This window comes from Fodinibius sediminis, assembly GCF_900182555.1.
Taxonomy (GTDB): Bacteria; Bacteroidota; Rhodothermia; order Balneolales; family Balneolaceae; genus Fodinibius; species Fodinibius sediminis.
This window is the reverse complement of the sequence record NZ_FXTH01000005.1, coordinates 173015-230685: the sequence shown is the minus strand read 5'-3', so window position 1 is coordinate 230685 and position 57671 is coordinate 173015. Positions and strand designations below refer to the sequence as shown.

Annotated in this window: 45 protein-coding genes (2 of these 45 running past the window's edge); 25 read left to right on the top strand and 20 right to left on the bottom strand. The window is 49.8% G+C overall.

The genetic code is table 11. The features are described 5' to 3' along the window. Both ggt and mtnA read left to right on the top strand, forming a co-directional pair. Positions 1-918, top strand: partial view of a gamma-glutamyltransferase gene (gene ggt, locus FN808_RS07430; protein ID WP_246068302.1) — the 3' portion only. 723 nt of this gene lie to the left of the window's left edge; only the last 918 of its 1641 coding nucleotides appear in the window; the start codon falls outside the window, past its left edge; the stop codon is at positions 916-918. An 87-nt stretch (positions 919-1005) separates the two neighbouring features. Then, positions 1006-2061 carry an S-methyl-5-thioribose-1-phosphate isomerase gene (gene mtnA, locus FN808_RS07425; RefSeq protein ID WP_142713925.1) on the top strand — a complete coding sequence of 352 codons (1056 nt, stop codon included), beginning with the start codon at positions 1006-1008 and terminating at the stop codon, positions 2059-2061. A 35-nt stretch (positions 2062-2096) separates the two neighbouring features. Here mtnA and ytxJ read toward each other — a convergent pair whose 3' ends face one another. From ytxJ to FN808_RS07390, 7 genes are all read right to left on the bottom strand, one after another. Next, positions 2097-2501, bottom strand: a complete 405-nt coding sequence (gene ytxJ / locus FN808_RS07420) for a bacillithiol system redox-active protein YtxJ (RefSeq protein ID WP_185958297.1) — start codon at positions 2499-2501, stop codon at positions 2097-2099. Positions 2502-2507: 6 nt separating this feature from the next. After that, complete coding sequence (locus FN808_RS07415; protein ID WP_142713923.1) at positions 2508-3584, bottom strand: 6-phosphofructokinase; 1077 nt, start codon at positions 3582-3584, stop codon at positions 2508-2510. Between the two features lie 4 nt (positions 3585-3588). After that, on the bottom strand, positions 3589-4260 hold the full coding sequence (locus FN808_RS07410; protein WP_142713922.1) for an L-threonylcarbamoyladenylate synthase: 672 nt from the start codon (positions 4258-4260) through the stop codon (positions 3589-3591). Between the two features lie 434 nt (positions 4261-4694). After that, complete coding sequence (locus tag FN808_RS07405; protein ID WP_185958296.1) at positions 4695-8462, bottom strand: BamA/TamA family outer membrane protein; 3768 nt, start codon at positions 8460-8462, stop codon at positions 4695-4697. 67 nt (positions 8463-8529) lie between these two features. Continuing rightward, entirely contained in the window at positions 8530-8961 is a 432-nt protein-coding gene (locus FN808_RS07400; protein WP_142713920.1) for a Crp/Fnr family transcriptional regulator, read from the bottom strand. A 2-nt stretch (positions 8962-8963) separates the two neighbouring features. Then, positions 8964-11717, bottom strand: coding sequence for an Npt1/Npt2 family nucleotide transporter (locus FN808_RS07395; protein ID WP_142713919.1), 2754 nt, complete (start codon positions 11715-11717; stop codon positions 8964-8966). A 72-nt stretch (positions 11718-11789) separates the two neighbouring features. Then, positions 11790-13130: an NTP/NDP exchange transporter gene (locus tag FN808_RS07390; RefSeq protein WP_142713918.1), complete on the bottom strand. Its 1341-nt coding sequence runs from the start codon at positions 13128-13130 to the stop codon at positions 11790-11792. Positions 13131-13354: 224 nt separating this feature from the next. Here FN808_RS07390 and FN808_RS07385 point away from each other — a divergent pair, with 224 nt between their 5' ends. Both FN808_RS07385 and ppk1 read left to right on the top strand, forming a co-directional pair. Beyond that, positions 13355-14062, top strand: coding sequence for a metal-dependent hydrolase (locus FN808_RS07385; protein ID WP_142713917.1), 708 nt, complete (start codon positions 13355-13357; stop codon positions 14060-14062). 159 nt (positions 14063-14221) lie between these two features. Further along, positions 14222-16630: a polyphosphate kinase 1 gene (ppk1, locus tag FN808_RS07380; RefSeq protein ID WP_221929959.1), complete on the top strand. Its 2409-nt coding sequence runs from the start codon at positions 14222-14224 to the stop codon at positions 16628-16630. Positions 16631-16673: 43 nt separating this feature from the next. Here the strand turns inward: ppk1 and FN808_RS07375 are convergent, their stop codons facing one another. Continuing rightward, positions 16674-17237: a DUF420 domain-containing protein gene (locus FN808_RS07375; RefSeq protein WP_142713916.1), complete on the bottom strand. Its 564-nt coding sequence runs from the start codon at positions 17235-17237 to the stop codon at positions 16674-16676. A 367-nt stretch (positions 17238-17604) separates the two neighbouring features. Between FN808_RS07375 and FN808_RS07370 the strand changes: the two genes are divergently transcribed. The 12 genes from FN808_RS07370 to FN808_RS07315 all read left to right on the top strand — a co-directional run bounded on the left by FN808_RS07370 (position 17605) and on the right by FN808_RS07315 (position 30891). Continuing rightward, positions 17605-18252, top strand: coding sequence for a cytochrome c3 family protein (locus FN808_RS07370; RefSeq protein WP_142713915.1), 648 nt, complete (start codon positions 17605-17607; stop codon positions 18250-18252). 49 nt (positions 18253-18301) lie between these two features. Further along, on the top strand, positions 18302-21355 hold the full coding sequence (locus tag FN808_RS07365; protein ID WP_142713914.1) for a TAT-variant-translocated molybdopterin oxidoreductase: 3054 nt from the start codon (positions 18302-18304) through the stop codon (positions 21353-21355). Positions 21356-21372: 17 nt separating this feature from the next. Further along, positions 21373-22803, top strand: a complete 1431-nt coding sequence (gene nrfD, locus FN808_RS07360) for an NrfD/PsrC family molybdoenzyme membrane anchor subunit (protein WP_142713913.1) — start codon at positions 21373-21375, stop codon at positions 22801-22803. Between the two features lie 12 nt (positions 22804-22815). Beyond that, positions 22816-23364 (top strand): DUF3341 domain-containing protein, encoded by a 549-nt coding sequence (locus FN808_RS07355; protein ID WP_142713912.1) that lies wholly within the window; start codon positions 22816-22818, stop codon positions 23362-23364. A 35-nt stretch (positions 23365-23399) separates the two neighbouring features. Then, positions 23400-24386: a c-type cytochrome gene (locus FN808_RS07350; RefSeq protein WP_142713911.1), complete on the top strand. Its 987-nt coding sequence runs from the start codon at positions 23400-23402 to the stop codon at positions 24384-24386. Positions 24387-24434: 48 nt separating this feature from the next. Beyond that, entirely contained in the window at positions 24435-25619 is a 1185-nt protein-coding gene (locus FN808_RS07345) for a hypothetical protein (RefSeq protein ID WP_142713910.1), read from the top strand. A 65-nt stretch (positions 25620-25684) separates the two neighbouring features. Further along, positions 25685-26239 carry a hypothetical protein gene (locus FN808_RS07340; RefSeq protein ID WP_142713909.1) on the top strand — a complete coding sequence of 185 codons (555 nt, stop codon included), beginning with the start codon at positions 25685-25687 and terminating at the stop codon, positions 26237-26239. Between the two features lie 110 nt (positions 26240-26349). Then, positions 26350-27198 carry an SCO family protein gene (locus FN808_RS07335; RefSeq protein ID WP_142713908.1) on the top strand — a complete coding sequence of 283 codons (849 nt, stop codon included), beginning with the start codon at positions 26350-26352 and terminating at the stop codon, positions 27196-27198. Continuing rightward, on the top strand, positions 27185-28135 hold the full coding sequence (coxB, locus tag FN808_RS07330) for a cytochrome c oxidase subunit II (protein WP_142713907.1): 951 nt from the start codon (positions 27185-27187) through the stop codon (positions 28133-28135). The genes FN808_RS07335 and coxB overlap by 14 nt, the downstream gene beginning before the upstream one ends. Position 28136: 1 nt before the next feature. Next, positions 28137-29873, top strand: coding sequence for a cytochrome c oxidase subunit I (gene ctaD / locus FN808_RS07325; protein WP_142713906.1), 1737 nt, complete (start codon positions 28137-28139; stop codon positions 29871-29873). 37 nt (positions 29874-29910) lie between these two features. Beyond that, the gene (locus FN808_RS07320; protein ID WP_142713905.1) at positions 29911-30564 is read left to right on the top strand and encodes a cytochrome c oxidase subunit 3 family protein; all 654 of its coding nucleotides are present in this window, start codon (positions 29911-29913) and stop codon (positions 30562-30564) included. Positions 30565-30588: 24 nt separating this feature from the next. Continuing rightward, positions 30589-30891, top strand: coding sequence for a cytochrome C oxidase subunit IV family protein (locus FN808_RS07315; protein ID WP_142713904.1), 303 nt, complete (start codon positions 30589-30591; stop codon positions 30889-30891). A gap of 447 nt (positions 30892-31338) precedes the next feature. On the opposite strand, the gene FN808_RS18875 is transcribed toward FN808_RS07315, so the two are convergent. After that, positions 31339-31500 carry a hypothetical protein gene (locus FN808_RS18875; protein WP_185958300.1) on the bottom strand — a complete coding sequence of 54 codons (162 nt, stop codon included), beginning with the start codon at positions 31498-31500 and terminating at the stop codon, positions 31339-31341. Between FN808_RS18875 and FN808_RS07310 the strand changes: the two genes are divergently transcribed. From FN808_RS07310 to FN808_RS07300, 3 genes are all read left to right on the top strand, one after another. Continuing rightward, positions 31482-33623: a M3 family metallopeptidase gene (locus FN808_RS07310; protein WP_142714007.1), complete on the top strand. Its 2142-nt coding sequence runs from the start codon at positions 31482-31484 to the stop codon at positions 33621-33623. The two genes, FN808_RS18875 and FN808_RS07310, sit on opposite strands and share 19 nt — an antisense overlap. A gap of 122 nt (positions 33624-33745) precedes the next feature. After that, positions 33746-34330, top strand: coding sequence for an LOG family protein (locus FN808_RS07305; protein ID WP_142713903.1), 585 nt, complete (start codon positions 33746-33748; stop codon positions 34328-34330). A gap of 33 nt (positions 34331-34363) precedes the next feature. Beyond that, a complete protein-coding gene (locus FN808_RS07300) occupies positions 34364-35344 on the top strand; it encodes a nitrilase family protein (RefSeq protein WP_142713902.1) in 981 nt (326 codons plus the stop codon). 9 nt (positions 35345-35353) lie between these two features. Here the strand turns inward: FN808_RS07300 and FN808_RS07295 are convergent, their stop codons facing one another. Next, positions 35354-36292 (bottom strand): COX15/CtaA family protein, encoded by a 939-nt coding sequence (locus FN808_RS07295; RefSeq protein ID WP_142713901.1) that lies wholly within the window; start codon positions 36290-36292, stop codon positions 35354-35356. Positions 36293-36379: 87 nt separating this feature from the next. Between FN808_RS07295 and cyoE the strand changes: the two genes are divergently transcribed. Next, positions 36380-37285, top strand: a complete 906-nt coding sequence (gene cyoE, locus FN808_RS07290; protein ID WP_142713900.1) for a heme o synthase — start codon at positions 36380-36382, stop codon at positions 37283-37285. Between the two features lie 119 nt (positions 37286-37404). On the opposite strand, the gene FN808_RS07285 is transcribed toward cyoE, so the two are convergent. The 6 genes from FN808_RS07285 to FN808_RS07260 all read right to left on the bottom strand — a co-directional run bounded on the left by FN808_RS07285 (position 37405) and on the right by FN808_RS07260 (position 46378). After that, entirely contained in the window at positions 37405-39828 is a 2424-nt protein-coding gene (locus FN808_RS07285; RefSeq protein ID WP_142714006.1) for an alpha-ketoacid dehydrogenase subunit alpha/beta, read from the bottom strand. Positions 39829-40044: 216 nt separating this feature from the next. Further along, positions 40045-41439, bottom strand: coding sequence for a class II fumarate hydratase (locus FN808_RS07280; RefSeq protein WP_142713899.1), 1395 nt, complete (start codon positions 41437-41439; stop codon positions 40045-40047). Between the two features lie 175 nt (positions 41440-41614). Next, positions 41615-42748, bottom strand: a complete 1134-nt coding sequence (locus FN808_RS07275; RefSeq protein WP_142713898.1) for a GNAT family N-acetyltransferase — start codon at positions 42746-42748, stop codon at positions 41615-41617. A 3-nt stretch (positions 42749-42751) separates the two neighbouring features. Continuing rightward, a complete protein-coding gene (locus FN808_RS07270) occupies positions 42752-43996 on the bottom strand; it encodes an aminotransferase class I/II-fold pyridoxal phosphate-dependent enzyme (protein WP_142713897.1) in 1245 nt (414 codons plus the stop codon). Positions 43997-44080: 84 nt separating this feature from the next. After that, entirely contained in the window at positions 44081-45214 is a 1134-nt protein-coding gene (locus tag FN808_RS07265; RefSeq protein ID WP_246068300.1) for a glycosyltransferase family 4 protein, read from the bottom strand. A 9-nt stretch (positions 45215-45223) separates the two neighbouring features. Next, a complete protein-coding gene (locus FN808_RS07260) occupies positions 45224-46378 on the bottom strand; it encodes a glycosyltransferase family 4 protein (protein ID WP_142713896.1) in 1155 nt (384 codons plus the stop codon). A 103-nt stretch (positions 46379-46481) separates the two neighbouring features. On the opposite strand from FN808_RS07260, the gene FN808_RS07255 reads away from it, so the two are divergent. The 5 genes from FN808_RS07255 to rpsU all read left to right on the top strand — a co-directional run bounded on the left by FN808_RS07255 (position 46482) and on the right by rpsU (position 51316). Next, positions 46482-47456 carry an NAD-dependent epimerase/dehydratase family protein gene (locus FN808_RS07255; protein ID WP_142713895.1) on the top strand — a complete coding sequence of 325 codons (975 nt, stop codon included), beginning with the start codon at positions 46482-46484 and terminating at the stop codon, positions 47454-47456. 7 nt (positions 47457-47463) lie between these two features. Beyond that, the gene (locus tag FN808_RS07250) at positions 47464-49023 is read left to right on the top strand and encodes a putative Ig domain-containing protein (RefSeq protein WP_185958295.1); all 1560 of its coding nucleotides are present in this window, start codon (positions 47464-47466) and stop codon (positions 49021-49023) included. 27 nt (positions 49024-49050) lie between these two features. Then, on the top strand, positions 49051-50145 hold the full coding sequence (gene mutY / locus FN808_RS07245) for an A/G-specific adenine glycosylase (protein WP_142713893.1): 1095 nt from the start codon (positions 49051-49053) through the stop codon (positions 50143-50145). A gap of 60 nt (positions 50146-50205) precedes the next feature. Further along, complete coding sequence (locus FN808_RS07240; RefSeq protein ID WP_246068299.1) at positions 50206-50985, top strand: TIGR02757 family protein; 780 nt, start codon at positions 50206-50208, stop codon at positions 50983-50985. Positions 50986-51082: 97 nt separating this feature from the next. Continuing rightward, the gene (gene rpsU, locus FN808_RS07235) at positions 51083-51316 is read left to right on the top strand and encodes a 30S ribosomal protein S21 (RefSeq protein ID WP_246068298.1); all 234 of its coding nucleotides are present in this window, start codon (positions 51083-51085) and stop codon (positions 51314-51316) included. A 31-nt stretch (positions 51317-51347) separates the two neighbouring features. On the opposite strand, the gene radA is transcribed toward rpsU, so the two are convergent. The 4 genes from radA to uvrA form a co-directional block, all read right to left on the bottom strand. Continuing rightward, positions 51348-52721, bottom strand: a complete 1374-nt coding sequence (radA, locus tag FN808_RS07230; protein ID WP_142713891.1) for a DNA repair protein RadA — start codon at positions 52719-52721, stop codon at positions 51348-51350. 5 nt (positions 52722-52726) lie between these two features. Beyond that, on the bottom strand, positions 52727-53818 hold the full coding sequence (locus tag FN808_RS07225; RefSeq protein ID WP_246068297.1) for a lysylphosphatidylglycerol synthase transmembrane domain-containing protein: 1092 nt from the start codon (positions 53816-53818) through the stop codon (positions 52727-52729). A gap of 165 nt (positions 53819-53983) precedes the next feature. Then, complete coding sequence (locus tag FN808_RS07220) at positions 53984-55060, bottom strand: class I fructose-bisphosphate aldolase (RefSeq protein WP_142713890.1); 1077 nt, start codon at positions 55058-55060, stop codon at positions 53984-53986. Positions 55061-55556: 496 nt separating this feature from the next. Next, positions 55557-57671: the 3' portion of an excinuclease ABC subunit UvrA gene (gene uvrA, locus FN808_RS07215; RefSeq protein WP_142713889.1), read on the bottom strand. 729 nt of this gene lie beyond the right edge of the window; the window shows 2115 of its 2844 coding nt (coding positions 730-2844); its start codon lies off the right edge, out of view; the stop codon is at positions 55557-55559.

Genomic DNA, 57671 nt, shown 5'->3' with positions numbered 1-57671 from the left:
AATCCCGTGAAAGCCTCCTTCATGGGGTATGACCTGTTCATTATGCCCCCTCCGAGCAGCGGAAGCATCGCCATAGCCCAAATACTGGAGATGCTGAAATCCTACGAGCTGCGGGAGATGGGCTTTAATTCGGCAGCGTATATTCATCTCGTTACCGAAACCATGCGCCGTGCCTTTGCCGACCGGGCGCATTTTCTGGGAGACCCCGACTTTGTCGATATTCCGCAGCGAAAGCTCCTGGCTCCCTCCTATAACGAGCGGCGCATGGAAACGTTCAACCCCGAAAAAGCTTCAGCCAGCGATCAGATAAACCAAGGGGATATTCCCTTCCCTGAATCCTCTGAAACGACCCACTACTCCATCATTGATCAGAAGGGTAATGCGGTGGCTGTTACCACCACACTCAATGGCTCTTTCGGAAGCAAGGTGGCCGTGAGCGGGGCGGGCTTTTTCCTCAACAATGAAATGGACGACTTTACAGCGGAGCCTGGAGAACCGAACATGTTTGGACTCATTCAGGGCAAAGCCAATGCCATAGAACCCGCCAAGCGAATGCTCAGCAGTATGTCACCCACCATCGTAACCAAAAACGACTCCACACGCATGGTACTCGGAGCCGCGGGTGGACCGCGCATTATCACTGCGACCCTCCACAACTTTTTGAACAGGGCCGTTTTCAACATGGAGCCGGGCCAAGCGGTATCGGCCCCGCGTTTTCATCACCAGTGGATGCCTGATACCCTCTACTATGAACAGTTTGGACTCAGCGCCGATACCAAAAAACAATTAAAAAAACGGGGCCACGCACTGGGCTCATCTGATAACCTGGGACGGGCACATACCATCTTTATTGATGAAGCGGGCCTCAAATATGGAGCAGCTGACCCCCGAAGCGACGGGGCGGCCGCTGGTTTTTAACTGCAAAGAAATTTTATTTCTTTACGGAATTGTTATACCATTGGGGTACATTCTAAATTTATTTGCTACAGGGGTAACTGAGGATTTATGGATAACGATATTGATACGGCTATACAGTCGATAGAATGGCGCGACGACCATGTTCGAATTCTTGACCAAACATATTTGCCCGGCCGCGAAGTTTACAGTGATATCCGGGATGTCGGTCGAATGTGGGAAGCTATTAAAAAATTGCGGGTACGCGGCGCCCCCGCCATTGGAATAGCTGCGGCTTATGGATTTTACCTGGGCATCAAAGAACTGACCGAAAACTCGTTCCAAAGTTTTTTCATTGAGGTAGAACGCGTAGCGGAATACCTGGAATCGGCCCGTCCCACCGCTGTAAACCTGCACTGGGCCCTCGAGCGGCTGAAAACAACGATTGAGGCGCACAAGGACAAAGAAATTTCCGACATCAAGAACATTGTCCTTAAAACGGCCAAGACGATCCACGATGAGGACAAACGTACGTGCAAAAAAATTGGAGAACATGGAAACGAACTCGTAGAAAAGGATGCCCGGATTCTCACCCACTGCAATACCGGGAGCCTGGCAACCGGACGGTACGGCACGGCCCTGTCCGTCATCTATCATGCCCACGAGGCAGAAAAGGACATCCAGGTGTGGGTTGATGAAACCCGCCCCCTGTTGCAAGGGTCACGGCTGACGGCCTGGGAGCTCATGAATGCCGAAATTCCCATGAAACTGATCACCGATTCCACGGCGGGGTCTCTGATGCAGCAAGGAAAAGTGGATCTTGTGATGGTTGGAGCCGACCGGGTGGCCGCAAATGGTGATACTGCCAATAAAATAGGTACCTATCCCCTGGCGGTACTGGCCAGGGAAAACAACCTTCCCTTTTATGTCGCCGCTCCCTTTTCCACCATTGATATGGACCTGGGTAACGGCGATGCGATTCCCATTGAGGAACGCGAAGCAGAAGAGATTACCCATTTCAATGGTTCGGAAGTAGCACCCAAGAAGGCAGAAGCCTACAATCCGGCTTTTGATATTACCCCCCACCGGTATATCACAGGCTTTATAACGGAAAAAGGGATTGTAGAGCCCCCCTTTGATGAAAATTTTAGCCGCTACCTTGAATGAAGGCCAGTCTCTTCATTTAGTGATAGCAAGGGTAGCTAGGTGTCCACTGGCACATCCAGCTTCTTGAGTTCAGAAAGAACAGCATCGGCCTTAATGGCCCCGTGAGAGGCGTGCCAGACGACCTTTCCCCGATAGAGCAGGAGCAGCTGGGGAGATTCATGGCGCACTGCCAGCATCTCTGTGATACGGTCTGAGACCGGCCGACGGGCAAGCACATCCACAAAATGCAGGGTAGCTTTTTTCCGAATGTCATCGGCAATATCCTCGATTCGCTGTCTGGCGAACAAACAGGTGGCACACCGGTAACTGTGCTTGTATATCAGCTGCGGCGAGGTCCGGGAAGCCTCAGCAACATCGGATACTTCTTCCGGCTTCTCCAAGACATGCCAGCAGTCAGCCGGCTCCGGCCCGGAGAAGGCCCCTTTAATTGAATCAAACAATCCCATTTAGTCACCCAGGCAAATACCTATGTCTCTTGCAGTTTGTACGGTATCACTGTCCAGCGAAACCGATTTCATCTTGTTGGCAATACTGGTGATCGGAATGCGCTTCAGCTTGTTATCCTGCAGTACCACCAGTTTGTTGAAGTCGCGCTCCTGGATACAGCGGACAGCCGCAGCACCAAAACGCAGCGAGATCAGCCGGTCGTAGGTCGAAGGAGATCCGCCCCGCTGCAAGTGGCCCAGCACAACGGAACGGGATTCCTTGCCCGTTCGCTCACTCAGCTCATCAGCAACACGCTCGGCGATGCCTCCCAGCTGCACCTCCTGTCCCACAGCCTTCCCTTTGGTCACCAACTCGCCATCCTGCTCTTTGGCACCTTCAGCTACCACAATCATGGTATAGTGGCGCCCTCTTGATTCCCGCTCCTTTATTTTTTCGACAATCGATTCATAACTGAACGGAATCTCCGGGATAAGGACTACATCGGCGGAAGAAGCGATACCCGCGTATAAGGCAATCCAGCCGGCATACCGCCCCATCACCTCAACCACCATCAGCCGCTGGTGCGACTCCGCTGTGGTAGTGATGCGATCGATGGCCTCGGTGGCAATATCAATAGCCGTATCAAAGCCCAGTGTTATATCACATCCGTAAATATCGTTGTCAATTGTTTTGGGTACGCCTACAATGTTAATGCCCTTCTTGATAAGCCGGCTGGCAATATTCATTGACCCATCTCCACCGATCGCAATAAGGGCATCGATGCCGTGTTCCTCAAACGTTTGGACCAGGTGATCCGAAACATCTTTGGTCCCCCAGCTTCCATCGTCTTTTTTACAGGGCATCTCAAAAGGATTTCCCCGATTCGCCGTTCCGAGAATAGTCCCTCCCTGCAGGGTAATTCCCTGAACAGCCCGTGCATCCAGTTTGATGAACGGCTCATCGGTATAGATAGAACCATAGCCATTTTTAATACCCAGGACTTCCCATCCGCGCTTCAGAGCTGCCAGCGTTGCAGCACGTATAGCCGCATTCAATCCAGGGGCATCGCCGCCGCCGGTATTAATCGCTACTTTCATAATCTTAGCTTGTGGTTTCCAATGGTTCCCGCTGCATGCGAAACACTTCCTCAAGGGAATCCATTCCCAATCCCCTGCGCAGAAGCTTTGTGTTATCATCAGTCATATCCAGAATAGAGGTTTCCCGCGAGGGCAATTCCTGCTGGTTATCAATAATAACATCCACCAATTTTTCAAATTCTCTTAAAAAAGGTTCCCGTTCATAAGTATCAAGTGCATGCTTATCCATTTCAGGCTTCTTGGCAGTGATGGCAAGCAGAGGGTTCCCCACCTCCCGGACCAATCCTGCGGCAATAGGATAGTCGGGTACGCGTATTCCCACCGTTTTTTTCTTGGGATGCACCAACAGCTTGGGTACCTCCTTGGTTGCCGGCAGAATAAAGGTGTAGGGCCCTGGAATCAGGCGCTTGATGAGTTTAAAATTATGATCCGAGATATGGGCAAACTGGGAAATACCTGAAAGAGAATCGCACAAAATCGTCAAGTGGTCATCCTTCCCCAATTTCCGTATTTTTCGTATTTGTTCAATGCCCTTTTTATTTTTGTAATCACAGCCTATCGCGTACTGGCTATCCGTCGGAAACAGCACCACCGCTCCCTCCTTTATCATATCTGCAATTTCAAAAAGACGTTTTACATGGGGTGTCTTGGGATGCAGTTTAATTCGTTCTGCCATAAGTGATCCTCAGTTATAGTTTGGGATTAATTTATTAAGATAAGCTATCAGAGAGACGACAAAAATATCAGGACGCTGTACCAGCATTGCCGACGATAAGACGATGACCTGCAAACAGTTTCTCAGACTCGCACCTTTGAATTTCATTTCGATCTAACATAATCATCGCTTCAACGGTTCAAATATTTAGGATATTTTAAACTTTCTGGCCGAAGGTGTTAGATCTTTCGGGCCAGAATGCCACCAAGGAATATCAAGGCAACTTTTCCCCTTTCAACGGTTCTTGGTGCGGGTCCCTGAATCCATAAATACTGATCTCGATACTTTCATTCAAGTAGTGGTCCTGTTTTTTTCGGAATTGTTCTCAGCGCCACGGGAAACCCTCCCAGATGTGATGAAACAGTAACATCCACAACGGGACTATGCGAAAATCGCTAAAACGGGAAGCCGAGTGTCAGGGTCAGCAGGGTTTCCTCTTTGGAAAAAGCAAGTCCACCCGTTAATACTATTCTGTTCAGGGGACTAATCCAGAGCCCTCCACCATAATTGACATGCCATTTCCTTGAATGTTCATCATTGAACCATACCCGCCCTTCATCTACATAAGCTAAAATACCCATGGTCGCAGGCAGAACATACGACTGGATATTCAGCAGCTTAGTCCGGAGTTCGGTATTATGAAAAATCGCTGAGCGCCCCGAAAAGCGGTCCCGCAGAAAACCCCGCAGATTGTTGGTTTCGCCTGAAAATGATTGTCCCCCCAGCGTATTGGCCTCGAAAAACTGATAGCTGCCGATATTGGTAGAAAAACCAATCCGTGAGGCGAGGGTTGTAGTAATTTCTTCGAAGGTATAATAGATGGTGCCTTCCGAGCTGATGCGCCCATAAGTGTCGCTGCGATCGTTCAACCCGATCTTCCAGTCATAGCTGAAATCCAATACCATTCCGTATCTGGGAAAGATTTCGCTATCCACCGTGTTGATGGTAAAACCGGCACCAACCGTAGCAAGATAGTGTGCATTAAAAACGGAATTGGCCAGTCCTGCGTCCTCGGAAGCCACAAATCGGGTTTCCATCTCAAAAGGCCGGTAATATTCTAATCCGAATGCTGTACGAATTGTCAATAGCTCGACAATTTCGTTGGAAAGACCAATTCCGAAATCAATGGTATCCATCCGGTAGCCGTAGAACGTATCGTTGTCGCTCTCTTTTTCCGTCTCATTGCCCTGCCCAAAATAATTGGCTGAATAATTGGGGGCCAGTACCTCGGCATCGATTTCAATATTGTAGGGCCCCACGACATCTGTGAAGATACCATCATAGCTTACGCTGAAAGCGGTTGTTCGCATGGCTGTCTTCGCCCGGATACGATGTCGCGAGGCAAAGGGTTTTTTTCGAAACCCCTGCCTTCTTATGAGCACGCCGCCCCCCAGGAAGAGCCCGTCATTGTCATTGTAGCCCGTTGTGAACAAAGGACCAGTAAAATTGTACTGAAACCCCCGCTTGTCATACCGGTTCACCCGCGGTGTTGAGGAGGTTTTATTCTTGACCGACTTCTCTGTTTCAATCAGACTGCCCGCTTTTGTATCATATACCCAGGTTCGCTTAGCCGATCCTGCCGGCTCCGAGCTGTCTGCAATGACATCCTTTCCATCGCCTCCAATGATCCGGACCTTCACCTGCCCCCCTTGTCCGCTTACCTCAAAACGATCCTCTCCGCCAAATCCATACAGTCGCACCTCGCTGGTTTCCGCTGCTTTTATTTTTCGATAATATACTAACTGCCGTGACTTACCCTCCTCTTGTCGATACAGGCTTACGAGGGTTTCTCCCTGCGGCAGATGTTCAACCATGAACTCTTCTGGTTCATCACTGCCAAAGACATTTATCTGCCGGATGAGCAGGTCATAATACCGTCGTGCAAAGTCGGTAAGCTTGTCTCTTCGTGCCTTGAGTTTTCTTACAAAGGTCGGACCATTGAGCTCAGCAATAGGATCGGGCCACTGCTCAACCGACTGTGTTATCACCGAATCTGTGAGTGCTTCCTGCATCTGTCGGGCAATACCGATCCACTCCTGTCGGTCCAGCTTGTTGATGAACCAGCGGTCAAAATACTGGGCATTCAGATTGATGCCTTTGATATTTTGTATGTCCTCGCCAAAATATTGAAACTTGGGGAAGGCCCACAACCGGGCCAGTCCCAGGATAACCCCGTCACTTTTATAAAATGCATTATCACGGTCAATGGGGATCGGCTGGTATGCAGCTGTCGAATCGGTGGTTGTTTCTGCCCAAAACCACTGTTTTTCATGACGATCCCAGTCGCCGATGAACATATCAAAAATACGGGAACGCACCAGCTGCCGCTCATCAATGGTAGCTGAACTTCCTGCCCGCAGCCTCCCCCAGAGTTCGTGGGAGCCCACCATGTCCACGGCATTCCTGCCATAGGTTTGGTTAAACCATTCCTTACTCACAAATTCCTCCACGGTGACGAGGGTTCCGTTCCTGTCGCCCGCCTCAATGTCAAACCCGGTGTGGCCGGGGATATACCTCAACTCCGGGGTAGTGTGGTAGACTCCCGCAGCGGAGGCCAGTGATGATGCCACCATGCTGCCGTAGGGATGTGTAGCCGAGGTCTGATCCTGTGCAATGTCTGTAATAAAGGTTTCCTGTAGAATTTCCGGCAATGATCGTTTCGGATCCTTCTGTACCGACCGCATGACATACCTGCGGCCCGTCGGATCTTCAGCAATGATGGTAACTGTCTGTACCCCTCCCGTCCTGGCCAAGACTTCCAGTCCCCCCTTTTCAGTTTGAAAGTTGAGGACTGGTACCTCGACAGGCGTAGTCCATGCATCCCGATAGTGGTCGCCCCAAATAAAACGCTTGGCATCCCCAGCCTCGTAAAGTGGCCCTGCGGCAATGGTCACAGTAGAATCCATCTGACTTTCAGAGTCAGGCTGTGCTCCCGAAGGACCAGCCGGGAAGTCGGTACCTCGCTGGGGTTCAATGAGTTCTTTTCTGTAAACCAATCGTCCTTCCTGATTGTTTTCTTCGGGCACCCAGAATTCTACGGCCACGGATCCGTCCTTGTACGTAAGGAGCTTGGCAAAACCGCGGCGGGAATAGACGAACTCAGCCCCATTTCGTCCCCGCGCATAAGAATTCTTGCTTCCCGAGCCGCTCAGGATAAAAAAATCCTGTCCTTCCTTGTCCGCCGTTGGCTTGTCCTTGATGTAAAAAGCCAGCTGATGATCATGTCCACTGGCAAAAAATACATTTTCGACATCTTCGGCGGCTTCCAAAATTTCCTGCTTAAACGCCTGGTACTGCCTGTTGGGAATATCCTGGCGCGACAGGCCCAGCTTGCGACTGAGCGGATAAAGTGATCCCACAATCGGAAGCGGTACATAGAGATTATCAACAACATTCGTCAGGGGGAAAAGGTGATCACGCAACGGATAAAAGCCCCCGTGGCTGCCATTGCTGTACAGAGGATGGTGAAAAGCAACCAGGATGTGTTTGTCAGCATTGGCATCAATCAGGGTGGCCGTCTGGTCAATGACTTCGGCCCGGCTCTGCTGCCCGCAGCTATCTGCAGCAGGTCCCAGTTCTAAACTCTGGTTGATCCACCATTCCGAGTCTAAAACAACCATGTACCAGTTCTTGCCCAGCGTGAACCCACTTGGTCCGGGACACCCCTCATCTGGAGTAAATTCAACCCTTGCAGAGCCAAAGTTCTCAACAAAATCTTCCTGGGCGCGCAGCCCTTCAATGCCGTAGCCCCACCAATCATGATTGCCCGGCAAAAAATAGGCCTGTCCCCGGTAATTATTCAATATATCCAGAGCCGGTTTCAGTTTATTTTCAGAGGAGATACGTTCCTTATGCCGGGGGTCCGGGGGCAGCCCATCCGGGTAGATATTATCCCCTAGAAAGACAACCGAGCTGCTGTCGCTTGCCTGCAGCAGCTGATATTGCAGGGTCTGCAGCACATCCGCAGCTCTCGGCTGCTCGGGTTCCCCCACGTCACCGATCAGGAACAGCGAGTACTCAACATCTTTTTCGGGAGCTGCCCGGTAATCCTCAACAGGCGACTTATAGAACGGCCGGGAGGCATTGCAGGCCTGCAGCATCATGAGAACAGCTGCAAGAAATAAGCTCCTGCCCATGGTTAATGCATTTCTGTCATTCATCATAAACGATACGGTTGGGGTCATTTCTATAATTAATTAGTGACAATAGATTTGACCAGAGCGTTCCATCCTATATGAGGATATCTGTTTCTTCGATCAGCTGACGTATTTTACCAACCAGATATTTAATCAGCCCCCTGCTCAGACGCACCCGGTCCTCAATCAGGTCGTAGAAGTCATCGCTTTGTATCTTTAGCAGATAACTCTCTTTGAGCACCTCGCTTGTAAACAATCTGGGGTTGCGGTCAAAAAAACCCCAGATCCCGAATGCTTCCCCGACCTCAATTTTACGTGTCACCTTTCCTTCTCGCGTTACTTTTATATCCCCGTCAACGAGCAGATAAAGAGCATCCGACGGATCACCTTCGGAATAGATGACCTCACCGGCATCAAAGCGAACACCCCAGGCGATACCCGCGACATGAGCAAGCTGTTCCGTGGGGATATCCGCAAACATCTCAATTCGCTGGAGATAAATGACTTTCTCTATGGTCGTTTCCATAACTAAGCTTTCCAGTTTCGGTTAATTACATATTCAGCTGTTTCCCTGATAAGCGGATGGGAAGAAGCATCAGCCGCAATTGACTGGCGCACTTCTTCCTGAAGCGGCCGGGGGCACGATGGAGACACGCTGTAGATAGCACATGCCTTAAGCCAGATGTCATTCCCGGTAAGCAATTCCATCATCCCCTCCTCGTAGGTAGCAACAGGCAAGTGAAAAAGACGGCGCCCGGCCTGCAGCATGCTCTGTTCGGAGGGACTGTCAATGACAGGAAAGATATATTTTTTTTCCTCCTGTGCTAAAATATTATCCATAAACTCAATAGAGGCAGCCCGGGCCGCCCTGTCGCTGCTCGTCAGTGCCAGGTAGGAACCATAAATATCCTGCTGGTTGTGCAACAGTGCCGCCAGGCGAAACAGTCGTTCCCTGGTCTGCTCCATCTTCTCTTTCAGCGCTGTCAGTAAAATAGCCTGAGGCCTGTCGGCAGGCTGAACCATTTTAATCGAAAGTAATTTAAAATATTCACAGGCTTCCTCCTTCAGAACCCCGCGAATGCGCTGTTCGTTGAAACCAAGGCCGTCAGCCTTCTTTTTCAACTTATTCAACGCCTTGATAACATGATAACGAAGGGCAGGGTTGGGCTGTTCCAGCATATCAAACAGCGCATCCGCAGATTGCTGGGTATGGATCTTTGTAAAAATACCCGGGACTTTTCTCCGTACATCAAAATCAACTGTTTGCTCGCAAAATTTTTCCTTGAACAGTGAAAAATAACCGGATCCGTAGGATGCCAGTACCTGCTGTACTTCTACTACGAAGTCGGGATGCTTTAACAGCTCAAACAGCTCATCCAAAAGAAGATCGCTCTGCAGCCTTTCAATACTTGTCAATGCTTTGCGAACAACAAGGGGATCATCATCATGAATAAGTTCGGACAAGTAACCAAGTGATTTAGACGTCTTGGGGAGATAACCAAGCATTTGAGCAATCTGGGCCCGTACCACAACGGAATACTGTTCTTTGGCGGATAATACCTTGTCTATGAATTCCTCTTCCGTCTTCAAGCCGTTATCCATGCCATGCTGATGCATGCAGCCCAGGGCGGCCGCTTTCAGGGTCTCATCCTCATTCTCCAGATAGTACCGCAGTGCATCTTTTGAATTCTTCTTACTGTGTCCGCACAGGTAATACACGGCTTCGAGCCGTATACTGGGCTCTGGATCCTGCAGCATGGGCTCGACCTCAGATGACATGTCGTCCGACTCGACCTTCGACAAAAGTTTCAGAGCCCTGAGTCGTATTTCACTGTAGCGGTGTGTCAGCAGTTCTCCCAGCTCCTCGCTCAGCCGTTCCGGCTGGCTGCCCTCCAGCAAACCAAGACCGTATACGATACGGGTTTCTTCTCCGCTTTTCAGCATCTCCCGGACCGCCCTGTAAGCAACGCTTTCGTCCAGGTTCAGGGTAATCTTGTCAATATCCATATACCGCTTGCGCAGGGAATTCCGAAACTGCTCTACATAGGCCTTTCTTGCCCATAATCCCAGTACAATCCAGATGCCGAGCGCAATGATTACGGCATAGGTCATTTGCCGCAGGGTTAATTCCATGACGTAGATAAAAAGCAGAAGCAGTACCCCGGCCATCCCCCTGAAAAACCTGTTGACAAAGGTATCAATAAAGACCTTGGTTTTTTGCTTGGTTTCCTGAGGCAGCGGAAGGAACAACAGCTCTCGCCCGGTTTTATCTATTGAATAGCGGCTGGCCCGATCAACCCCCTGCAAGAGTACAGCCGCAGCCAGGACAGGTTCAAGGAGAAAAAGAATTCCGCCGACTAGCAGTCCGATGGGCCGTGACAAAACCGCACCTCCAATCCCCGTGCGTTTAATAATTTGTGTGGAAAGCAATACCTGGACCAGCAGCGATGCGATACTCATGCCCCCGTAGAAACTACCCATAAAAGTAGTGAGTGCTTCCGTATCCGGGAAAGAAGCTGTAGCCAGTGTTTTAAACTGATAGTCAACCAGGGTGCTTACCAGCATCGCCATGCCGATGATGCCCGCTACAAGCAGCTGGTATCGTGATTTAAACACGCTTTTCAACACTTTGCGCCCGGAATCGATCTCCTGCTCGTTCTCGCCGGTAGCTTTTTCCCTGTCCGGAAAAGCCGGCCGGGTATTATTGGCCAGAATCCAGCAGATACCGAGTGCTCCGATACTCAGATAAAGCAGATTCTCGGTCGTTAAGCCGGCCAGCCAAACCAGAAGGCTCCCGCCCTCACTGCCAGCTATAGCTCCCGTTATGGCCCCCAAATTCAAAAGAGGAAACAGGCGTTTCGACTGGGCCGCATCGAATAAAGCATTTGCATACAACCAGAACTGGGAAATGACAAGGATTCCGAAGATGCCTACCCAGATATAAAACAGCAGATAAACCCATTGCGTATGGAGACTGAATAGCAGCCGGAGAACCAGCAAATTGCCCATATAGAACAGGAGGGATAGCTCTAGCAGCTGTTTGGTATTGTACTTTTGGGCCATCCGGGAGATGTAGAGGGTGACAGGTATGGCGACACCGGCCAGCAGAAGGTACACAAAAGGGAGCTGACGGGGACCCAGTTCAGACAGAAACAAGCTGTCACGAGCCGGCTTGAGCAGGTACAGGGTCAACATCAGCGTGAAGTGAAGAAAAAACATCAAGCCCACGGAGCTCCATTCACCCTGTCTCACATCATAAAAATACGCAATAGCTTTTTTCACCGTATCCCACCCCAGACCTTTATCGTGAGCTTAGGAAGATTTATTCCGATCATCAGGGTCATGAGTATCTGGTTAGCCGACAGTTATTTCTTCACTAGAGGCACGTTCTTTAAATTCTAGGCCGGCATAACGCACAATGAGTATCCAGAATACCAGGATAACCAGGCTTACCACTGAGAGCCATCGCACATTGGAAATCCCGACAAAGGCAGCGACAGTGAGGTTCAGAGCTACAGCCAGTACTTTGGCCGACCGCTGAACAAACATATCAATAAACGCCTTCGCTTTGTACTTGACATGCTTGCTGGTTGGGGTATACAGGGCTTCTTTGGCCGACTGGTTTATGGAATAGTTCAGACTGTTGTCACTGGCAGACATGATGGTTGCAAACAAAAGGCTGGGAATAAAGAGGAATCCTATCGTTCCCAGTGTAATGGCCACAGGTAAAAAAAGCAATGCAATCCCAACCCCGTACCGTTTCATAATAAAACTGGTTAACAGCAGCTGAACCAGCAGAGATACCAAACTGGTAACCTGCCCCACATAACCAAAATAGACATCCTTGTTCAGATCACCCGCTACCTGGCTTGCAATGGTTGCAGAAAGCTGAAAATCCACGATATTGGAAACAACCTCATACAGTCCGATCAACCCGACAATAGCCAAAAGGTATCTGGAATTGAAGACCAGCCGGGCACCTTCAAAAACTGCATTGCATTTTTTTTCTCCACCACAGCCGTCATCCTCATCACCGTTGGTTTCCTCCTCTCGGGCATCAACAATATAGCCTATCACTATCATCGCAGCCATGGGAACAAGGCAGAGGTAGAGCAATGTAGAACGACCCCATTCCCCTACAAAGCCGGCAACAACCGTTGAACCAACAATCCCCCCGATAATGCCTCCGAGACCGACAATACCGTATGTCCGTTTGGCCTGGTCTGAGGTAAAAATATCGTTTGAAAAAGCCCAGAAAAAAGTGAGGAGCGCTGAATTAAACATATCCCCCAGTATATAGAACGACCAGCTCGTGCCTGCAGTAGGGGCTTGCAACAGATTGGCAAAAAGAACAAAAAGTCCGCTGAACAATAGACACAGAATGAGATTCATATTCTGGCGCGAAAACTTTCGGGCGAGCACAGTAAAGAGCACAACCACTCCATATACGACAATCATGTTCAGGACCTTGGCAAGCTGCTCTACTTCGGCCCCGCTGAAGGTAGTTCCCAGCAGCTGGAGAGGAGCGCTCTGATAATAACCGACCAGCAGTCCCCGCTTCATTGGCTTCAGAATCCAGAACGTGGCAATGACCATAAAAAAAAAGGTGGACATAAGCAGTGCTGTGGGCCACTCATGCCGCCTGATGTCAAAAAAATCTTTACGTATGCGTCCTGAAAGACTCGTTTTTTTCATCCAATGGCTTTTTTATTGCCGGTCCGTTAACCAAAAATTAAAATACCCCTTCCTTGCCTGCCTTCCAATACTTCTTTCTCCATCAGCAGCCAATCCAACAATACCATCCTGTAGCGTCATTCCCAAATGACAGCCGCAATGGAACTATCAAATTTTAAATACTTTTTATTAATATTAAATACGATTTACATTGGAATGCATTCTTAATTTAAAAAAAAGTCTTTATGGAAACAGCAGTTCAAGCATACTGGCTGGGACACTCCGCTTTCAAGCTGGTGAGTCCGGCCGGTAAAACAATCCTGGTTGATCCTTTTCTATCCCAGAACCCCTCTACCCCGGAAGATCACAAGCAGCAGGAGGACGTCGACTATATCTTATTGACCCACGGACATGAAGATCATGTGGGTGACACCCTCGACATTGCTGAGCGAACGGGCTGCACCGTTGCATCCATGGTTGAACTCTCGCGACTGCTCGTCAGCAAACACGGACTCTCCGAAGATCAGGCTGTTGAGTTCAACAAGGGAGGAACAGTCTCATTTGATGATTTTTCTGTTACCATGGTCTCTGCCAACCACAGCTCTTCCTTCCAGGGCGATTATGCCGGCGAGCCCGGCGGACTGGTTATCGCTTTCGACGACGACCTCACCTTCTACCACCTCGGTGATACCAACATATTCTATGATTTAGAACTTTATGGCGAACTCTATGAGCCGGATATTATCGCTGTTCCGATGGGCGACTATTATACTATGGGACCTGATGAGGCCGCTATGGCATGCGACCTTATCCAGGCTGACTATGCCGTGCCGATCCACTACGGGACATTCCCCGTTCTGAGCGGCGACCCCGACGAGTTCAAGGCCCATACGGAAGAATCCACCGATACCGAAGTCTGGATTCCCGAGGCCGGAGAAAATTTTCTGGAGTAAGGAATCACCCAACCAATTTCACAGTGGATCCCGCCCCCTGCGGGATCTGCTATTCCCTTCCCATGTTGCGCGTGCATTAATTTTCTGTTTTGCAGCCCATCTGCTCTTTTTTTCTTCTATATTTATCTGTCGAACCATCAATGATATAAAGGATGCATCGTGACTGAACCTACTCCCCAGAAAATTGCTGTCTGGCTGATCAATGAAATTAAAACGAAAAGGAAGCTGAACCGCTCCGAAGCCGTTGCGGGGATTGAAACCCACTTTGGCAGCGAATACATCAAGCTCAATTCCAAGGGAAGCCGTACATTTTCTGAACCGATTAAAAAAGTCTTCAGAAAATTAAAGGATTCATCCATCTTCTGGAATGTGGACGAGCAGGCCTGGACCATAAAGGATAACGGTACCAATGACAGCCGGCACCCCCACGTTCCGGAACCGTCCATGCTTCCCCATGCCGTTCGGGCCCAGGATATTCCGGACCACGCCCCGCTCGATCATCCGGCCCTCTACCTCAACCAGGAACTGGGCTGGCTTGACTTTAACTGGCGGGTTCTCTACCAGGCTATAGACCCACGCACCCCCCTGCTTGAAAAAGTCCGCTTTGTTGCCATTGCGTCAGGTAACCTCGATGAATTTATCCAAAAACGAGTAGGCGGGCTCAAACGCCAGGAAGCAGCGGGAGTCTATGGCTTGAGCCCGGACGGCCGTACTCCTGTAAGACAGCTTCAGCTGGTTCAGCAACAGACTACCATCATGCAGCAGAAGATATCTGAAGTGTGGAACCACAGCCTGCAGGCGGCATTGGAGAAAGAAGCCTCTCTCAAAGTCGCAACCTATGATACGCTCAGTAAACAGCAGCAGCAGAAGCTGAACAACTATTTTGATGACCATATATATCCAACCCTCACCCCCCTGGCCGTGGATCCCGGTCATCCTTTTCCCTTTATTTCAAACCTGAGCCTGTCTCTGGCTATCAAGCTCAAAAAGCCAGAACGGGATGCCTTTAATTTTGCACGGCTGAAGATACCATCCAATCAACAGCGATGGTTTCCCGTAGAGAGCTCACAAGCGGCATTTCAGTATGTCCCTATCGAGGAAATCATCCGCCGGAATGCCCACAAGCTTTTTCCCGGCATGCAGATTGAAAGCACCTGTATGTTTCGCATTACGCGCAATGCCGACCTACGACGCAATGAAGAAGAAGCCGAAGACCTGCTCTCCCTAATTTCAGAAGAACTCCGCGAACGACGGTTTGCTGAAATCGTACGCATGGAAATTGAAGAAAACGTTGACTCCGAGGTCCTCAACCTGCTGAAAAATGAGCTGAAACTGGAGTCCAATGATATTGTGAAAGTGGAGGGGTTACTGGATCTAACAGGGCTCCATCCCATTGCTGATAAGAATCTGCCCGGGCTTCGCTACGAAAAGTGGAATCCCGTAGTGCCGGAACCCCTTCATCATGAGGGTGAGACTGAAGCTGAACAAACAATCTTTGATATCATCAGAAAAGGCGATATTCTGGTCCATCATCCCTATGAGTCTTTCTCCGCCAGTGTCCGCCGCCTTATCGAGGAAGCAGCTGATGACCCCGATGTACTGGCCATCAAGCAAACCCTGTACCGCACCTCCGAAAACTCTCCAATTGTGAAAGCGCTGATTCGCGCTGCCGAAAAAGGAAAACAGGTAGCCGTACTTGTAGAAGTCAAAGCGCGATTTGACGAAGCCAGCAACATTGAATGGGGAAAAATGCTTGAAAATGCCGGTGTGCATGTAGCCTATGGACTGGTAGGACTCAAGACCCACGCCAAAGTTGCCCTCATCGTGCGGCGCGAAGGCGATGAGTATGCCACCTACTGTCATATCGGGACCGGCAATTACCATATCCAAACAGCCGAGGTTTACACAGACCTCGGCATCCTGACCAGTGATCCTGACATCGGCTATGACATCACCAATCTCTTTCATTACCTCACCGGCTATGCTCCCGACCAGCAGTACCGCAAGCTATTGGTTGCTCCAAACGATTTGCGAAAAGGGTTCTATGCCCTCATCGAAAAAGAAATTGCCATTGCCCGTTCTGGCGGCAACGGTCGTATTATCGCTAAAATGAATGCCCTGGACGACGTGGAGATTATCCAAAAGCTATACCAGGCTTCCAGGGCCGGTGTTACAATAGATCTGATTGTCCGGGGACATGCCCGTATTCGTCCACAGCTGCCCGGCTACAGCGACAATATCCGGCTTATCAGCATTATCGGGCGATTCCTGGAGCACGACCGGATCTACTACTTTGGCAATGACGGGGAGCCTAAAATCTATATTGGCAGCGGCGACTGGCGCTATCGGAACCTCAATGAACGCGTAGAAGCCCTGATCCCCATTACCCTGCCCGAATTAAAAAACCGTATTGCCTATATCCTTCAAAAGGCCCTTGAAGACAACCGCCTGGCCTGGGAAATGCAGTCGGACGGCTCTTACAGGCTCCGCACGCCCAAAGCCGGAAATAAAGAACGGAATTTCCATAGTATGATGATGAAGGATGCTCAAAAAAGAGCCTTGGTATAGCCCCTAAGACCACTGCCGTACTCCCCTCCGAAACTTCCGGAATCTATTGGTATGCCCGGAGCAAAAAGAAGATCATCACGCCCGTCACCGACACATAAAGCCATACCGGCAGGGTAACTTTGGAAACCTTTCGGTGCAGCTTCAGCTTTCCAGAAAACGCCAGGTAAAAACTGGTCAATATCAACGGCATAACCAGGGCGGAAAGGATGATATGAGAGATCAGTATAAAAAAATAGAACGGCCGTATAATCCCTTCACCTGTAAAAGGGGTGCTGCCATGAAAATAGTGATAGATCACATAACTGATCAGAAAGAAAGTGGAAGTTATGAAAGCCGTCAGATTAAACTTCATATGCCGGCTGAACTTCCTTTGCCTGATAGCCTGATATCCAAACAGCAAAAGAATGGTACTTGCACTGTTCAGCAGGGCATTCAGTGCCGGGAGGCTGGTGACCAGGCCGGAGGTGTAATCCGCTCCCCCCTTGAAATAGATCAGCCAGAATAAAAAGCCGAGGGCCGTGCCACTTATCAGTAGTATAACCCCGATGGCTTTGGAGATGCTGATATCTTTTAACAGGTCAAGCGTAAACGGTTCGTCGGGACTCATCAATACAAGAGGTCAGATTAATTTTTCGAAAAACCCAAGGTACAAAGAATAGCACTATAATTAGAGTCTGTTTCACAAGTTTTTGTGGGCGCCCCCTGCATCAGGAGCAGGTTCGTCGCCTGTCAATATTACAGCGGTTATGCAAACAAGTCGGCCTTTTGGTTAAGCATTTTTGAAAAATTGATTTTATATTAGCCCCTATTTTGGGAACGGCGCAAAAGCGCCCCGTCCCTCTATTTAGAATAGATTTAAATATAGGCGAAGGTATTTTTGCGGGTTCTAAAAGACTTGGATTTTCCATACCTTCATGCCGAAACTTTTGTTACGAACATTTGCCAAATAAGCAACGCTAAATTACATGTGACCTATGGCTCAGATTTTTCCTAAATGGGCAAACGAAGTTCCGCGCCAACTATTGCTTGGGCTCATCATTTTTGCAACCGCAACCGTAGCCGGTGTCTGGTATTATTTTTCCCCGGAGTATACAGATGTTGGCTATGCCCCGGAGCAACCAATTCAGTACAGTCATAAGTTTCATGCCGGCGAACTCGATATTGATTGCGAGTATTGCCACACCAATACTTTCGATTCGAAGCATGCCAATGTCCCTGCCACCGAAACATGCATGAACTGCCATGCTCAGATTGATTCAAAAAAACCAGAAGAAATTAAAAAAATTCGTGAAAGCTGGGAATCCGGAGAGCCTATCGAGTGGATCCGGGTGCACAACCTTCCTGATTATGCTTATTTCAATCACGCGGCCCACGTAAACGTTGGAGTAGGCTGTGAAAGCTGCCACGGACGCGTAGACAAAATGGATGTTGTTCAGCAGATTGAACCTCTCAGCATGAGCTGGTGCCTCGATTGTCACCGGAACCCCGAACAGTTCGTACGCCCTGTTGAAGAAGTAACGACCATGGGCTATGACATTGAGAACCAGATCGAAAAGGGGCTTGAGTTGGTTTCAGAGAAAAACATCAATCCTCCGACCAATTGTCAAAGCTGTCACTATTAATAAGGTATAATAAAACCGAACGAACTTGAATTAACGCAATCGTAACCGAATGAGCGAAGAAGTCAAAAGTCCCAATTACTGGAAAAGCCTGGGCGAACTTGCAAAAAATGAGGAGTACCAAAAGTTCGTCGAGCGCGAATTTCCCGAAAATGCTACTGAACTCAACGACCAGGTATCGCGGCGCAGCTTCCTGCGCGTGATGGGGGCTTCTATTGCCCTGGCTGGCTTTGCAGCATGTCGGCGCCCCGTTCAGAAGATCATGCCGTACTCCGACATGCCGGAAGAGGTGACCCCCGGGAAACCGTTGTATTACGCTTCCGCCATGCCGTTTCAGGATGCCTTGACCGGCATTGTCGTTGAAAACCATGAAGGACGTCCGGGTAAGATAGAAGGAAATCATTTACACCCGGCCAGTAGCGGCAATACCAGCATTTTCGGGCAGGCATCGATACTGAATATGTATGATCCCGATCGTTCCCGGTACGTACGAAAGGATGGGGAACGCTCCTCGGTCAGTGCTTTTACCAAATTTTGCAGCAATCATTTTTCTGACACCGAACAGAATGTTGCCTTCATCTCGGAAGCGAACTCTTCCCCCACCTTTAATAAGCTGCGGGAAGAGGCTCTTAGCCAGTTCCCAAATGCTCAGTGGGTCACTTATGAGCCTTTCGGGGAAGACAATGCCCTCGAGGGAGCCAATATTGCGTTCGACCAGCGCTTGCGCACCTTTAATCAGTTTGACCAGGCCAATGTCATTGTCGCTTTTGATGATGACTTCCTAAACCCGGCTGCGGACAAGAACAGCGTGGAAAACACCCGCCGATTTACAGAAGGGCGCGATATTGAATCGCCCGAAGACGGCATGTCGCGCTTTTATGCCATTGAAAGCACCTTCTCACTGACCGGATCCAATGCCGATAACCGCCTGCGCCTCAAATCAGGCGATATCGGCCTCTTTATATATGCCCTTGCTGCCGAGTTATCCAATTCTGTCAGCGGACTCTCGGCGTTCAGCGGTGTCAGTAACAGATTTTCTGATCACGAATGGATTCCCGTCCTGGCAGAGGAACTTCTTGAAAATCGCGGAGAGTCGGTTCTCACCGTGGGCCGCGATCACCAGCCGGAACTGCATGCTACAGTGGCGGCCATCAATACCGCCCTCGGCAATACCGGACAATCCGTTACCTATCATGAAGTTCCGCATTTCAGCGATCAAAATGACCAGGAGGCATTCGTCAACCTGGTCGAAGAGCTAAATAACGGAACTATTGATACGGTCGTTCTGGTTGGCACCAACCCAGCGTTTACGGCGCCGGCCGACTTGAATTTTGCCGATGCCCTTTCGCAGGCAGGTCAGGTTATCCATCTCTCCGATTATTATGATGAAACCTCGAAACTGGCGAACTGGCACCTCAACCGTGCCCACTTCCTGGAGGCATGGGGCGATGGTTCCTCCTATACCGGGACACCTTCCATCATCCAGCCTCAAATTGAGCCGCTGTATTCGGGGATCAGTGAAATTGAATTTTTAGATACCATCCTAACCGGCCAGCAGAGTGACGGCTATGAGCTCGTACAGCAGACCTGGCAGGCCTATTATTCCTCCGACTTTCAGTCTGAATGGAAACAGGCCCTCCACGATGGGATAGCCGGCAATGAAACCTTTCCCGTTGTTTCAGTAAGCATTTCAAATGATTTTAATACGGCTGCGGCTGACTTTGCCAGCAATGCCAGTCCCTCTGAGGGCCTGGAGCTTGTCATTCGGGCCGACTCCACCGTCTTTGACGGTCGTTATGCCAATAACGGCTGGCTTCAGGAGTTGCCCAAGCCCATGACCAAGATTACCTGGGACAATGTGGCGCTGATGAGCAAGAAAACTGCTGACGAACTTGGTATCAAAGCGGCGGGACTGGGGGAATCGGAAGTAGAAGTGCTATCCGTAACTGTCGACGGCACCACGATTGAAATTCCAGCCTGGGTTCAGCCCGGCCATGCCGATGACAGCATTACCGTCACCGTCGGGTACGGACGCGAAGGATTTGGACGTGTTGCCAATAAGATGGGGGTTGACACATATCCCCTCCGCACGACAAACAACATGCATTTTGCAGACGGTATTTCCGTGGAGAAGACAGGTAAAATGTATGAAATTGCCTGTACCCAGGACCACAACACCATGGAAGGCCGCTCACTCCTTCGCTATGCTACCTTGCAGGAGTACCGAGAGAATCCTGACTTCTCAACTTATGAATCTTCATACGATGCTGAAATGCCGGGCGTCGCCTATGCCGAGGAAACAACCGGTGACAGCGACCCGCTATCCATTTTTGATGCCATCGATGAACAGGAATATCCCGAGGAGGAGCCGCAATGGGGTATGACCATCGACCTGAATGCCTGTACGGGCTGCGGGGTCTGCACCATGGCCTGTAATGCGGAGAACAATATTCCCGTCATCGGGAAGCGCGAGGTAAGCCGGGGCCGTGAAATGCACTGGATACGTAATGACCGCTATTTCGACGGTGATGTCAACGATCCCAAGGCTCTTCACCAGCCGGTGCCCTGCATGCACTGTGAACTGGCCCCCTGCGAGCAGGTCTGCCCGGTTGCAGCAACCACTCACAGTGATGATGGCATGAACCAGATGACCTACAATCGCTGTATCGGAACCCGTTACTGCGCCAACAACTGCCCGTACAAGGTCCGTCGATTCAACTTCTTCAATTATACCAAGGAATTTTTGACCAGCGGCGACGATCCGGAGATTGTACAGATGGCCATGAATCCGGAAGTAACCGTCCGCTTCCGCGGGGTGATGGAAAAATGCACGTACTGCGTGCAGCGTGTAAATCGCGCCAAGATTCAGCGAAGCATTGCAACGAACGGGCAGAGTAAAAAGCCCGTCGACGGCTCGGTAGAAACGGCCTGTCAGCAAGCCTGTCCTGCAGACGCCATCTATTTCGGCGATCTTACCGATCCCGACAGCCAGGTTGTTCAGACCAAGAGAAATAACCGCAACTACCTGCTACTTGAAGAGGTTAATACGCGTCCCCGAACGTCGTATCTTGCCCAAATTCGTAATCCCAATCCCAAATTGGCCTAATTTTCAATAATTTTACGATGAGCACAGATTATCAATACGTACCAGAGCCAAAACTTGTAAAAGGTGACCATACCTTTGGGAGTATTACCGATCTTATTACTAAGACGCCTCTTTCTCCTACCCCTAAATTGTGGTACCTGGCATTTGGACTTGCCAACATCCTTCTTATTGTTCTCCTTGGAGCTATCGGCTATCTCATTTGGGATGGGACCGGCATCTGGGGACTGAACAACCCTGCAGGATGGGGCTGGGCCATCATTAACTTTGTCTGGTGGGTCGGTATTGGTCACGCCGGTACGCTTATCTCTGCTATTCTATTCCTTTTCAGGCAGGGATGGCGAACGGCTATCAACAGGTTTGCCGAAGCGATGACGATTTTTGCCGTAATGTGTGCCGGTATTTTCCCGGCTATCCACGTAGGCCGTATCTGGGTAATCTACTGGGTTTTCCCCATTCCCAACCAGATGGCTGCCTGGCCCAACTTCTCAAGCCCGCTGCTGTGGGACGTTTTTGCAGTAAGTACCTATTTCACGGTTTCACTGCTGTTCTGGTATGTAGGTCTCATTCCCGACTTTGCCACCCTGCGCGACAAGGCCAAGAGCAAAGCGGCCAAAATCTCTTATGGCATCGCTTCGCTGGGCTGGACCGGCAGTTTCCGCAACTGGTGGAATTATGAGAAAGCTTATATGATACTGGCCGGCCTTGCAACTCCGCTGGTACTTTCTGTGCACACCATCGTATCTTTTGACTTTGCTGTTTCCGTTATCCCAGGCTGGCACAGCACCATATTCCCACCCTATTTTGTTGCCGGTGCTATTTATTCCGGTTTTGCCATGGTATTGACCCTCATGCTGATTGCACGCAAGATCTACGGGCTTGAGGACATCATGAATATCGACATTATGGAAAAAATGAACCTGGTGATGATGATCACCGGTAACCTGGTGGCCTTTGCCTACCTGATGGAAGGCTTTGTAGCCTGGTACAGTGGCTATATCTATGAACAGGGCATTTTCTGGCTCTATGTGGTAGGTCCCTACGCCTGGGGTTTCTGGATTTTGATGTTTTGTAACGTGGTCACGCCGCAGTTCTTGTGGTTTAAAAAGATTCGGCGCAATGTGGCCATCACCTTTGTGATCTCCATTATCGTAAACATCGGCATGTGGTTCGAACGTTTTATGATTTCGGTTGCTTCACTGGCCACCGACTTCATGCCCTCTGCATGGGATTACTATTCACCCACGTTATGGGACATTCTGACATACATAGGAACCTTCGGACTCTTTTTCACCTTCTTCCTCCTTTTCCTGCGCTTCCTGCCCATGGTAGCCATTGCAGAGGTCAAGGGAGTGATGCCGCAGGCCGACCCGCATAATTACGATGAAGATAATGATTTTGACCTAACCAAAACTGAACCTGCAGTAGTACAACAAGAGCAAACTGTTTAGCGACAAATAACCATGGAAACAGAAAACAACAATATTTACGGTGTATTAGCTGAGTTCCGTAATCCCAAAGAGCTTGTTGATGCGGCTACTTCAGTTAAAAAGTCCGGATACAAAGATTTTGATACCTATGCCCCCTTTCCCATTCATGGAATGGAAAAAGCAATGGGCATTAAAGAATCGCCTCTGGGATGGATTGTCCTCGGGGGGGCTCTGACGGGCCTTATCGGGGCCGTCACCCTCATGGTGTGGGTCATGGGCTATGAATATCCCATGAATATCAGTGGAAAACCTTTTATCAACATTCCCATTTATGTGCCCATAGGCTTTGAACTTACGGTACTGCTTGCAGCCGGTGCAACCGTGTTCGGGATGCTCTTCCTGAATAAACTGCCCCGCTTGAACAATCCGCTTTTTGGTGTTGATCGCTTTGAGAAGGCAACCGACGACGGTTTCTTCGTCTGTATCGAAGCTTCTGATGACCTTTTTGCCGAAGAAAAAGTTACCAAGCTGTTTCGGGATAGCGGAGCCACACACATTGAAACCGTTTACGACTCGGAATAAATCATAAAACAATCTTTAGTTTGCCTAATAATCCGATGAAAGCTACCAAGTATTTATATTTAGCGGCTATTGCTCTGCCAGTGGTCCTCTCCTCATGTCGCGGACAAATTTCAGAAAAGCCCCCGGTCCATCCCATTATGGACATGGACCAGCAGGAGCGGTTTGAGCCGCAGGAGCGCAACGCATTCTTTGCCGACAATCGTGCTATGCGTCAGCCGGTGGAAGGGACGGTTGCCCGGGGAAATCTGAAAAAAGATACGGTCTACTACCAGGGGATAAATACAGACAGCAGTTTTGTTGCTGATGCACCTGTTAAACTTACAAAATCATTTTTATACCGGGGCAAGGATCGTTATGAAGTCTTCTGCACCCCCTGCCATGGCTTGGCAGGCGACGGACAGGGCATCATCATGGCCAACAACTATGGGTATGTACCGGCCCCAAGCTTTCACATTGACCGTCTGCGCGAGGTTAACGACGGTTATCTCTATTCTGTAATTGCCAATGGTATCCGTAACATGCCCTCTTATGCGCAACAGATACCTGTTAGAGACCGGTGGGCGATTGTGTCTTATGTTCGGGCACTTCAGCAAAGCCAGAACGCCACGGAAGATAACGTTCAGCAATATGATGTTGACCTGTCCTCCCTGCAGGAAGAGTATAAGCAACAGCAGGCGGTAGCCGAAAAACAAGCGGCGTCACAGCAGGATGCAGGTGGCGAGGTCTCGGCCGAGCGAGGAAAGACCGTTGCCGCAGAGAATGCCTGTAACGCCTGCCATTCCACGGATGGAGCCAAGATGGTTGGTCCCACCTGGCAAAACCTATTCGGATCCGAACGGACACTGGATGATGGATCCACGGTTACCGCCGATGAGGAGTACCTGCGTGAATCCATTGTGAATCCTTCCGCTAAGATTGCTGAAGGGTTCCCCCCCTCTATGGTACCCTATGACCATCTGAGTGACAGCGATATTAATTCTCTCATTGAATACATAAAATCGCTGAGCGAGAACGCTGAATAATTGAAATTACATAACGTATATAACGTCTATAAACGATTGGTTTAATCTATGAGCAAGCCTAAATTAACCGATACGCTGGAGTTTCCCTCAGACCTTAATGTCACCAAATCGCTGTTTGGAGTGGGTGTAGTAGGTTTAATAGCCAGTGGCATAGGATATTTCCTGGAACACGACCAGTTTTTCTTCTCCTACCTGGTTAACTTTGCCTTCTTTTCCAGCATTGCCCTGGCCAGCTTATTCTTTGTATTGATTCAGCATCTCACTCGCTCGCACTGGAGTGTTGCCATCCGGCGTATCCCTGAAACTATTTCCTCCAACCTCTGGATATGGGGCCTTTTCCTGATTCCCGTACTCCTGGGCATGCACTCACTGTATCACTGGACCCACGCCGATGCGGTAACCCATGACCCGGTTCTGCAGGGCAAGTCGCCTTACCTTGACACCAGCTTTTTTATCATCCGGCAGGTTATCTATTTTGCCCTTTGGAGCTTCCTCGGCTACCGACTGTACACCAAATCGGTAGAGATGGACAAAACCGGTGACTGGGGACTTCAGACCCTGCTTCGAAGAACCAGCGGGCCCGGCCTCTTTCTTTTTGGCATTACGCTCGCTTTCGCTTCTTTCGATTGGTTGATGAGTCTCGATCCTCACTGGTATTCCACCATCTTCGGAGTTTATTACTTCGCCATGAGTTTTCAGGTGCTTTTTGCAGTACTCATCCTGATGGTGCTCTTTCTGTGGAAAAAGGGCCTGCTTACCAATACCATCAAAAAAGGACATATTTATGACCTGGGTGTTCAGCTGTTCGGGTTCACTGTATTCTACGCCTATATCGCATTCAGCCAGTTTCTCCTTATTTATTACGCCAACATTCCTGAAGAGACCGTTTGGTTTTTGGAACGTCTTAACGGCGGCTACGAGTATTTAGCCTATTTTTACCTCTTTGGACGCTTTGTTATTCCCTTTGTGGTCTTGCTTCCAAAGCGTGCCAAGTCGAATTTCAAAATTGTCGGAACTATTTCCGTGCTGATTCTGGCCTCTCATCTTGTTGAGTTATACTGGATTGTGATGCCGGTACTTGATCACCACGGCTTCCACTTCAACTGGATGACCCTGACCAGTTTTGTCGGATTGGGAGGCATCTTCATGGGATTATTCTTCCGCAAGTTCAAACAGGAGAAAATGATCCCTGTTAATGATCCGCGATTGGGAGATTCAATCAATAAACACTAACAGCACCAACTAATACGTTGAAAGCAGTAAGGGTCTGCCCGCTGCGACTACAAGTTTTTTGAATTATGACAAGCGAAGAGAAAAACTATACTCCAGAGTTCAAAAAAGAGGTGGCTCAAAAAGCGTTGGACCAGTCCAAACAGAATCTTGAGTCTCTCTCAAAGGAATACGATGTCCCCGTTTCAATCATTCTAATGTGGGCCACCGAGCTTGAAAAAGGCGGCGAAGACGTTTTCCAAAAAGCCGCTGAAGCTTCCGGACAGACCGAAAAAGAATCGGAAAATGTTGAACTGGATGTCAGTGATGAAGAAGTGGCCAGTTCCCTGGAACACGGGGTGATGTTCGACCATCTGAACTACAAACGCCTGATCTTCTGGAGTGTGCTGGGGATTATCCTGGTGCTGGTTTTTGTACAGGCACTGTTTGAGATGTATCAGACCAACAAGAGCTCGCTGCAAAACCGTGTGTCGGCCCAGAGCGGTGAGTACTACCAAGCCAACGAGCTCAAGAAGGAGGCAGAAGAGAAATTATCAACTTTTGGTGTCATTAATCTTGAAGAAGGCACCTATAGAATGCCCATCGACAGCGTCATTAGTGAAATGGCTGTCGATGCGGAATAACTAACCGGGTTACTGCAACATAAATGAGGCTCTATCCAACCTCGCCCTGCGGTCAAAGACGGCCCTTATAAAGGGTGTTTGCAGAGTATCATAGTAACGATTACAAACATATGCGTTATGTAGGACCATTAGCTGTAGTGCTATTGCTTTTAGGCTTTCTCCTACAACCTGTAGACTCCGCAGCACAGCTTAACCAGCAGAAACCGAAAGACCTGCAAAATATAGGAGTCACGGAACAGCTGGGACAGAAAATACCGTTAGACCTGAAGTTTGCTACTGCCGAAGGTGATTCAATACTTCTGGGGGAACTTTTTGAGGATGACAAGCCGGTGCTGTTAAACCCGGTCTATTATGAATGTCCTCAGCTTTGCTCTATGATTAAAGAGGCCATTTTCAAAGGAGTGAAAGACCTGAAATGGAGCCCGGCTACCGACTATAATATTATCACTTTCAGTTTCGATTCTGAGGAGGGCCCCAAGCTGGCTGCTGAGAACAAAAATCGATTTTTGAACAGGCTGGACAGGGAAGGTGCTGAAAATGGATGGCATTTTCTGACCGGCAACAAAGAAAGTATCAGAACACTGACCGAGGCCGTGGGCTATGATTTCAAAAAATTGGAAAACGGTCAGTATGCCCATGGGGCGGCCATCATGTTTTTAAGTCCCGATGGAACAATAACGCGGTATCTCTACGGCCTTAAGTTCGACGAATTTAACATGCGGAATGCACTTTACGAGGCGGCAGACGGCAAAATAGGCAGCACTGCTGAACAGGTACTGCTCTACTGCTACCAGTACGACGCGGATTCCAACTCCTATACCCCCGTTGCCTGGCGAATTATGAAGGTTGGCGGCTTTGCTACCATGATAATTCTGGCTATATTTCTTGGCTTTATGTGGGTACGATACCGATATTCTACTAATGAAAAGCAAATAAAAAAACCGAATGGAAGCGCTTAACGATCTACTACTACCCCCGGCGAAATCAACGCTGGCCCACCAGACAGACACTCTTTTTTGGTTTGTTCACCTGAGCGGCCTGGTCCTCACCATAGGACTCATAGGCGTACTTATCTACTTTGTATATAAATACCGGCGCAAGTCGGAGGATGAAGTTACCCCCCTCATCACCCATAACAACAAACTGGAGGTTACCTGGTCCGTTATTCCCCTCATCATGGTTCTCATTGTATTTGGATGGGGTTACCAGGTATTCATGGAACAGCGAGTGGCTCCGGATGACGCCTATGAGATTAACGTGACCGGGCAGAAGTGGATCTGGCAGTTTACCTACGAAAATGGTGCAAGAACCAATGGGGAGCTGCATGTTCCCGCCGGGCGCCCTGTCAAGCTGATCATGAGTTCCAACGACGTCATCCACTCCTTTTATGTTCCGGATTACCGCATCAAGCAGGACGTGGTACCCGGGCGCTATACCGAACTCTGGTTTACGGCCAAGGAGACCGGTGAGTCAATCGTATTCTGTACCGAATACTGCGGTACCTCCCACTCCGATATGACTGCCCAGGTTATTGTTCACGAAGAAGAAGAGTTTGACAGCTGGCTTGCAGATAATGCCGGCGGTGGCTCCAAACCGGAAGATCTTGCCCCCGCCGAATGGGGAGAACAACTGGCTACGGAATGGGCCTGTACCACCTGCCACTCCACAGACGGCACCAGCATGACCGGTCCGACCTGGCAGGGTGTCTTTGAAAGTGAGGAAACACTGACCGACGGATCGACGGTCACCGTCGATGAAAATTATCTCCGCGAGTCGATCCTCGAGCCCAGCGCCAAAGTCGTGGAAGGCTATCCCGATGTAATGAACACCTATCAGGGACAGCTCAACGACGACCAGATCAATGCTATTATAGAATACATAAAAACACTGAACTAATATGGCTACTGCAGAAACAAACCTTAAAAAAATTCAGGTTCAACGATATGAACCGGAATCTGATCCTGATCAACATTACCTAAATGAAGAGACCGGATTATGGGCCTGGTTAACCACGGTTGACCACAAGAAGATCGGCCTCATGTACCTGGCCTCCGTCACCTTCTTCTTTTTTGTAGGAGGCATTATGGCCCTGCTGGTCCGCACCGAACTCTGGACCCCCGCCAAGACCTTTATCGAGGCCAATACCTACAACCAGATCTTCACCCTTCACGGGGCTATTATGGTATTTCTCTTCCTGGTGCCTTCGGTTCCCGCCGCACTGGGCAACTTTTTCCTGCCGCTGCAGCTGGGTGCCAAGGATGTAGCCTTTCCCAGGCTGAACCTGCTAAGCTATTACCTCTATGTTGCCGGGGCACTCATTGCCCTGATCTCCATTGTCAACGGAGGAATTGATACAGGCTGGACGTTCTATACTCCCTACTCGTCGACAACCGGCGGGGCAGTTACCATTATGACCTTTGGTGTTTTTGTAATTGGGTTTTCCTCCATCCTTACGGGTGTGAACTTTATTACGACCATCCATAAAATGCGGGCGCCCGGCCTCAGCTGGGACAAGCTCTCTCTTTTCTGCTGGAGCCTCTATGCAACCAGCATCATCCAGATTCTGGCCACGCCTGTATTGGCCATCACACTGGCTCTCGTTGGCATGGAGCGTATTCTTGGAATTGGCATTTTTGATCCCGCACTCGGTGGTGACCCGGTGCTCTATCAGCACTTCTTCTGGTTCTACAGCCACCCGGCCGTATATATCATGATTGTACCCGGTTTTGGTATAGTCTCGGAGGTTATCTCAACCTTCTCCAAGAAGCATATTTTCGGCTACTGGGCCATTGCCCTCTCCTCACTGGCCATTGCCTTCATCGGTTTCCTGGTTTGGGGACACCATATGTTCGTTTCCGGGCAGGCCTCGCTGGCTTCCATGGTCTTCTCATTCCTGACGTTCCTGGTCGGTATTCCCACCGGAATCAAGATGTTTAACTGGACAGCCACACTCTACAAGGGATCCATCAGGGTGGCCTCCCCACTGCTTTACATCTTTGGATTTTTCTTCCTTTTCCTTGTGGGAGGATTAACCGGAATTGTACTGGGTTCTATCGCCTTGAATGTGCACTTGCACGATACCTACTACGTTGTAGCTCACTTCCACTTTGTGATGGTCGGTGGTATGGTAATGGCTTTTCTGGCTGGCGTACACTACTGGTGGCCCAAAATGACAGGACGTATGTACAACGAAACCATGGCCAAGATTTCCTGTGTGACAATCTTTATTGGATTCAATGTAACTTTCCTGCCCCAGTTTGTCATGGGTTCGCTGGGTATGCCCCGTCGTTATTTCAACTACATCGAGCAGTTCCAGATTTACCACCAGATTTCTACCGTCGGTTCCTACATTCTGGGAATCGGTTTCATGATGATCTTCTACTATCTCATCAGGTCGCTCTATAAAGGTAAGAAAGCAGAGCCCAATCCCTGGGGCAGCCGGGCGCTGGAATGGCAAGTAAACTCTCTGCCGCCACTGCATAACTTCCATCACACACCGGTGATTATCAACGGTCCGTACGACTATCACAAACCGATGGATGAATTTCAGCTGGGACTTGCTGAAAACGGGCACGGACATGCGCCCCAGCATGAGGCCGAAGTCAGCAGCCAGGAACCAACCAAAGCGGAATAACTCAGTTTAAAATTATAAAAACAGCAGAATCTGAATTATGGCAAATCATTCAACCTCCACGCATTCACAATTCTTCCAGCATCATTTTGTGGATGCGGAGCAACAGTTCGACGCTGCCAAAATGGGGATGTGGGTATTCCTGGTAACGGAGATCCTCTTTTTCGGCGGACTCTTTGCCGCCTACATTGTTTATCGCCTGTGGTACCCGGAACTCTTTGTAATGGCCTCAGAAGAACTCAACACCCTCTGGGGCGGTGTCAACACCATCGTGCTTATCGGCAGTAGTCTCACTGTCGCCATGGCTATCAAGTCGGCCCAGCTCAACCAGAAACGAAATATTGCCATAAACCTGGGCATCACCATTGCACTGGCAGCAATCTTTATGGTAATCAAGTATTTCGAATGGACCCACAAATTTCACCTGGGAATCTTTCCGGGCGAATTCTATGCCTTTGATGGCATCGACCATCCCAAGGCCAATGTGTTTTTTAGTCTGTATTATCTGATGACCGGCCTGCACGGCATTCACGTGGTGATCGGCATCGGACTGATGGTTTGGCTGCTGCTGCGTTCCATGAAGGGGCATTTTGACAGTGAATACTACACCCCGGTTGAGATCACCGGCCTTTACTGGCACCTGGTTGATATCATCTGGATTTTCCTCTTCCCCCTGTTCTATCTAATTGATTGATAACCCAAAACGACTTTTTCTCCTATGAGCGGACATCATATTTCGACCGATAAAACCCTGTTAGGTGTAGCCGGCGCCCTCCTGGTGCTAACAGTACTCACCGTTGTTGTTCACTATCTGCACCTTCCTAATCCATGGTCCATTATTGTAGCCATGGCAGTGGCTGTTGCCAAGGCATCCCTGGTAGCACTGTTCTTTATGAACCTGTACTGGGACGAGCGCTTCAACCTGATGCTTTTTCTGGCCTCTATCGCCTTCCTGGCACTACTGGTAGGATTTACCCTGCTTGATACTCTTTTCCGTCCGGAAGTGATACCTGGTTTCTAGATAGCAGCTGAACTTACGCAACCTTGACCAGCCGGTTCTTGTCTTGAAGAACCGGCTTTTTTAATTGCCCCCCTCCTTGTCGCCGGTCTTCTGTTCTATGTCTTGCTTACGTCATGAGCAACCCAACTTTCCGGGCGACCTTCCCAATACTGAGCTGGGATAATTGCCTTCCATACAGTCTGGGAAACCCCGATAAGACACGCACCATATGCACCCTCAAGGTGACTAAGCGGATAGATTTATCGGATACGCCGAACATCTGAACTCGATTGCCCCAGAATATTCATGACGTTTATGATCCAATGGAAGGTTTTTGAAACCGATCATAGAATTACGATGCCTGTGTCATCAATCAGCGGGAATGCTCAGTCCAGGTTCCAGGCCCCGAAAACTTGCAATACCTCCCGCCATCCCGGATGCCCATGCCGCAGGCATCCAGCTTACCGCTTAAATCATTGATGCCGTTTCGCAATAGGTCACTGCCATCACTGATTTTAAAAATTTTAAATCCCCGCCTGCATTACTATTTTTTTCCCTGTAATCCGTACCTTTGAGCACCGATTCCCACAACTCTTCATTTTGACCTAATGATGATGAAATTTCTATCACTCTACACTCTGATTCTAGCAGGCTGCCTGATGGTTTCCGCCTGTAATAAAACCAACAGTCAATCAACAGATATGAACGACAATCCCCTGTTTTCTCCCAGCGCCCTTGCCTTTGAAGCTCCCGACTTCAATGCTATTCAGATTAAACACTTCAGACCCGCTTTTGAGGCTGGCATGCAGCGGGAACTCGAACAGATGAAGGATATTGCCTCCAATCCCGATCCCCCCACCTTCGAAAATACCGTTGTGGCCATGGAAAAGAGCGGTCAGCTCCTGCAGCGCACCAGTTCGGTATTCTATAATCTGACTTCGGCCCATACCAATGAGAAGATCCAGGAAATTCAAAAAGAAATGGCACCAAAACTGGCAGCTCACTCTGATAATATCCTGTTGAATCCAACACTCTTTGACCGGGTAAAGACGCTCTATGAACGACGGGAGCAGCTGAACCTCGACACAGCCTCGCTCAAACTGCTGGAAGATACCCACCGCGATTTTGTACGAGCCGGAGCTGCACTGACAGAAGAGGAAAAAGAGCGTATGCGCAAAATCAATGAACGAATCTCTTCGCTGACCACTGAATTCCAGGATAACCTTCTTGCCATCACCAAAGAGCGGGCTGTGCTGGTACGTGATGTAACCAGGCTCGATGGACTAAGCGAAGACCGGGTCGCAGCTGCCGGGGAGGCAGCTGCCGAGCGGGGACACGAAGGGCAATATTTGCTTACCATCACCAATACCACCCGGGTGCCGATACTTAAAAATCTAAACGATCGCTCCCTGCGACGGCAAGTATGGGAAGCCTCTGCTTACCGGGGAATTGGCCAGGATAATGGTATCGACAATCGACCAATTATCCTTGAACTCGCGCAGCTTCGTGCCGAAAAAGCTGAACTTCTGGGCTATCCCAATTATGCAGCTTACAATCTGGACCCCCAGACAGCCAAAACTACAGATGCGGCTCTTGCTATGTTAACCGACCTCATTCCGCCTGTGATCGACAATACTGAGAAGGAGGCAGAAGCTATTGAGGGCATGATGCACAACGAAGGCATCGAAGGGGACGTTAAGCCGTGGGACTGGAATTATTATGCAGAGAAAGTACGCCAGGCCGAATACAATATCGACCAGTCGGAAGTACGGCCCTATTTTGAACTGAACCGCGTATTAGAAGACGGTGTTTTCTACACCATGCACAAGCTGTTCGGTATCACATTTGAGGAACGCGAAGACCTGCCGGTCTATCATCCGGACGTCCGCGTGTTCAATGTCTATGACAAGGACGGCTCACAGCTCGGCCTTTTCTATGCCGATTACTTTGAGCGCGACTCCAAGCGGGGCGGGGCCTGGATGAATTCCTTTGTTTCACAGTCGCGCCTGCTGCACAAGCAGCCGGTCATTGTGAATGTAATGAATATTCCCAAGCCCGCCGAGGGTGAGCCCGCCCTCATCAGCTTTGACAATGTGACCACCATGTTCCATGAAATGGGCCATGCGGTTCACGGGCTCTTCTCGGATGTCACCTACCCTTCCCAGAGCGGTACATCAGTGCCACGCGACTTCGTGGAGTTTCCCTCGACCTTTGAGGAAGACTGGGCCATTCAGCCGGGGATTCTTGAGAATTATGCCATTCACCACAAAACCGGAGAGCGTATCCCGAAGGAACTGCTGGATAAAATCATTGCGGCCCGCGACTTCAACCAGGGTTTCGATACCCAGGAATATCTGGCAGCTACGATGCTGGATCTCGAGTGGCACATGCTCGAGACGGGGGAAATACCGGATGCCGTTCAATCTTTCGAGGAGCAGGCCCTTGCAAAATACGGCCTGGATGTGGAAGCTGTGCCTCCACGTTATAAATCACCCTATTTTGCCCATGTCTTTGCCGGTGGCTATGCAGCCAGTTATTACGCCTATATCTGGAGCGAAGTTCTTGCAGCCGACGCCTTTGCGTATATTCAGAACCAAGGTGGACTTCAACAGAAAAACGGCGACCGATTTCGCAAATACATCCTCTCACAGGGGGGTAGCCGCGAAGCGATGGAACTCTATAAAGCCTATCGCGGCCAAGAACCGGAGGTGCAGCATCTGCTGGAACGTCGAGGCCTCGAGACGGGACAGTAAGGGAAGCAGACTTCGGAGATGAGTGCAAGCACCCTGCCTGCACAGTGCGGTATCTCCCTGTTTTTAAGTTGGAACGCCGGCTTTGGCATCACGTGTCATTAACCATTACTTTATTGTTTCATATGCTTGAAAAAATTTGTGTTTACTGTGGTTCAAGTCCCGGAAAACGAACATACTATCGGGACGGAGCCAGAAAACTGGCGAAACTGTTCGTGCAAAAAGATATTGAACTGGTTTACGGCGGAGCCAGTGTGGGTGTGATGGGCGCCCTTGCCGATGGTGTACTGGAAGCAGGGGGCCGTGTGACAGGTATTATCCCTGAAGACCTGGTCAGGAAGGAAGTAGCACACAACAAGCTGACTGATCTGCATGTTGTAGCATCCATGCATGAACGCAAGGCACAGATGGCAGATCTTTCTGATGCCTTTATTGCCCTTCCCGGTGGTCTCGGCACCCTCGAAGAACTCTTTGAAATAGTAACCTGGAGTCAGCTGGGGCTTCATCGGAAGCCCATAGGCCTGATAAATGTATCCGGTTACTACGATCAGCTGGCCTCATTCCTGGATCATGCCGTTGCCGAACAGTTTGTAAAAATCGAGCACCGCAATTTGCTTATGATAGAAAAAGATCCTGAGGAATTGATCAGTAATTTTGAAAATTACAAAGCGCCCGATACTGAAAAGTGGATAAGCAGCGACAGCACCTAAGCAAGATTCTCAGACCTTAACCAGATGATGACAATGAACAACCACAAAGAAAACCAACATCTCAATATTGCCGTTGCCCAGTTTCAACCCAGAGACGGAGATAAAGCCTACAACCTGTCTGTCATTGAAAAGCTGACCAGTCAGGCCAAACAGGAAGGAGCAGACCTTATCAGTTTCCATGAAATGTGCATTACGGCCTATACTTTTACCAGGGATCTGGGCCTCGGGGAGATGAATGAACTGGCAGAAGAAGTACCCGGTGGCAAAAGTACACAAAAGTTAATGGATCTGTCAAAACAATATGATCTCCCTATACTCGCCGGACTGGTGGAACAGGAGAATGATATGTTCTACAACACCTACATTGCGGTCTCAGGAGATGAAGTACTGGCCAAATTCAGAAAACTGCATCCCTTCATCAATGGCCATATCTCACCGGGCAACGAATACGTGGTCTTTGACCTTCTTGGATGGAAATGCGGCATTCTCATTTGCTACGACAATAATATTATCGAAAATGTACGTGCGACGGCCCTGTTGGGCGCAGAGGTGATCTTTGCGCCCCATGTGACCGGTTGCACCCCCTCCACCATGCCCGGCAGAGGCTTCGTGGATGATGCCCTTTGGCAAAACCGAAAAGACGATCCCGTTTCACTGCGTCTCGAATTTGACGGACCCAAGGGCCGGCGATGGCTTATGCGGTGGCTGCCCGCCCGCGCCTATGACAACGGCGTGTACTATGCTTTCACCAACCCGATAGGATACGACGGTGATCAGCTTAAAAATGGCAATTCCATGATTCTCGATCCCTATGGCGAAGTACTTTCCGAGATAAAATCTTTTGATGATGAAATTACTGTCGCACGCATTACCAGAGAAAAATTAAAACAGTCTGGCGGATGGCGATACCGTAATGCCCGCCGGCCGCAGTTGTACCAGGATATCCTCGGGCAGGACCATCAGTCGGAAACCAAGCCGGTTTGGATGAAGGACGAAGAGGGAAAATCGAAATGAACCGGCTTCCTACCCCTCAACAGGTTTCTCATCGGCATGAGCGACTATCAGCAGCAGCATAAATTCCAGTGCAATGAGAATGGCAACGCCTACCAAATGCACTACCTGATATACCGGGGGCATCCCAAGATAATAGAGACCGACCCCCGTAGCGATCTGAAGAATAATGATACCAAAAATCCAGTTTCCCATTCGGGCCAGCAGCGGGTGGCTGGCCTGCCGGCGTACAAGATATAGAAGTATTCCCCCCAGGATGAATACCGCCCAGGAAAAAGAGCGGTGCACTTCATCAATGGACCCCACTTGTGAGAGCCACAGCTCCCGTGCAGGCGGACTGGCCATGTTCTTCAGCACATCCACCGCCTCGCGCACCTGCGTACCCATGCTGAGCTGGACAAAGGTAATGACAAGCAGCAGCATTCCGCTTCCCAGCAGCCATCGCCTTATTGAAGGCGACAGCTTTGTTCCCAGCTGCCTCTCAGAGGCTTTGAATACCGCAAAAATAAGGGTCATCATAATGAGCATTGCCAACAACATATGCAGGGTGATAAGCCATTCGTTTAGCCCTGTGATAACGACCTGCCCTCCCAGCCATCCCTGAATCAAAACGAGCACAAAAGCAGCGGCAGAACTATAAAAAACAGCCGGCTCCGTGTTGCGGTATCGAAAAGAGAGCCCAAAGGTGACCATAATAAGCAGGCCAATGACAACCCCGACCAACCGGTTTATGTATTCCGTCCACGTTTTCAATACATTAAATTGACTGGCGTCGAACGCCGGCGGAAGCTCGGAAACCGAGGTTGGAGGAATCCACATCCCAAAACACTTTGGCCAATCAGGACAGCCGAGTCCCGCCCCTGAAGCCCGTACAAGTCCGCCAACAAAAATAAGAAAGATCGTTGCTCCCACCGTGGTTAAAGCAACCTTCTGATACCGATTGAGTTCCATACTGATCTTGGTAAGCTATTCTTTACAGGGGTACCAATTTTAAATAAATATTACTACCTTTAGACCTACTAAAATTACAGATTCGGCATGAAGTTAAGCACAGATTTTACGGTTTCAAAGTTTCTGAACATAAAAAAGATTTCGGCTTATTATGAATTAACCAAACCCGGGATTACGCTTACTGTTTTAGCCAGCATGATCATCGGATTTATTCTTGGCTCCGGCAACGGAATTGATTACATGCTTTTATTTCATGCTGCTCTCGGCACCTGGCTCATTGCATCGGGTACGGCTGCCCACAACCAATTTCTGGAATGGCGCCTTGACGGAAAGATGAAGCGTACCCAACAGCGACCCGTTCCCTCCAGCAAGATTAGCCCGCAGCAGAGCGTCTTGTTTTCACTTGGATTGATTTTAGCCGGGCTTATTTATCTTATTGCTGTTGTCAACTATGTGGCGGGACTCGTTTCTCTGGTTACCACTCTCATCTACCTGGGCGTCTATACGCCCATGAAACGTATTTCGGTACTCAACGTCTTCATCGGGGCTATCCCCGGTGCCCTCCCTCCTGTCGGGGGCTGGGCGGCAGCGACTGGTCATCTTGGCAGTACGGCCATGTGGATACTCTTCGGTATCGTCTTTTTATGGCAGGTGCCCCATGTTATGGCTATCGCCTGGGTCTGTAAAGACGACTACTCCAATGCCGGATTCCGGATGCTTCCCCGAAATGATCCCAATGGCTACAAGGCCCTTGCCCTTATTTTGCCCTGTCTTGTCGCCCTCGTACCCGTCTGTTACGGGCTGTATCAGGTGGGAATGAACAGCTGGCTCTATCTTTCCGGCGCTCTCCTCAGTTCGCTTGTATTTCTCTTTTACGGGCTTATCTTTGCCCGTGACCGTGATAAGGCATCAGCCAAGAAACTGATGTTTGCCTCTTTCGGTTACCTGCCGGCCATATGGGCATTCGTCATCCTGGATCTTCTGCTGATCTGAGCTGGTACTGCTTGGCAAAAGACCAGGAGATAACAGGCTGTATTATTTTCTTCCCGTCCACCAAAACATGAGGACAATTAAACAGCGGATTTATGTTGGGTTTTCATGTTCTATGAGACTCAGCTGTAGATAGGAGGATATTTCCCTGGATTTGCTTCGCTCATAATCGCATAAACCGCTTCAAAGATATCATCCCTGTTGGGTTTCGAGAAATAATCGCCATCCGAACCATACGCTCCTCGATGCTCTTTGGAGGTCAGGCACTGGGGTTCCGAATCAAGATAGAAATAGCCATCCTGCTCTTCGATTACCTTGTTCATCATAAAAGCGGTCCCGCCGCCCGGCACATCTTCATCCACAAAAAGAATCCGATTCGTTTTCTTGAGCGACTCTATAATGATATGCTCTCTGTCGAAGGGCAGCAGCGTGCGTACATCAATAAGCTCAACCGAGATGCCGGCCTCCTGCAGGTCCGGACGTACGGCCGCACAGAGATTAAAAGTAGATCCATATGAAACAACGGTGATGTCTGTTCCCTCAACAACGACCTCCGGAATCCCCAGTGGCACGCTGAACTCCCCCAGATTGGTGGGAAGCCTCTCTTTGAGGCGATAGCCGTTGAGCGGTTCGATAACCAGTGCAGGATCATCGCCCTGCAGCAGAGTGTTATACATTCCAGCCGCTTCGGTCAGGTTGCGGGGAACGCATAGGTGCATCCCCCGGATAGCATTCAGAATCAGCCCCATCGGTGAACCGGTGTGCCAGATGCCCTCCAGCCGGTGGCCTCTTGTACGAACAATAACCGGGGCTTTTTGTCCCCCTGCACTTCGATAACGCATGGTTGCCAAATCGTCACTGAGAACCTGCAGACAATAGAGGAGATAATCCAAATACTGTACTTCCGCAATGGGGCGCAAACCGCGCAACGCCATCCCTATGCCCTGCCCCAGAATTGTAGCCTCCCGGATGCCGGTATCCTGCACGCGGAGTTCACCGAATTTCTTCTGCATGTTTTCCAACCCCTTGTTGACGTCACCGAGCTTGCCCGTGTCTTCGCCGAAAACCAATGTCTCCGGGTACTGTTCAAAAATCTTTTCAAAATTATCACGCAGTACAATACGACCGTCCACCCTTTTGGATGTAGCGGCATATTTCGGTTCCACCTCTTTGACATGCAAGGGCGACTGCTCCCCTTCGCTGTACAGGTGGGTGTCATAGCGCTCCCGGCTTGCTCTGTAATGCTCATTTAGCCAGTCCAGCAACTTCTTCCGCGCCGGGAGCTTCTCATCCCGAACGGTTCGACAAGCTTCGCGAACGGCGGAGTAAATGTGTTTTCGGAGTGGCAGCCTCGGCATCTTCATCTGCCTTTGTATCTGCCGGAGCACACCTTTGTGCCTGCTTTCAGCAATAAGATCGTCCAATAACCGGCTTGCCATATCTCGCTCCTCCTTTAGTTCGGAGGTATAAGCTTCCCACGCGGCTTCCTTGCCGTTTTCCGCTTCTCTTTTGGCATCAGCCTCAAGCTGGTCAAGTTCCTCGGGGGTGGCAATACCCTTATCCAGTAGCCAGCTCCGCATTTTACTGATGCAGCAATGTTCCTCTTCCCACTGCAGCCGTTCATCCGACTTATACCGTTCGTGCGAGCCTGAGGTGGAATGCCCCTGTGGCTGGGTAACCTCCTGCACGTGAATCAATACCGGTACGTGCTCTTCCCGGGCAATGCGGGCGGCCTTTTTATAGGTTTGCAATAACCCCCGGTAATCCCAGGCCTTGACCTTCAGTATTTCAAAGCCATCCTCCTCTTCTGTCCGCTGGAAACCAGCGAGTACTTTTGATATGCTTTCTTTCGTAGTTTGGTATTCCCGTGGTACCGAAATGCCAAAACCGTCGTCCCAAACTGAAAGAACCATCGGTACCTGCAGGACGCCCGCTGCATTGATCGTCTCCCAGAAAATACCCTCGGAGGTACTGGCATCACCAATTGTGCCCCAGCCGATCTCCCGTCCTTCCCTGGAAAATTTCTGAAATTTTTCCATATCCAGGAGGGTATCGTGATTGCGGTATACCTTGGAAGCCTGGGCCAGACCCAGCAAACGCGACATCTGGCCCGCTGTGGGCGATATGTCCGGGGAGGAGTTTTTCATGCGGGTCAGGTCTCTCCAGCGGCCCTTGTCGTCAAGGCTTCTCGTGCTGAAATGAGCGTTCATCTGGCGTCCGCCGGAATGCGGGTCCGCTTCAACATCGGCATGGGCATAGAGCTGGGCGAAAAACTGCTGAACAGTAACCTGCTCGATAGCCATCATGAAGGTCTGGTCGCGGTAGTATCCCGATCTAAAATCCCCCTCCTCAAAATACTTCGCCATTGCAATTTGCGGCAATTCCTTTCCGTCTCCGAAAATTCCGAACTTCGCTTTACCGGTAAGTGTCTCTTTCCGCCCTATGTATGAAGTCTCCCGACTTACCACTGCCAGTTTATAATCATCAAGGATCTCCTGCTTCTCTGCATCCGTTAAATCAGCAGTGGAAAAGCCATTGGATTGCATTATACTTTTCTTCGTTTCCGTAGGTGCCATACTTTCTTTGTTCAGTTCGTTCGTGACTGTGGCTTTATCCCAAAGCTTTGAAAGCCATCTTTTCACTGCCTGCTGCATGCGATATATCCGTATAACTGGACCAGGCTGAAGGTCATGTGGCTTCCTCTTCATGTCCATCGGAATCACTTCAGGAGTCTCATTTAAATAGCCTTGCCGGCTTTGTCATTATTCCATAAACCCACCTTTCGTCATCTTAATAGGATCCAGCGCTTCATCAAGCTCCTCATCAGAAAGGTCCGTCATCTCGCGGGCCACTTCTTTTACGGGACGGCCTTCTTTATAGGCTTTTTTGGCTATTTTTGATCCCTTGTCATAGCCAATAATTGGATTCAATGCCGTAACCAGTACTGGATTACGGCCCACCGTATCAGCAACCTTCTCTCTATTTACGCTTAACAGTGAAACAGAGCGATCCGCCAGGTTGCGGGCCGCGTTGCCCAGAATCTTGATCGATTCCAGCAGGTTATGCGCCACAACCGGAAGCATCACATTCAATTCAAAATTTCCGGACTGCGCAGCCACTGTGATAGCAGAATCATTGCCGATAACCTGGGCGCAAACCATCGTGACGGACTCTTCAATAACCGGGTTTATTTTACCGGGCATAATGGACGAACCGGGCTGCAGGGCCTCCAGCCTGATTTCCCCAATACTACTGTTGGGACCCGAATTCATCCAGCGCAGGTCGTTGCCAATTTTCATAAGGCTGGTCGCAATGGTTTTAAGCTGTCCGCTTAACTCGGCCGGAGCATCTACGGTCGACTGGGCCTCAAAATGGTTGCCTGCTTCTCTGAAAGAATGACCTGTCGCCTCTGAAAGAGCCTCGGCGATCTCGGTTCCAAATTTCGGGTTGGTATTGAGTCCCGTTCCAACGGCGGTCCCCCCCTGTGGCAGTTCCGTCATGCGTTCCAGGGCCGACTCCAGCCGTTCAATACCCAATTCAAGCTGTCGCGCATAGCCTTCAAACTCCTGCTTGATCGTCACCGGCATTGCATCCATAAGATGGGTACGGCCCGTCTTCACGACATCCTCATACTCGGCCCCTTTCTTTTCGAAAGCAGACTTGAGATGGCTCAGAGCGGGAATCAGATTCTGCCGGACGCTCATCACCGCGGCTACACGGATCGATGTGGGAATTACATCATTGGAACTCTGACCGTAATTGACGTGATCATTGGGGTGAATCGTTATTTCCACATCGTTCCCCTTGAGCTCATTGGCTCTCCTGGCAATAATTTCATTGGCATTCATATTGGTTGATGTTCCCGAACCGGTTTGAAAAATGTCAACGGCAAAGTCATTATCAAATTTCCCCTCGCTGACTTCGGCTGCGGCCTTCTCAATAGCAGCTGCCACCTCTTGATTCAGCTCCCCGAGCGATGCGTTCACTGATGCGGCATGCTGCTTGACAAGTCCCAGGGCCTTGATAAAGTCCCTGCTGAAGCGCAGACCGCTGACAGGAAAATTATTCACAGCCCGTTGTGTCTGGGCACCGTAATAGGCATCCTTTGGCACTTTCACTTCTCCCATTGAATCATTTTCAATTCGGTATTCACTCATAATTCACGTGTATTAAATTCCAATTAATTCACATTTAAGCGGCGAAACATCTCCTCTGTGGATAAAGAGGAAAGGTAGTGATTTTTTAGGAAAGTTTGGAGCCTAAAAGGCTGGGCGCATCCTACTTGGGGCGGGTGTCTTCCGGGATGGGGGCAAAAAGAATTGCAGGGGAAAACTACAGTTCTTTTTCATACATGCGGTAGGTCTTCTCTATGGTTGCCCCAATTTTTTCAGCCACCCGTATCATTCCCGTATTGGACTCCAGGACCCAGCTCAATTCGGATGACTTATAACCTTCCCGCTTGCCATTGATAATGGTTTCTTTGTGGAGGAGGGCATCGATCCCCTTGCCCTGGTATTCCGGCAGGACCCCCATCAGGGCTGTGCGAATTCGGTTGATATGGCGGCGATGCCACAGGAGCTTGAATATCCCCGTGGGAAAAAGCGTCCCATCCAGGTGCTTCAGCGCCTGGTTCAGGTCTGGCAGTGCAATAGAAAAAGCAACCGGCTCACCGCTGATCTCGGCAATGTGTGCGACCTTCGGATCAAGTATCATCTTGAGGTCTTTAGCCAGCACTTCCAGCTCTTTCTTGGAAATAGGGATAAAGCCCCAGTTGCCAGACCAGGCCTTATTGAAAATATGTCGCACGGTCTTTACTTCCTCGTCAATATTCTTCAGATCTATCTCCCTGATCTTCAGCATCGGGAGGCGCCGTCGCACCACTTCCTCGGCCCGGTACATGCGGTCCAGTGATACGGTAGCCTGCGTCACGCGGAAAGCATACAGATCCATCGCTTTTTCGAAGCCGGCATTTTTTATAAGCCTGTCGTAATACGGCTTGTGATAAGGCATAAGAATGCTTGGATCGTATTCAAATCCGTCAACCAGGATTCCAACTTCATCCATCATACTGGGATTGGAGGGACCAAGCACATCGGTGTGCCCGCGTTCCCGCAGCCAATCGGATGCCACCTTGAGCAACAAGTTGGCTACAGCCTGGTCTTCAACGCACTCAAAAAAGCCGAAGAAACCGGTATTGTTGTCGTGATGCTCGTTGTATCGGTGATCCCGTATGGCGGCGATACGCCCCTGTATACGGTCATCGCATTCGACCAGGAAAAGAGCGATTTCACCATTTTCAAAGAAGGGGTTTTTCTCCTCGTCGATGAGTTTTTTTTGCTCCATCTTGAGCGGAGCAATCCAGTGTTCATCACCAGCGTAATGCTGATAGGGAAATTCCAGAAACTGTTTACGCTCCTGCTCCGTGGAGACAAGCGTAATTTTGTGTGTTCGCTGTTGAGCTTTCACGGCTTACTGACTTTCCAACAAAGATTGACCGTTCCGGTCAATGATCCCCTGGCTGATCCCCACTTTTCGGAAGGCGTCTAAAATACGATCCAGATGTTCATCGGTATGTGTTGCCATGTAACTGGTGCGCAGCAGCGACATACCCCTGGGTACTGCCGGAGGAACAACGGCATTCACATAAACACCCGATTCGAGCAGTTCACGCCAGAACCTGAAACATTCTTCCATCTCCCCAATCACAATCGGTATGATGGGGGTTTCGCTGCTCCAGACGTTAAAACCCATGGCACGCAATTCCTTGCGCATATAGTCAGAAATCTCGCGCAGCCGATCCAGACGCCATGTTTCCTCCTTCAGAATCTCCAGCGCCTTCAGGACAGTTGCGACATTGGCAGGCGGCATGGAAGCACTGAAAATATGAGCCGGTGAGTTATGACGGATATATTCTATCACTTCCTTGTCGCCGACCAGAAAGCCCCCCAGGGATGCAAATGACTTTGAAAAGGTACCGCTGATCAGATCAACATCATCCATCATGCCAAAGGTTGATGCAGATCCCCGCCCTCCTTCACCTATAACTCCAATCGCGTGGGCATCATCGAGGTACAGCCGGGCGCCAAATTTTTCTTTTAGTTCAACAAGTTCCGGAACCTTGGCAATCGTCCCGGACATGGAAAAGACCCCGTCGCTGACAATCAGCTTGCCGGCCTGCTCATCCGCCCGGTTTAGCAATTTCTCAAGCTGTTCCATGTCGTTGTGGCGGTAACGCATGGTCTTCGCATTGGACACAAGCGTACCTGTGACAATACAGGCGTGGTTGTCCTTGTCTGAAAAAATGATATCTTTGCGGCCGGCAATCGTTTGTATAGAACCTTCATTGGTCTGATAGCCGGTACTGAAAAGCACACAGGAATCCTTGCGCATAAAATCGGCCAGCTTTTCCTCCAGTTCGAGATGCAAGTCAAGCGTACCGTTCAGGTAGCGTGATCCAGTACATCCCGTACCATAAACCTTGATAACATCGCGCGCCGCCTCAATGACTCGTGGATCGTTGGTCAGCCCCAGGTAGTTATTGGAGCCCGCCATAATCACATCTTTGCCGTCAATCTTTACAATGGTACCATCCGTTGCCTGCAAGGGCTTGAAGTAGGGGTATAAGCCTTCAGATTTGATCTCGTCAGCTTTGGTAAAATCGTATGCCTTGTTGAAAATATCGTTGGTCTTGAGATCTGACTTGGAATTAGCCATTCGTTCCTGCTTTCGACTTTTGTATGAGTGCTTATCGTTGCAAATATACTTCCATATTATTCATCAATCAAATTATGAATAATATTATGTTAATTTGTAGTGATTCATAACCGTTTTCAAATATTCTACATACTGCCCGGCTACATAGTTCCAATTAAATTGTTTCTTTACATAATTTCTGGTCCGATTGGACAACTCTTTCAATCCTCCATTATTCAACAGCTCCTGCACGGTTTCTGCAAATTGCGCCGCATTCAGTGTGGGCACGCGGTAACCGTTTTTACCCTGTGCAATTACATCTTTGATCCCTTCCAGATCAGCTGCTACAGCTGGAGTACGTGCCATGTTGGCTTCCAGCAAAACGATACCGAAACCCTCCATATCACCCTCTACGGGGACGTTGGGCATCACGAACAAATCAGCCGCGGCATAGGCCTGCCGCAGTACTTCATCGGGCTGACGTCCAAGCAAGAAGATGCGGTTACTGAATGGGGTATCCAGGGATGCCTCAAGGATACTTTCGTATTCAGGACCGTCGCCGACGGTAACATATACCACCTGTTCGCTGAGTTGAGGCATCACCTCCCTGATAAACCACTCATGTCCCTTCCGTTTTACTTTACGCCCGACCGTAAGCAGCATAAGCTTATGGCTAAGCGGAATGTGAAAGTTTTTCTGCAGTCGTTCCCTCGACTTCTGTTTGTCGGGAAACTGGTCCAGCCTGTTCAGATCAAAGCCATTGGGCAGTGCCACTCCCTTCTCCGGTGACATCCCGCGCTTGATACATTCCTGGCGGGTAGCCTGTGAAACCGAAATGACCCCGTCGAGTCGCTCAAACACTTTGGGAATAAACCACTGGTAAATGCCAACCGGCAGCGTCACATCCCGGCCATGGTTGATCGTCACCATGGGCACCTCGATTTTACTGCGGAGCAGATAGGCCAGGCTTGCAGTTACCATCGAGGAAAACAGTACCACATCAGCACTGGTTTCACGTACCTTGTATGGCAGTTCCATCAGGGTTTTATACAGGAAAAAAGCCGTCTGAACCGCTATTTTCCCTTTCCCGGCGGCATTGATTGTTTCCTTGAAAACCGTAACGGCTTCCTTCTGTTCCAGTTCCCGAATCAACTGCTGACTCACCCGCTGCATGCCCCCGACATTATCAAGGATGGCTCCTTCGGATGGATGCGTATGTGAAACGTATAATATGCGCACTGTACTACCTCAAAATTTGAGTTCCGGGCGTGGCTCCCGAAGAGCCTCGCGGTAATTCTCTACTAACTTGCTATTCACATTTTCCCAGGAATAAGCCAGAGCCTTCTGTCGGGCGGCCTTGCTCATCCTTTCCTGCAACTGACTGTCATGCGCAATTTTAGAAATACATTTTGCAAATTCATGGGTATCACGGGGCGGGGCCAGAAAACCGTTGACCCCGGATTCAACCAGCGACCGGCTGCCTGTTGCATCCGCTACCACGCAGGGCAGCCCGCTGGACATCGCTTCGAGCGTTACATTCCCAAACGTCTCCGTTTCAGACGGAAACAAGAACACATCACTGCTGGCATATGCGCGGCTCAAGTCTGTGCCGGTAATAAATCCGGTAAAATGAGCCCCGGGCAGCATATGCTCCAGTTCTTTTTTCGCCGGACCGTCCCCCACAACCATCGCCCGAATATGAGGATCCTCCAGCTGCAGCTTTTTAATCGTATCCACAAAAGTCTGAAGATTTTTCTCCCATACCAGCCGCGATACGAAAGTTACAATAACATCGGAGTCGTCAAATCCCGCCGACCGCCGCCACGCCATGTCGCGATGCCGGGGATTGAACTCATCCGTATTCACCCCCCTGGCCCAGATACGAACCCCATCCTTGATTCCCTCCTCATTCAATTCATCAGCCATGGAGGGGGAGGGCACATAAATATGCTTGCACTGGCTATAGAACCAGGCCAGATATTTCCATCCCAGCATTTTCAACATCCCCAGGTTGTAATATTTCAAGTAACTGGTGAAATGGGTATGGTAAGAAGCCACAATCTGAATATTATTGGCCTGGGCCCACCGCATGGCCCGAAAGCCGAGCACATCGGGCGTGGCCAGATGCACCAGCGTGGGTTTGAACTCCTGAAGCCTCTTCTGGGCCGATTCCGGGAAGCCGACGGTAATACGGTATTCCGGACGGCCGGGAACCGGTACCGATGGCACGGGCACAAATTCCCCCTCATGATCGATAGCCGGTTCATCAATGGTCGGACCAAAAATAATAACGGGAATGTCCTGGGATTCCAGGTACGCCACCAGCCTGTTCAACGTCAGTGAAACACCATCTTGAATGTGATTGTAATTTCCAGTGAAAATTGCAACGCGAGGCTCATTCATAAATTTTCCAATGCATCATTGAGATTTGTATCTTTGCAGATGAACCCATGAATTTCCTTTTGGGTTAACGGCATTAACATAGTCACCAAATATACAAAATTTGATGAAAGCCTTCGTAACCGGCGGCACAGGTTTTATTGGAAGCCATCTGGTGGATACTTTGCTGGATGACAGCAGCTATTCCGAAGTGCGGTGTCTCATCCGTAGCAATTGGAAATGGCTGAAGGACAAAAATATTGTCCCTTTCAGGGGCGATTTGGATGACCTCTCCACGCTGGGAGAAGCTGTGCAGGATGTTGATGTGGTTTTTCATATCGCTGGCCGGGTCAAGGCACCTACCTACCGGGATCTTAAACATGCAAACGTGGATGCTACTGAAAATATTCTGCGGATCGCCCAGAAGAAAAACGTTCCCAAAGTGGTTGTTCTTTCATCGCTCGCCGCCACCGGTCCCAGCCAGGGGCGTCCAGTGACGGAAGAGGACCCCCTGAAACCGGTGAGCATGTACGGACGGTCTAAAAAACAGATGGAACAACGCATTCATGAGATCGCTGAGCAGGGAACCTCTGTAACCATCCTGCGGCCGCCTGCTGTCTATGGCCCCCGCGAGGAGCAGATCTATTCGTTTTTCAAAATGGTGGACAAGCGGATCTGCCCTATCATCGGCGATGGAGAAAAGCCGGAAATATCAATGATCTATGTGGGGGATGTTATTCAGGGCATCTTAAAAGCTTCCCGGAAAAACAGTCCGGGCGTCGCTACCTATTTCCTGACAGACGGCAAGCCTCATACCTGGAACGAAATACGCAGCGCCACCACCACCGTTCTGGGCAAGAAAAGCATCCCGATTTATGTAAAGCCGGGACTAGTCAAAAAAATTGCTGGAACCGTAGAAAAAGCTGCATCATTTTTTGGCGTGTACCCCGTTCTTAACAGGGAAAAGGCCAGGGAAATGATCTTAGAATGGACCTGCTCCACCGAGAAGGCCCGGGAAGAGCTGGGATATGCCCCTCAGTATACGCTTGAGGAAGGCCTGGCACGCACTATTCACTGGTATCAACGACATCACTGGCTATAAGTATATTATGAAATACATTCGATCCCTTTCTGTTCTTGCACTGTTTCTTTATGCAACATCGGCACTGCACGCACAGCCAACGCTGGAAAAGGATTATTCCTTTGTCATGAATGTCCCCTCCGTGGTCACCATCGCAAGCTCGCCCGCTCACTTTTATGTTCTTTCGGAAACAGAAGGCATGGCCGTTTTTCGGTCCCAGGCCGACTCCCTCCGGTGGCTCTATTCCTCGGCAGGCATGCAGCGTAGGGGGAATAGTGTCATTGCCGATATTCGATTTGCCTATCTACTGGGCAATGATGCGCAGCTGACCGTACTTGAACCCACATCCGTACTCGGCGTGTATTCCTCAACCGAACTCCCTGCCCCTCCCCTCGATGTGCACCGGCTCGGGCAGAACCTCTATGTGGCGATCGGCCATCAGGGAATAGGAAAACTATCGCTTGAGACGGAGGCGGCCGTTGATGCCGGCATTACTTTTGTAGCCCAGTCCCAGCTGGGCGGCAACAAAATCACGAGCCTGGCCGGGACCCCCAGCCAGCTTTTTGCACTTAGCAACGGCCCAAAGCTTTTCCAGTTCGCAGTGGATGATGAGAAACTATCACTGACCCGTACACACGATCTTTCTGAAGACCTCACAGACCTGTATCTGACCGACAGCACTCTGTATGGCTCAGATTCGGATGGCAATATTTTTGAAATCAGTGGCAATGGCGATCTTTCAAAATTGGGAAGCATCGGCGAACAGGTTACCAACCTCATCCGGTGGAAAGAATGGCTGGTGATCAAAGGGGCATCCAATCGCCTGTGGACTTCTTATAAAAACCGGAGTCCCCAGCTTTGGAAAAAAGATGGAGAAGCCGGCAACCATATCACACGCTCAAAATACCAACTCTGGCTCAGCGAATACGGCCAGATTGCCAAAGTTAATATTTCCAGGACTCCGCAAGCTCAGGATTCCAGTCCCTCGGTGGAGAATTCCACCCCTGCGGGGAGCCTCACCCTCGGTGAAATTGATGACTATACAATTCCTCACTCAAAGCCGCTCATTTTTCCTATTCGGCTTGCAGGAGATGTCTCAGCCGAAAACGTTCAATTCACCTACCAGTCGCCGGACATTAAAGATGCGGAAGTACGCGGCCAAAGCTTCTACTGGGATCCCTCTTCCAGCGATGTTGGTTCGCACAGGGTGAAAATCATAGCCTCCAGCAGTGACGGGCGGAGTGCCAGCACCAGCTTCAATATTCATGTTCGTTCGTTCAACGCCCCACCTCGTTTTACGCCGGTGCGTCCGGTTAGCATCCCGGTCGGTGAACCTTTCTCAATGCCTCTGAATGCCATTGACACCGACGGTATTAACAAGAACCTCATCCGGTTTCTGGGGGTTAATCTTCCGGACGGGGCTACCATTGATGAGGCAACAGGCACCATCGAATGGACCCCTCAAGCGCGACAGGTAGGTGAAAATACATTCCGGGTCATTGCGACCGATCAGTACGGCGCCGCCTCTTCGGTGGACGTCACCATCAACGTTATTGACAGTGCTCCGCAGAATGCTCCCGAAAATTAATCTTAACCCAAGCTCTCAATCAGTCTTTTGACTAATACTGAATTTCAGTCCCGTCTACTCAACTGGTATGATCAGAACAAGCGCTCGATGCCCTGGCGCGACTGCGGCGACCCCTACAAAATATGGCTCTCGGAAATAATGCTTCAGCAGACACGCGTCGACCAGGCCACCCCTTATTTCGAGCGATTTGTAGACCATTATCCCAGCGTCAATGCATTGGCGGAAGCAGACCAGCAGGATGTCCTTAAAGTATGGGAAGGCCTAGGCTACTACAGCCGCGCCCGGAATCTGCACGCGGCAGCTCAGCTGGTGGTTGACGACTTTGACGGCAGGGTTCCCGACAGCTGGGATGATATTACCAAACTCAAAGGTGTCGGGCCGTACACGGCCTCGGCCGTGCTGAGTATTGCCTTCCAGAAAAAATATGCCGTTGTGGACGGCAATGTAATCCGGGTCCTCAGCCGCTATCATGGTATTGACGAGGACGTGCGCAGCACCAAAACAAAAAACGGGATCCAGGAACATGCCGATGAACTGATCTCGGAAGAGCGGCCCGGAGATTTCAACCAGGCACTGATGGAACTGGGTGCCACCATCTGTACGCCCTCCAATCCCGACTGCGGATCGTGTCCGCTGCAGGATGGATGCGTAGCCTATAAAACTGCGCGAACAGAAGAACTCCCCTACAAATCCAAAAAGAAAAAACGTCCTCATCATCAGATTGGTGTCGGCATCGTCAGAAACCAGAAGGACCAGGTCCTCATCGCGCTGCGTCCGGATGACGCCATGTTGGGCGGGCTGTGGGAATTCCCCGGTGGCAAGCAGGAATCCGGGGAAACATTCCCCGATACCGTCAAACGTGAGCTCCATGAAGAGTTAGACATAACTGTCTCCATCATCAAACCTTTCATGAAGCTTGATCATGCCTATTCTCATTTCAAGATTACCCTGCACGCCTACCTGTGTGAACTTGAGGAGGGCAAACCGGAACCCAGAACCAGCCAGGAGATCCGCTGGATCGCAATCGATGAGTTAACGGAATATCCTTTTCCCAAGGCCAATCGCAGGCTTACTGAAAAACTGATGAATCTCAACAAGGGACAACAGGAGTTAGAAATTTAAGACGTGCCTTCTGATCTACAAAAATGCTCAAAGGAGCAACTTCTACAATTAAAACCCTTTTTGGACCGGTGGGTAGACCGCGTGGAAAGCCCCGACTACATCGATTCCGATCCGGTGCTTTTCATGCATGCCTTCAATAATCCGGAAGACCAGCTGCTGGCTGGTTTTTTTGCTGCAACCATGGCCTGGGGGCGCCGTGATATCGTCATTCGCAAAGTGCGTGATTTCCTGAACCGCATGGGAAACCGGCCGGCCGATTTTATTGGAAATTTTTCAGATCGCGATGCCCGGCATTTTGACGGCTTCAAGCATCGCACTTTCAAGCCCGTGGATATGATCTGGCTGACCAAAATCCTGCAGTCTATCCTCCTGAAATACGGTTCATTTGAAAACTTCTGGGAAAGATGTTATCAGAAATCCCGGCAAAACGATCGTCCCCTGATGTCCGTTTTCCATGAAAATTTTTTTGCGCAGCAGCCCGCTACCCCCCGGCGCACTTACAAACATGTTTCCAATGCCGATAAAAAAAGTTCCTGCAAACGATTGTATCTGTACCTCCGATGGACCATCCGCAAAGACAGTCCGGTGGACCTCGGTCTCATGGATTTCATGCCCCCCTCTGAACTGATGGTGCCGCTGGATGTACATGTAGCCCGCCAGGCACGGATCCTGGGACTGCTCAGCCGTACCTATAATGACTGGTGGGCAGTTCAGGAGCTTACCGAATCGCTGCGTACGCTGGATCCAAGTGATCCGGCTAAATATGACTACGCGCTATTTGGACTGGGAGTAAATGCCGATGAAATCCCTGCTGAGTTCTTGATCAACAAGCAGCCCTGAAAAAGACACTGTCATTGCTGTTCCTGCTTACATTGAATGAAATGATCCCCATTTTTTCTTTGTTACAATATGTACCTTTGCAAAAAGATGCTTATATTTGGCGTTCCAGAACGAAGAAGAACTTAAATTATATCATATGGTAGGAGTTAAAGTAAAAGATAACGAGAGTATTGACCGAGCAGTAAACCGCTTTAAAAAGCTGGTTGCCCGTTCACGCATTTTGAATGAATACAAAGATCGCCAGCAGTATACCAAGCCTTCAAAAGAACGTCGTGAAGCACTGAAGAAAAGCATTCGCGAACAGCGCCGTCGTCAGCGTCACCAGTACTAAGAATGTAATTCTATTTTGTATCAAAAGCCTTTTAGCTCTTGCTAAAGGGCTTTTCTATGGCATCCATAATATTGGAGGCCTTTAAAAGCTGCAGGCTGCATTCCCGCTCCGGACTACTGGCTTGCGGAATCAGGGCTTTACTGAAGCCCAGCTTCTCTATTTCACCCAAGCGCTGGTCTATCTTGTTCACCGCCCGTATTTCACCTCCCAGTCCCACTTCTCCCAAAAAGGCGATATCCCCATCTATACTTTTGTCAAGCAAGCTTGATATCAGCGCGCAAACCACCCCCAGGTCAGCAGCCGGATCGTTTATTTTCAACCCCCCCGCCACGTTTAGGTACACATCCTGGCCTGAAAACTGATATCCACCCCGCTTCTCCAGCACAGCCAGCAGGAGCGAGAGCCGGCGTTGGTCAAATCCATTGGCTGTACGCTGGGGCGTGCCGTAGTTGCTGGATGTTGTCAGTGCCTGCACCTCTACAAGCAGGGGCCGGGACCCTTCGATGGAACAGATTACGGCATTGCCGCTGACACTGCTGTCATAATCCGATAAAAACAGCTGTGAGGGATTCAGTACATCAACCAGTCCCGATTCCTTCATCTCGAAAACGCCCACCTCCTGGGCCGGTCCGAAACGGTTTTTCAGGCTTCGCAGCATACGATAGTTGTAATTTCCATCCCCCTCAAACTGGAGAACAGTATCGACCATATGCTCAAGCACACGGGGCCCCGCGATATTGCCATCCTTGGTAACATGCCCTATTACAAGAGTGGTGATATTCTGCTTCTTGGCCAGCTGCTGAAGCAGTGCTGCACACTCCTTAACCTGCTGAATACTGCCCGCCATACTGGTAAGTTCCGTCCGATACACCGTCTGTATGGAATCTACAATCAGCAGATCGGGAGCCAGCTTGCGGGCCTCTTTCAGTATATTACTAATATTGGTATCGGTATAGACATAGAAATTATCCGAAGATACACCCAGCCGTCGAGCCCGCTGCCTGATCTGCCCGGCCGACTCTTCCCCGGCACAGTACAAAACTTTCATTTCAGCATTGGCTTTGCCAATCTGAAGGGTCAGCGTACTCTTACCGATGCCGGGATCCCCCCCGACGAGAACAAAAGAACCCGAAACGAAACCTCCTCCAAGCACACGGTCCAGCTCCTGAATACGACTCATAAAGCGGTCTTCCGACCGTGACTCTATCTCTTCCAGCTTTTGGGGGGGCGGTGATTCTGCAATGCCATCGACTTTTCCTTTATGTTCTTTCTCGGAGGCTGACTTCCGTTCGACCTTGAATTCCTTGAAGGTGTGCCAGCTACCGCAATTCGGACAGTTTCCCAGCCACTTTGTTGACGTATGCCCGCATTCATCACAGACATATTGAATCCGATCTTTAGCCATAACTCCTATAATGATTTAGGTGAAGAAAGGTCACTTTCTACCGTCTCTTCGGGCAGGTTGTCAAAATTATCGATAACCGAACGGTTTACATACCAGGTCGTCGCCATCATTCCCAGCCCCACCGTGATGTAATAACTGATAATGCGCCAAGCAAATACCGCCAGTCCGATAAATGCCTTTCGCTCGATAAGCGGTCCCTGAAAGATGGCAAAGAGGCCCTCCACCCCCCCGCTTCCACCGGGCGTAGGCATAATCAGAAAGGCCAGATTCATAGCCAAACTGCGCAACAATGACAATATCGCATCAGCCGGCAGCAGGCTTAACACTACAATGGTTGGCAGGGCTATACGACAAAGCCAGGACATGGTGGAAAGAAAGAAAGTCTTCAACAGGAAACTTTTGGGCTTCTTTCGAAGCTCGTGCGAATATTCCACCAGGTTATCGGCTTCCTGCACCACTTTCGCTTTCCATTTCCGCAGAAGAGGCAGCCTGAACACAAAACTCACAACTTTCTTTATAGCATTGGGATTTTTCAACACTCCATAGGCCATCAACCCGGCATAACTCAAAAGACCAATGTATAATAGAATCATGGAAGCATGCCCAACCATACCGGTATTATCCGGAACGACCTCATAAAACAGGCCGGCCACAACCAGAATGGGTACAGCCAGGGCAAACCAGAGCTGATCCAGTAATACGCTGTACAGAATAATGGCAGTTGACTGTCCCAGCTTAAAGCCCTCCTTGGTAAGTGCGTAGGTGGCCATGGGAGCTCCTCCGATGGTAGACGGGGTAATGGATGAGGTGAAATCCCAGCTCAGCATGACCCGGAAAGAGGCCATCCAGCCCAGCTTCTTTTCTGAAAGATAACGGATTTTGGCAGCCACGAACCAAAGTCTCAGGAAGGAAATCACTACGGCAATAAGGATACCCGGCAAACGCTTGAGTTTTAAATGCTTGAGAACCCCGGGCGTATAAGTAAAATAGATGAGAAATCCCATGGTAGCTATACTCAGCGCTATCGAGATAAAAAGATATTTCTTTGAGAAATACTTTTTGGGATCTTCCTGTATTTGAGGGTCGCCTTTTGCCAATGAAAAAGATTTTAAAACTCACAATTCGTCGTGAAACCAACCGTCAAAAATAGCCATCATCAACTAATAATAGAAATGCTAATGACTGCTGCCTATCTCCACAGCCGTTTATAAAAAAGGCCTTACGGGATGCCCCGCAAGGCCATAATAAGAATTGTACCGGTGTTATGCGACAGTGATATCGTCATCCAGATAGACATCCTGGATAAAGTTCAGGATCTTGACCCCCTCTTTCAACGGACGCTGGAATGCTTTGCGTCCACTTATGAGTCCCATGCCGCCGGCTCGCTTATTGATGACAGCTGTACGCACCGCCTGAGCAAAGTCATTCTCCCCGGAAGAACCACCCGAGTTGATAAGTCCGGCTCGTCCCATGTAGCAGTTGGCCACCTGGTAACGAGTCAAATCAATGGGATGGTCCGTTGCCAGTTCATCATAAATATCTTCATCAAGCTTGCCATAGGCCGAATCACCCATATTCAACGCTTTGTACCCGCCATTGTTTGTCGGCTGCTTCTGCTTGATAATATCGGCTTGTATGGTCACGCCCAGATGATTGGCCTGCCCAGTGAGATCTGCCGAAGCATGGTAGTCTGTTCCGTCCACTTTGAAAGCCGAGTTCCGGGTATAGCACCAAAGGATAGTTGCAAGCCCCAGTTCATGCGCACGTTCAAATGCTCGTGCCACTTCCTGAATCTGACGGCTCGACTCCGGCGATCCAAAATAGATTGTTGCACCTACAGCAGCTGCACCCATCTCATAGGCCCGCTCAACCGACCCGAACATGATCTGGTCATAGGTGTTGGGATAGGTCATCAGCTCATTGTGGTTGATTTTTACAATGAAGGGAATTTTGTGGGCATATTTGCGTGCAACAGCCCCAAGCACCCCAAAAGTGGACGCAACACCGTTACAACCTCCTTCAATAGCCAGTTTAACAATATTTTCAGGATCAAAATAATCAGGATTCGGTGCAAAAGAAGCTCCGCCGGAGTGTTCCACTCCCTGATCGACCGGCAAAATAGAGAGATACCCCGTTCCTCCCAATCGACCATGATTCAGGAGAGCCTGCAAATTACGCAACACCCGAGGATTCCGATCGGAATGATACCATACATCATCCACGTAGGAAGCAGTGGGGAGATGAAGATTATCCTTTGGGATTGTTTCACATTCATGTGTCAGCAGATCTTCTGCCTGATCGCCTAACAGTTCTTCGATACTTTTGGATGCTAATGCCATGATCTCGTTTTCTAAGAGATTAGTTATGTTAATGATTAAAAGGGCTATTATAACAATTTTCGGAGTTCATATCATTAGTCAAAACAAGATTCTTTTCAATCGTTATTTTTGACTTTCCGGCGCTCCTTGTGCATAAATTTATACGGTAATCAGCAGAATCCTAAAAAAATTTACTACCAACCTTGCAGACGTGGGTATGCCCCAGTTCTTTGACCTCTGCAAATTCGCCGAGGGATCTATGACGAGCTGCGGTGTTGAATCCACATTTCGTCAAACCACCCGTAAAGCAAGGTGAGCACAATGCTCAAAACTCCACCAAACAAAACGGATCCCGCGACGACGTCCGGTCCCTCCCACATGAACGAAACGCCAATATAGAAAAGAATCCACAATACAATGAAAACCACGAGGCAACGGATAAAGAACGACATGACAGTTTACCTTTTGTTTAATTAACCGAAATAAATCGATAGACCCTAACTGGGAATTTCTTAAATCAGACCGTTATCTCCTTCTTCTCACGTTCAAACTCTTGTTTGAGGAAAGCGCCCGTGGCACTATGCTCATGCCCGGCTACTTTTTCAGGAGTCCCCTCTGCAATAATTTCTCCCCCTTCCTTGCCTCCTTCAGGGCCCAAATCAATAATCCAGTCTGCAGCCTTGATGAGGTCCAGGTTGTGTTCGATGACAATCACCGTATTTCCCTTGTCTACCAGCTGCTGGATCACATCAACAAGCATGCGTACATCCTGGAAGTGAAGCCCTGTCGTCGGTTCGTCCATAATATACAGCGTATCCCCGGTCCCCACTTTCGCCAGCTCACGGGCCAGTTTGATACGCTGCGCTTCACCGCCCGACAGGGTGGTGCTCGGCTGGCCCAACCGGAGATATCCAAGTCCCACATCAACGAGAGTACCCAAAATACGGTTGATAGCCGGGACGGAATCAAAAAAGTCATGGGCATCCTGTATCGACATATTCAGGACATCGGCAATATTTTTCCCTTTGTAATAGATTTCCAGCGTCTCCCGGTTGTACCGCCTGCCGTTGCAGGTTTCACAGTCCACGTAGACATCGGGCAGAAAATTCATTTCTATCTTGCGAACCCCGTCGCCGTTGCAGGCCTCGCAACGGCCTCCTTTTACATTAAAGGAGAAACGCCCCTGGTCATAGCCCCTGATCTTTGATTCGGGCAGCTGTGCAAAAAGCTTGCGAATATGATCAAATACCTTGGTATAGGTTCCCGGGTTGGAACGCGGGGTGCGGCCAATCGGACTTTGGTCTACAGAAATTATTTTATCCAGGTTTTCAATGCCATGGACCTCATCATAGGGCAGCGGGACCGACTTCGAATTATAGAATTCGGTCGAGAGTATTGGTTCCAGTGTCTGATTGATGAGTGAACTTTTTCCACTTCCGCTTACCCCTGTTACACAAATAAACTTGCCAAGGGGGATCTCCACATCCACCTGCTTGAGGTTATGTCCGCGGCCCCCCTCCAGGCGCACAGCGTCTCCACTGCCCTTGCGCCGCTTTTCCGGGTAGGGCACAGTCTCTTCATCCTTGAGAAACTTAGCCGTCATGGAGCTGGGATTCAGCTCGTCCGGGGCCCCTTCTGTTACAATCTCCCCCCCGTACTCTCCCGCACCCGGTCCAAGATCAAGTACATAGTCGGCCTGCTCGATGGTCTCCCGGTCGTGCTCAACTACAATCACGCTGTTCCCGAGATCACGAAGCGTCTCCAGCGAACGGATCAGCTTGATATTATCCCGCTGATGCAGCCCGATGCTGGGCTCATCAAGTATATAAAGCACCCCCACCAGCTGGGTGCCAATCTGGGTGGCCAGCCGGATGCGCTGAGCCTCGCCGCCGCTGAGTGTCTGTGCTTCCCGGTCGAGCGTTAGATAATTGAGCCCTACATTCAGTAGAAAGTCCACCCGGTCGCGTACCTCTTTCAGAACCTGGCTTCCGATTTTCTGCTGCCGCTTGTCTAAATCCAGGCTGTTGATCGTGGCGCGCAAGGTCTTAATATCCATCTTCACCAGCTCATCGATGGAATAACCGTCGATCTTGTAAGACAGTGATTCCCTGTTCAGTCGCCCCCCTCCGCAGTCGGGACACTGAATCTTGCTCATATACGCTTTTGCCTTGTCGCGTTTCTTGCTCGACTTGCTCTCCCTGTACTGCTCGCGTATCATGTTGCGCAGCCCCTTGAAGGAATGCTTGTAGGTTACATTATCTTTTCGGAAGTCATAGCTGACGTCGTACTTGGTATCCCCGCCCCCCTCGAAAAGCAGTTCAATCGCTTCTTCCGGAAACTCTTTGAGGGGAGTCTCAAAATCCAGGTCAAAAGTTTTCAGTACGGCTTTCAGTTGCTTGAAGGCAAAAATATCTCGGGGCTTGCCCAGAAAGCGGATGGCTCCCTCTTCAATGGTCTGTTCTTCGTTGGGAATAACAAGGCTGCGGTCCACATCATAGGTATAGCCCAGCCCGTCACAGTTTTGACAGGCCCCATAGGGAGAGTTAAAAGAGAACATATTTGGAGCGGGATCTTCGTAGGCGAGTCCGCTCTCAGGATCAAACAGATTCTGGGAATACAGGTGATCCTCAAA

Excerpts from the sequence above, each read along its gene's own strand:
- mtnA (WP_142713925.1), top strand. The coding sequence starts at position 1,006 with ATGGATAACGATATTGATACGGCTATACAGTCGATAGAATGGCGCGAC.
- FN808_RS07415 (WP_142713923.1), bottom strand. The coding sequence starts at position 3,584 with ATGAAAGTAGCGATTAATACCGGCGGCGGCGATGCCCCTGGATTGAAT.
- FN808_RS07410 (WP_142713922.1), bottom strand. The coding sequence starts at position 4,260 with ATGGCAGAACGAATTAAACTGCATCCCAAGACACCCCATGTAAAACGT.
- FN808_RS07405 (WP_185958296.1), bottom strand. The coding sequence starts at position 8,462 with ATGATGAATGACAGAAATGCATTAACCATGGGCAGGAGCTTATTTCTT.
- FN808_RS07400 (WP_142713920.1), bottom strand. The coding sequence starts at position 8,961 with ATGGAAACGACCATAGAGAAAGTCATTTATCTCCAGCGAATTGAGATG.
- FN808_RS07390 (WP_142713918.1), bottom strand. The coding sequence starts at position 13,130 with ATGAAAAAAACGAGTCTTTCAGGACGCATACGTAAAGATTTTTTTGAC.
- FN808_RS07385 (WP_142713917.1), top strand. The coding sequence starts at position 13,355 with ATGGAAACAGCAGTTCAAGCATACTGGCTGGGACACTCCGCTTTCAAG.
- FN808_RS07375 (WP_142713916.1), bottom strand. The coding sequence starts at position 17,237 with ATGAGTCCCGACGAACCGTTTACGCTTGACCTGTTAAAAGATATCAGC.
- FN808_RS07370 (WP_142713915.1), top strand. The coding sequence starts at position 17,605 with ATGGCTCAGATTTTTCCTAAATGGGCAAACGAAGTTCCGCGCCAACTA.
- FN808_RS07365 (WP_142713914.1), top strand. The coding sequence starts at position 18,302 with ATGAGCGAAGAAGTCAAAAGTCCCAATTACTGGAAAAGCCTGGGCGAA.
- nrfD (WP_142713913.1), top strand. The coding sequence starts at position 21,373 with ATGAGCACAGATTATCAATACGTACCAGAGCCAAAACTTGTAAAAGGT.
- FN808_RS07355 (WP_142713912.1), top strand. The coding sequence starts at position 22,816 with ATGGAAACAGAAAACAACAATATTTACGGTGTATTAGCTGAGTTCCGT.
- FN808_RS07350 (WP_142713911.1), top strand. The coding sequence starts at position 23,400 with ATGAAAGCTACCAAGTATTTATATTTAGCGGCTATTGCTCTGCCAGTG.
- FN808_RS07345 (WP_142713910.1), top strand. The coding sequence starts at position 24,435 with ATGAGCAAGCCTAAATTAACCGATACGCTGGAGTTTCCCTCAGACCTT.
- FN808_RS07340 (WP_142713909.1), top strand. The coding sequence starts at position 25,685 with ATGACAAGCGAAGAGAAAAACTATACTCCAGAGTTCAAAAAAGAGGTG.
- FN808_RS07335 (WP_142713908.1), top strand. The coding sequence starts at position 26,350 with ATGCGTTATGTAGGACCATTAGCTGTAGTGCTATTGCTTTTAGGCTTT.
- coxB (WP_142713907.1), top strand. The coding sequence starts at position 27,185 with ATGGAAGCGCTTAACGATCTACTACTACCCCCGGCGAAATCAACGCTG.
- ctaD (WP_142713906.1), top strand. The coding sequence starts at position 28,137 with ATGGCTACTGCAGAAACAAACCTTAAAAAAATTCAGGTTCAACGATAT.
- FN808_RS07320 (WP_142713905.1), top strand. The coding sequence starts at position 29,911 with ATGGCAAATCATTCAACCTCCACGCATTCACAATTCTTCCAGCATCAT.
- FN808_RS07315 (WP_142713904.1), top strand. The coding sequence starts at position 30,589 with ATGAGCGGACATCATATTTCGACCGATAAAACCCTGTTAGGTGTAGCC.
- FN808_RS07310 (WP_142714007.1), top strand. The coding sequence starts at position 31,482 with ATGATGAAATTTCTATCACTCTACACTCTGATTCTAGCAGGCTGCCTG.
- FN808_RS07305 (WP_142713903.1), top strand. The coding sequence starts at position 33,746 with ATGCTTGAAAAAATTTGTGTTTACTGTGGTTCAAGTCCCGGAAAACGA.
- FN808_RS07300 (WP_142713902.1), top strand. The coding sequence starts at position 34,364 with ATGAACAACCACAAAGAAAACCAACATCTCAATATTGCCGTTGCCCAG.
- FN808_RS07295 (WP_142713901.1), bottom strand. The coding sequence starts at position 36,292 with ATGGAACTCAATCGGTATCAGAAGGTTGCTTTAACCACGGTGGGAGCA.
- cyoE (WP_142713900.1), top strand. The coding sequence starts at position 36,380 with ATGAAGTTAAGCACAGATTTTACGGTTTCAAAGTTTCTGAACATAAAA.
- FN808_RS07285 (WP_142714006.1), bottom strand. The coding sequence starts at position 39,828 with ATGCAATCCAATGGCTTTTCCACTGCTGATTTAACGGATGCAGAGAAG.
- FN808_RS07280 (WP_142713899.1), bottom strand. The coding sequence starts at position 41,439 with ATGAGTGAATACCGAATTGAAAATGATTCAATGGGAGAAGTGAAAGTG.
- FN808_RS07270 (WP_142713897.1), bottom strand. The coding sequence starts at position 43,996 with ATGGCTAATTCCAAGTCAGATCTCAAGACCAACGATATTTTCAACAAG.
- FN808_RS07260 (WP_142713896.1), bottom strand. The coding sequence starts at position 46,378 with ATGAATGAGCCTCGCGTTGCAATTTTCACTGGAAATTACAATCACATT.
- FN808_RS07255 (WP_142713895.1), top strand. The coding sequence starts at position 46,482 with ATGAAAGCCTTCGTAACCGGCGGCACAGGTTTTATTGGAAGCCATCTG.
- FN808_RS07250 (WP_185958295.1), top strand. The coding sequence starts at position 47,464 with ATGAAATACATTCGATCCCTTTCTGTTCTTGCACTGTTTCTTTATGCA.
- radA (WP_142713891.1), bottom strand. The coding sequence starts at position 52,721 with ATGGCTAAAGATCGGATTCAATATGTCTGTGATGAATGCGGGCATACG.
- FN808_RS07220 (WP_142713890.1), bottom strand. The coding sequence starts at position 55,060 with ATGGCATTAGCATCCAAAAGTATCGAAGAACTGTTAGGCGATCAGGCA.